This window comes from Pseudomonas sp. BF-R-19 (assembly GCF_019956445.1).
GTDB lineage: Bacteria > Pseudomonadota > Gammaproteobacteria > Pseudomonadales > Pseudomonadaceae > Aquipseudomonas > Aquipseudomonas fluorescens_BH.
This window is the reverse complement of sequence record NZ_JAHBDN010000062.1, coordinates 1-49,887: the sequence shown is the minus strand read 5'-3', so window position 1 is coordinate 49,887 and position 49,887 is coordinate 1. Positions and strand designations below refer to the sequence as shown.

46 protein-coding genes are annotated in these 49,887 nt (G+C 59.5%); 18 read left to right on the top strand and 28 right to left on the bottom strand.

The window, feature by feature from the left end:
- Positions 1-84: 84 nt before the first annotated feature.
- From KGB28_RS18360 to KGB28_RS18350, 3 genes are all read right to left on the bottom strand, one after another.
- Positions 85-1,383 (bottom strand): NAD(P)/FAD-dependent oxidoreductase, encoded by a 1,299-nt coding sequence (locus KGB28_RS18360; RefSeq protein ID WP_150727051.1) that lies wholly within the window; start codon positions 1,381-1,383, stop codon positions 85-87.
- Positions 1,384-1,443: 60 nt separating this feature from the next.
- Entirely contained in the window at positions 1,444-1,617 is a 174-nt protein-coding gene (locus KGB28_RS18355; RefSeq protein WP_007970531.1) for a DUF3094 domain-containing protein, read from the bottom strand.
- A 104-nt stretch (positions 1,618-1,721) separates the two neighbouring features.
- Positions 1,722-2,348 carry a DUF1780 domain-containing protein gene (locus tag KGB28_RS18350; protein ID WP_007970534.1) on the bottom strand — a complete coding sequence of 209 codons (627 nt, stop codon included), beginning with the start codon at positions 2,346-2,348 and terminating at the stop codon, positions 1,722-1,724.
- A 219-nt stretch (positions 2,349-2,567) separates the two neighbouring features.
- Between KGB28_RS18350 and KGB28_RS18345 the strand changes: the two genes are divergently transcribed.
- The 3 genes from KGB28_RS18345 to KGB28_RS18335 are packed head-to-tail and all read left to right on the top strand — an operon-like array spanning position 2,568 to position 6,420.
- Complete coding sequence (locus KGB28_RS18345; RefSeq protein WP_150727052.1) at positions 2,568-3,911, top strand: aromatic acid/H+ symport family MFS transporter; 1,344 nt, start codon at positions 2,568-2,570, stop codon at positions 3,909-3,911.
- A 3-nt stretch (positions 3,912-3,914) separates the two neighbouring features.
- The gene (locus KGB28_RS18340; RefSeq protein ID WP_223446877.1) at positions 3,915-5,135 is read left to right on the top strand and encodes a benzoate/H(+) symporter BenE family transporter; all 1,221 of its coding nucleotides are present in this window, start codon (positions 3,915-3,917) and stop codon (positions 5,133-5,135) included.
- Positions 5,136-5,151: 16 nt separating this feature from the next.
- Complete coding sequence (locus KGB28_RS18335; RefSeq protein ID WP_223446875.1) at positions 5,152-6,420, top strand: OprD family porin; 1,269 nt, start codon at positions 5,152-5,154, stop codon at positions 6,418-6,420.
- Positions 6,421-6,428: 8 nt separating this feature from the next.
- On the opposite strand, the gene KGB28_RS18330 is transcribed toward KGB28_RS18335, so the two are convergent.
- On the bottom strand, positions 6,429-6,671 hold the full coding sequence (locus KGB28_RS18330) for a DUF2790 domain-containing protein (RefSeq protein ID WP_057713259.1): 243 nt from the start codon (positions 6,669-6,671) through the stop codon (positions 6,429-6,431).
- Positions 6,672-6,792: 121 nt separating this feature from the next.
- On the opposite strand from KGB28_RS18330, the gene KGB28_RS18325 reads away from it, so the two are divergent.
- On the top strand, positions 6,793-7,725 hold the full coding sequence (locus KGB28_RS18325; protein WP_223446873.1) for a LysR family transcriptional regulator: 933 nt from the start codon (positions 6,793-6,795) through the stop codon (positions 7,723-7,725).
- Between the two features lie 71 nt (positions 7,726-7,796).
- Positions 7,797-8,486 carry an energy-coupling factor ABC transporter permease gene (locus KGB28_RS18320; protein WP_007990394.1) on the top strand — a complete coding sequence of 230 codons (690 nt, stop codon included), beginning with the start codon at positions 7,797-7,799 and terminating at the stop codon, positions 8,484-8,486.
- A gap of 35 nt (positions 8,487-8,521) precedes the next feature.
- Here KGB28_RS18320 and yacG read toward each other — a convergent pair whose 3' ends face one another.
- The 4 genes from yacG to KGB28_RS18300 are packed head-to-tail and all read right to left on the bottom strand — an operon-like array spanning position 8,522 to position 11,430.
- Positions 8,522-8,722 (bottom strand): DNA gyrase inhibitor YacG, encoded by a 201-nt coding sequence (gene yacG / locus KGB28_RS18315; RefSeq protein WP_007970539.1) that lies wholly within the window; start codon positions 8,720-8,722, stop codon positions 8,522-8,524.
- Positions 8,719-9,342, bottom strand: coding sequence for a dephospho-CoA kinase (gene coaE / locus KGB28_RS18310; protein WP_223446871.1), 624 nt, complete (start codon positions 9,340-9,342; stop codon positions 8,719-8,721). The genes yacG and coaE overlap by 4 nt, the downstream gene beginning before the upstream one ends.
- Positions 9,339-10,211 (bottom strand): prepilin peptidase, encoded by an 873-nt coding sequence (locus KGB28_RS18305; RefSeq protein ID WP_223446869.1) that lies wholly within the window; start codon positions 10,209-10,211, stop codon positions 9,339-9,341. Before KGB28_RS18305 ends, coaE begins: the two co-directional genes overlap by 4 nt.
- Before the next feature lies 1 nt (position 10,212).
- Positions 10,213-11,430 carry a type II secretion system F family protein gene (locus tag KGB28_RS18300; RefSeq protein ID WP_223446867.1) on the bottom strand — a complete coding sequence of 406 codons (1,218 nt, stop codon included), beginning with the start codon at positions 11,428-11,430 and terminating at the stop codon, positions 10,213-10,215.
- A gap of 227 nt (positions 11,431-11,657) precedes the next feature.
- Between KGB28_RS18300 and KGB28_RS18295 the strand changes: the two genes are divergently transcribed.
- Together KGB28_RS18295 and KGB28_RS18290 are read left to right on the top strand one after the other, a co-directional pair.
- Positions 11,658-12,080, top strand: a complete 423-nt coding sequence (locus KGB28_RS18295) for a pilin (RefSeq protein ID WP_223446865.1) — start codon at positions 11,658-11,660, stop codon at positions 12,078-12,080.
- Positions 12,081-12,379: 299 nt separating this feature from the next.
- Positions 12,380-12,736 (top strand): BON domain-containing protein, encoded by a 357-nt coding sequence (locus tag KGB28_RS18290; RefSeq protein WP_223446863.1) that lies wholly within the window; start codon positions 12,380-12,382, stop codon positions 12,734-12,736.
- A gap of 266 nt (positions 12,737-13,002) precedes the next feature.
- On the opposite strand, the gene KGB28_RS18285 is transcribed toward KGB28_RS18290, so the two are convergent.
- From KGB28_RS18285 to dksA, 16 genes are all read right to left on the bottom strand, one after another.
- Positions 13,003-13,299, bottom strand: a complete 297-nt coding sequence (locus KGB28_RS18285; protein WP_223446861.1) for a DUF2845 domain-containing protein — start codon at positions 13,297-13,299, stop codon at positions 13,003-13,005.
- The gene (locus tag KGB28_RS18280) at positions 13,299-16,256 is read right to left on the bottom strand and encodes a DUF748 domain-containing protein (RefSeq protein ID WP_223446860.1); all 2,958 of its coding nucleotides are present in this window, start codon (positions 16,254-16,256) and stop codon (positions 13,299-13,301) included. The genes KGB28_RS18285 and KGB28_RS18280 overlap by 1 nt, the downstream gene beginning before the upstream one ends.
- Before the next feature lie 93 nt (positions 16,257-16,349).
- Entirely contained in the window at positions 16,350-17,366 is a 1,017-nt protein-coding gene (locus KGB28_RS18275; protein ID WP_223446858.1) for a class I SAM-dependent rRNA methyltransferase, read from the bottom strand.
- 198 nt (positions 17,367-17,564) lie between these two features.
- Positions 17,565-18,434, bottom strand: a complete 870-nt coding sequence (locus tag KGB28_RS18270) for an oxygenase MpaB family protein (protein WP_223446856.1) — start codon at positions 18,432-18,434, stop codon at positions 17,565-17,567.
- Positions 18,435-18,545: 111 nt separating this feature from the next.
- On the bottom strand, positions 18,546-20,480 hold the full coding sequence (gene acs, locus KGB28_RS18265; RefSeq protein WP_223446854.1) for an acetate--CoA ligase: 1,935 nt from the start codon (positions 20,478-20,480) through the stop codon (positions 18,546-18,548).
- Between the two features lie 230 nt (positions 20,481-20,710).
- The gene (gene pgi / locus KGB28_RS18260) at positions 20,711-22,375 is read right to left on the bottom strand and encodes a glucose-6-phosphate isomerase (RefSeq protein ID WP_223446852.1); all 1,665 of its coding nucleotides are present in this window, start codon (positions 22,373-22,375) and stop codon (positions 20,711-20,713) included.
- 224 nt (positions 22,376-22,599) lie between these two features.
- Positions 22,600-22,980, bottom strand: a complete 381-nt coding sequence (panD, locus tag KGB28_RS18255) for an aspartate 1-decarboxylase (protein WP_003228271.1) — start codon at positions 22,978-22,980, stop codon at positions 22,600-22,602.
- A gap of 194 nt (positions 22,981-23,174) precedes the next feature.
- The gene (gene panC, locus KGB28_RS18250; RefSeq protein WP_223446850.1) at positions 23,175-24,035 is read right to left on the bottom strand and encodes a pantoate--beta-alanine ligase; all 861 of its coding nucleotides are present in this window, start codon (positions 24,033-24,035) and stop codon (positions 23,175-23,177) included.
- Positions 24,032-24,832, bottom strand: coding sequence for a 3-methyl-2-oxobutanoate hydroxymethyltransferase (gene panB, locus KGB28_RS18245; protein WP_223446848.1), 801 nt, complete (start codon positions 24,830-24,832; stop codon positions 24,032-24,034). The genes panC and panB overlap by 4 nt, the downstream gene beginning before the upstream one ends.
- A 368-nt stretch (positions 24,833-25,200) precedes the next feature.
- Positions 25,201-25,686 carry a 2-amino-4-hydroxy-6-hydroxymethyldihydropteridine diphosphokinase gene (gene folK / locus KGB28_RS18240; protein WP_223446846.1) on the bottom strand — a complete coding sequence of 162 codons (486 nt, stop codon included), beginning with the start codon at positions 25,684-25,686 and terminating at the stop codon, positions 25,201-25,203.
- A gap of 3 nt (positions 25,687-25,689) precedes the next feature.
- Positions 25,690-27,090 carry a polynucleotide adenylyltransferase PcnB gene (locus KGB28_RS18235; protein WP_223446844.1) on the bottom strand — a complete coding sequence of 467 codons (1,401 nt, stop codon included), beginning with the start codon at positions 27,088-27,090 and terminating at the stop codon, positions 25,690-25,692.
- 736 nt (positions 27,091-27,826) lie between these two features.
- Positions 27,827-29,266, bottom strand: coding sequence for a sigma-54-dependent transcriptional regulator (locus KGB28_RS18230; RefSeq protein ID WP_223446842.1), 1,440 nt, complete (start codon positions 29,264-29,266; stop codon positions 27,827-27,829).
- 22 nt (positions 29,267-29,288) lie between these two features.
- Positions 29,289-32,243: a sensor histidine kinase gene (locus tag KGB28_RS18225; protein ID WP_223446840.1), complete on the bottom strand. Its 2,955-nt coding sequence runs from the start codon at positions 32,241-32,243 to the stop codon at positions 29,289-29,291.
- On the bottom strand, positions 32,227-32,403 hold the full coding sequence (locus KGB28_RS18220) for a hypothetical protein (RefSeq protein WP_003176118.1): 177 nt from the start codon (positions 32,401-32,403) through the stop codon (positions 32,227-32,229). The genes KGB28_RS18225 and KGB28_RS18220 overlap by 17 nt, the downstream gene beginning before the upstream one ends.
- A gap of 78 nt (positions 32,404-32,481) precedes the next feature.
- A complete protein-coding gene (gene gluQRS, locus KGB28_RS18215) occupies positions 32,482-33,372 on the bottom strand; it encodes a tRNA glutamyl-Q(34) synthetase GluQRS (RefSeq protein WP_223446838.1) in 891 nt (296 codons plus the stop codon).
- Positions 33,373-33,449: 77 nt separating this feature from the next.
- Positions 33,450-33,890 (bottom strand): RNA polymerase-binding protein DksA, encoded by a 441-nt coding sequence (gene dksA / locus KGB28_RS18210; protein WP_007971100.1) that lies wholly within the window; start codon positions 33,888-33,890, stop codon positions 33,450-33,452.
- 333 nt (positions 33,891-34,223) lie between these two features.
- On the opposite strand from dksA, the gene KGB28_RS18205 reads away from it, so the two are divergent.
- Positions 34,224-35,396: a pyridoxal phosphate-dependent aminotransferase gene (locus tag KGB28_RS18205; RefSeq protein WP_223446836.1), complete on the top strand. Its 1,173-nt coding sequence runs from the start codon at positions 34,224-34,226 to the stop codon at positions 35,394-35,396.
- Entirely contained in the window at positions 35,396-36,109 is a 714-nt protein-coding gene (gene sfsA / locus KGB28_RS18200) for a DNA/RNA nuclease SfsA (RefSeq protein WP_223446834.1), read from the top strand. Before KGB28_RS18205 ends, sfsA begins: the two co-directional genes overlap by 1 nt.
- On the opposite strand, the gene KGB28_RS18195 is transcribed toward sfsA, so the two are convergent.
- The 4 genes from KGB28_RS18195 to KGB28_RS18180 all read right to left on the bottom strand — a co-directional run bounded on the left by KGB28_RS18195 (position 36,106) and on the right by KGB28_RS18180 (position 39,386).
- Entirely contained in the window at positions 36,106-36,423 is a 318-nt protein-coding gene (locus KGB28_RS18195) for a Rieske (2Fe-2S) protein (protein WP_223446832.1), read from the bottom strand. The two genes, sfsA and KGB28_RS18195, sit on opposite strands and share 4 nt — an antisense overlap.
- Before the next feature lie 450 nt (positions 36,424-36,873).
- A complete protein-coding gene (locus KGB28_RS18190; RefSeq protein WP_108216473.1) occupies positions 36,874-37,146 on the bottom strand; it encodes a TfoX/Sxy family protein in 273 nt (90 codons plus the stop codon).
- A gap of 247 nt (positions 37,147-37,393) precedes the next feature.
- On the bottom strand, positions 37,394-37,738 hold the full coding sequence (locus tag KGB28_RS18185) for a pentapeptide repeat-containing protein (RefSeq protein ID WP_223446830.1): 345 nt from the start codon (positions 37,736-37,738) through the stop codon (positions 37,394-37,396).
- Positions 37,739-37,829: 91 nt separating this feature from the next.
- Positions 37,830-39,386: an AAA family ATPase gene (locus KGB28_RS18180; RefSeq protein WP_223446828.1), complete on the bottom strand. Its 1,557-nt coding sequence runs from the start codon at positions 39,384-39,386 to the stop codon at positions 37,830-37,832.
- A 116-nt stretch (positions 39,387-39,502) separates the two neighbouring features.
- Here KGB28_RS18180 and mrcB point away from each other — a divergent pair, with 116 nt between their 5' ends.
- The 9 genes from mrcB to msrQ all read left to right on the top strand — a co-directional run bounded on the left by mrcB (position 39,503) and on the right by msrQ (position 49,371).
- Positions 39,503-41,821, top strand: a complete 2,319-nt coding sequence (gene mrcB / locus KGB28_RS18175; protein ID WP_223446826.1) for a penicillin-binding protein 1B — start codon at positions 39,503-39,505, stop codon at positions 41,819-41,821.
- A 16-nt stretch (positions 41,822-41,837) separates the two neighbouring features.
- Positions 41,838-42,575, top strand: coding sequence for a tetratricopeptide repeat protein (locus tag KGB28_RS18170; protein ID WP_223446824.1), 738 nt, complete (start codon positions 41,838-41,840; stop codon positions 42,573-42,575).
- Positions 42,575-42,910: a YqcC family protein gene (locus tag KGB28_RS18165; protein WP_046041827.1), complete on the top strand. Its 336-nt coding sequence runs from the start codon at positions 42,575-42,577 to the stop codon at positions 42,908-42,910. Before KGB28_RS18170 ends, KGB28_RS18165 begins: the two co-directional genes overlap by 1 nt.
- 483 nt (positions 42,911-43,393) lie before the next feature.
- Entirely contained in the window at positions 43,394-45,118 is a 1,725-nt protein-coding gene (locus tag KGB28_RS18160; RefSeq protein WP_223446822.1) for an acetolactate synthase 3 large subunit, read from the top strand.
- Between the two features lie 2 nt (positions 45,119-45,120).
- Positions 45,121-45,612: an acetolactate synthase small subunit gene (gene ilvN / locus KGB28_RS18155; RefSeq protein WP_003176102.1), complete on the top strand. Its 492-nt coding sequence runs from the start codon at positions 45,121-45,123 to the stop codon at positions 45,610-45,612.
- A gap of 45 nt (positions 45,613-45,657) precedes the next feature.
- Positions 45,658-46,674 (top strand): ketol-acid reductoisomerase, encoded by a 1,017-nt coding sequence (ilvC, locus tag KGB28_RS18150; protein WP_003228216.1) that lies wholly within the window; start codon positions 45,658-45,660, stop codon positions 46,672-46,674.
- 142 nt (positions 46,675-46,816) lie between these two features.
- Positions 46,817-47,674, top strand: coding sequence for a CDP-diacylglycerol--serine O-phosphatidyltransferase (gene pssA / locus KGB28_RS18145; RefSeq protein WP_223446820.1), 858 nt, complete (start codon positions 46,817-46,819; stop codon positions 47,672-47,674).
- Between the two features lie 63 nt (positions 47,675-47,737).
- Positions 47,738-48,751 carry a protein-methionine-sulfoxide reductase catalytic subunit MsrP gene (gene msrP, locus KGB28_RS18140; RefSeq protein ID WP_223446818.1) on the top strand — a complete coding sequence of 338 codons (1,014 nt, stop codon included), beginning with the start codon at positions 47,738-47,740 and terminating at the stop codon, positions 48,749-48,751.
- On the top strand, positions 48,751-49,371 hold the full coding sequence (gene msrQ / locus KGB28_RS18135; RefSeq protein WP_223446816.1) for a protein-methionine-sulfoxide reductase heme-binding subunit MsrQ: 621 nt from the start codon (positions 48,751-48,753) through the stop codon (positions 49,369-49,371). Before msrP ends, msrQ begins: the two co-directional genes overlap by 1 nt.
- The last annotated feature ends 516 nt before the right edge of the window (positions 49,372-49,887 follow it).

Sequence of the window (49,887 nt, the reverse complement as noted above, 5' to 3'; positions counted from 1 at the left end):
CTCGCGAAAGCGGTGTATCAGTCAACATTTTTGTCAATTGATACACCGCTTTCGCGAGCAAGCCCGCTCCCACACTAGACCGAGTTAGTGCAGTTTCAGCCGTGGCTCAGTCCCACGACCGATCTTGCTACCCAGCATCAGCATCGCCGTGCGGAACGGCCCGTACAGCGCCATCTGGTGCATGCGGTACAGCGACACGTAGAACATCCGCGCCAGCCAGCCTTCGAGCATCACGCTGCCGGTGAGGTTGCCCATCAGGTTACCCACAGCCGAAAAACGCGACAGCGAGATCAGCGAGCCGTAGTCGGTGTACTTGTACTCCGGCAGTGCCTTGCCTTCGATGCGCAGTTTCAGCGATTTGGCCAGCAACGAAGCCTGTTGGTGAGCGGCCTGGGCACGTGGCGGCACATTGCGGTCGCTGCCCGGTTGCGGGCAAGCGGCGCAGTCACCGAAGGCGAAGATGTTCTCGTCGCGGGTGGTTTGCAGGGTTGGCAGCACTTGCAGCTGATTGATGCGGTTGGTTTCCAGGCCATCGATGTCCTTGAGGAAACCCGGTGCGCGAATCCCCGCGGCCCAGACTTTCAGGCTGGCCTTGATTTCGTTGCCGTCGGCGGTGATCAGGCTATCGGCCGTCACTTCGCTGACAGCGGCATTGGTCATGACGTTGACCCCGAGCTTCTCCAGGGTTTTATGCACAGGTCCGCCAATCCGCTCTGGCAGCGCCGGCAGCACCCGTGGACCGGCTTCGATCAGGGTGATGTGCATGTTTTCCGGTTTGATCCGGTCCAGGCCATAGGCTGCCAGTTCGTGGGCGGCGTTGTGCAGTTCGGCGGCCAGTTCGACTCCGGTGGCACCGGCGCCGACGATGGCCACGCTGATTTGTTCGATCGTGTCGGTCTGACCGGCGTGAGCGCGCAAATAGTGATTGAGCAGTTGCTGGTGGAATCGCTCGGCCTGTTTGCGGGTGTCGAGGAACAGGCAGTGTTGCGCCGCGCCCTGGGTGCCGAAATCGTTGGTGGTGCTGCCGACGGAGATCACCAGTGAGTCGTAAGGCACTTCGCGGGCCGGCACCAGCTCCACACCAGCTTCGTCATAGGTGGCGGCCAGCTGGATTTTTTTCTTCGCGCGATCGAGCCCGCTCATGCGCCCCAGCTGGAACTCGAAATGGTTCCATTTGGCTTGGGCGACATAGTTGAGTTCGTCTTCGGAAGAGTTCAGGGAACCGGCCGCCACTTCGTGCAACAACGGTTTCCAGATGTGGGTCAGGTTCGCGTCGACCAGCATCACGCTGGCCGTGCCGCGCTTGCCCAGAGTCTTACCCAGACGGGTAGCCAACTCCAGACCGCCGGCGCCGCCGCCGACAATGACAATACGATGGGACATGGGGATAACTCGCAAGGCTAAAGGAAATCGGTGCAATTACCCGAGCGAGCGCGAGGCAGCTCATAGCGTCAGGTAACTGATAAGTCGGCTCAAAAGGCCCAGACCAATGGTCACTGCCAGGACCAGTACAAGGAGCATCCACGGCCGAAAAGGCCGGCGCTCGACTTGGTGCTGGGACAACTGCAGGTACTCTTCGACATGCTTTTGGTCATCGGGGTTCAGGCGGCTGGTCATATCGGGCCTCGTCAGGGGTAGACGTTGCTGAATGTGTAGAAGCTACAGGGAAATTATTCAGCTGTGAACGGAGCTTAGCTGCTGACCGGGGAAAGGCTCGAGGCTCACAGGCTGATCCCGACGTCGAACACAATGCTGCGCCCCAGGTTGCTGCGCAAGAAGTCCGGCGCATCCGGGTGAGCGAACAGCACGCGGGCGAATGTCGGCCCAACCAATGACAGCGAACGCCAGCCTTGGCGCAGGTATTCGGTCGGCGGCGGGAAATGGCTGTTGAGGTCCAGCACTTCGCGTTTGAGGCTGGCGAAGGCAATGATGTCCAGTTCACCCAGATCCATGCCGCGCTCTTTGTAGTTGTGCGCTTTTTTGCGCAAGGTCGGCGCCAATCGCAGCAAAAACTCGTTGGCGGGGATGCGTCGTGGCTTGGCCTCGCGGCGCACCAGTTGACTCAGGGAAAACGCGCTGCGTCGGCGTTGCAGTTCGTCGCGCCATTCATCGTTGAGGCGCCGCCCCTCGTCGAGCACGAAGAACACCTCGAAACTGGCATCGCGAAACAACACATCCGGCGGCTCCCCGGCGGGGGCGAACTCATCGGCACGATAGGGAATGTTCAAGCCTTGCAGCAGGCGCTGGCAGACCCAACGCTCTCGCTCCCATTTGCGGGCATTGGACAGGAACGCGTTGGCTTGCTCGGCCGCGATGGTCAGCAGGCGTAAATAATCTGAGTCATCCATAGGCCCAAGCTTAGCGTTCAAATGTGATCGCAAAGAAGACAATTTGTCGCAGAGGCTCATAGCCTCCCGTTCCCATGCCCGTTCCAGGGCCCTGCACAAAATGGATAGTGATCTGCGCTCACTGGCTATTGCCACGTATCGGGCGGCTCTACCCTCGGCTGTACGGACGTAAGCCGTGTTACCGACGCTCTAAAAAAACAACAACAAGAGATATATGCCATGCGCAAGATCGACGTACATGAGGTTATCGACAACGCTCGTTTCAACCGCTTTCACTGGATGGTGCTGTTCTGGTGTGCCCTGATCATCATCTTCGACGGTTACGATCTGGTGATCTACGGCGTGGTCCTGCCGATGCTGATGAAAGAGTGGGGGCTCAGTCCTCTGCAAGCCGGTGCCCTGGGCAGCTATGCACTGTTCGGCATGATGTTCGGCGCGCTGTTCTTCGGACCGCTGTCGGACAGGATCGGCCGCAAAAAAGCCATCACGATCTGCGTGATGCTCTTCAGTGGTTTCACCGTGCTCAACGGTTTCGCCCGAAACCCCACCGAGTTCGGCCTCTGTCGCTTCATTGCCGGGCTCGGCATTGGCGGCGTGATGCCTAACGTCGTGGCACTGATGAACGAGTACGCGCCAAAAAAAATCCGCAGCACGCTGGTGGCGATCATGTTCAGCGGTTACTCGGTGGGCGGCATGCTGTCCGCCGGGCTGGGCATTGTGCTGATCCCGAGTTTCGGCTGGCAGTCGGTGTTTTACGTGGCGGTCCTGCCGTTGCTGTTGTTGCCGCTGATCATGTATTTCCTGCCCGAATCGGTGGGCTTCATGTTGCGTCAGGGGCGTAATGAAGAGGCGCGCAATATTCTTCAGCGGATTGATCCGGCCTACGTCGCGCAAACCTCTGATCAATTGCACATGGCCGAAGTGAAAGGCACCGGCACACCAGTGTTGCAGTTGTTCCGTGAAGGCCGTGCGCTGCGCACGCTGATGCTGTGGCTGGCGTTTTTCTGCTGCCTGCTGATGGTGTACGCGCTGAGTTCCTGGCTGCCGAAACTGATGGCCAACGCCGGTTACAGCCTGGGTTCGAGCCTGTCGTTCCTGCTGGTGTTGAACTTCGGCGCGATCTTCGGCGCGGTCGGTGGCGGGGTGCTGGGTGACAAACTCAATCTGCCGCGGGTGCTGTCGGTGTTTTTCGCCATGGCGGCGGTGTCGATCACCCTGTTGGGCTTCAACAGCCCGATGCCGGTGTTGTACCTGCTGATCGCCATTGCGGGTGCCACCACCATTGGCTCGCAGATTCTTTTGTACGCCTGCGCCGCGCAGTTTTATTCCATGACCATTCGTTCCACCGGCTTGGGCTGGGCGTCGGGCATTGGGCGCAACGGGGCCATCGTCGGTCCGCTGCTGGGTGGCGCCTTGCTCGGGATCAGCCTGCCCCTGCAACTGAACTTCATGGCGTTTGCCTTGCCCGGTGCGGTGGCGGCTCTGGCCATGACCGTGTTCGCCATCAGCAGCCGACGCAGCGCTGCTGGCGTCAACCCAGCGTTGTCAGCGACCGGTGCCTGAATCATGAAAGCGTTTTTCCAGGACTTCTCGTTGTCAGCCGCCGTGGCTGGATTGATTGCCACGGTGATTTCCTATGCCGGCCCGTTGGTGATCATCTTTCAGGCGGCAGAAGCGGCGCATCTTTCGCGGGAAGTGTTGTCGTCCTGGATCTGGGCGATCTCCATTGGTAGCGCCGTGCTCGGTATCGGTTTGAGCCTGCGCTACCGCGTTCCGGTGATCATCGCCTGGTCGGCGCCGGGCTCGGCGTTGCTGGTGACGCTGTTGCCGGACATCTCCATGGCAGAGGCGGTGGGGGCTTATCTGGTCAGCAGCCTGATCATTTTCGTGGTCGGCATCTCGGGGGCTTTCGACCGGATCATCAGCAAGCTGCCCGCCGCCATCGCGGCGGCGATGCTGGCGGGGATCCTGTTCAGTTTCGGCACCGGCTTGTTCGTGTCGATGCAGCACAAGCCGTTGCTGGTCCTGGCGATGTTTGCCTGCTACCTGATCTGCAAGCGTGTGATGCCGCGTTATGCAGTGATGATGGTGCTGCTGGTGGGCTGTTCGATTGCCGCGTTCACCGGTGATTTGCATCGTGAAGCACTGGTGATCGGCCTGGCTACGCCGGTGTGGATCACGCCTGAGTTCAGCCTGGGCGCGATCCTGAACATCGCCTTGCCGCTGGTGATGGTGGCGCTGACCGGTCAATTCGTGCCCGGCATGGCGGTGCTGCGCGCCAGTGGATACCCAACGCCGGCGAGCCCGATCATCGCCAGTAGCGCGCTGGGCACGGCATTGCTGGCGCCGTTCGGTTGCCATGGACTGAATCTGGCGGCGATCACCGCAGCAATCTGCACCGGTCGCGAAGCCCACGAAGATCCTCGCAAACGCTACGTGGCCGGAGTTGTCGGCGGCCTGTGCTACCTGCTGTTTGGAATCTTCGGCGCCACGCTGGTCTCGCTGTTTTCAGCGTTCCCCAAAGAGTTGATCGCGGCACTGGCCGGCCTTGCCTTGTTCGCCGCCATTGCCGGCGCGTTGACGGGCGCGATGGCGGTGCCGAGCGATCGCGAAGCCGCGCTGGTGACCTTTCTGGTCACGGCTTCGGGCATGTCGCTGTTCGGTTTGTCCGCGGCGTTCTGGGGGCTGATTTTCGGCATGCTCACCCATGTGCTGTTGAGCGCCCGTCGTTCCGTCCCCCGTCGCAAATCCACTGCAACTGAAGTCCTTCAACCAGTCGATCAATAACAATAAGAGAAAAACGATGAAACAGATTCTCCCAACAACCGGTTCGGCGTTGTCCCTGGCTGTCGTCTCGGGTTTTTCCACAGGCGCGATGGCGGCGGAAACCGGCTTTGTCGAAGACACCACCGCGACGTTGCAGGCGCGCAATTACTACTTCAGCCGCGACTATTCCGACATCGTCGGCGCCAACCAGCAATCGAAGGCTGAAGAGTGGGCCCAGGGTTTCATCCTCAACGTGAAGTCCGGATACACCCCGGGCACCGTAGGGTTTGGGGTGGACGTCATCGGCTTGCTCGGCCTCAAGCTCGACAGCGCCCCGGACCGGACCAATACCGGTTTGCTGCCGGTGCAGGACGACGGCCGCGCGGCGGACAACTACAGCCGCCTGGAAGGCGCGTTAAAGATGCGCTACTCCAAAACCGAACTGAAAGTCGGTGAGCTGCAACCCAATCTGCCAGTGTTGGCATTCAGCGATATTCGCCTGCTGCCACCGAGTTATCAGGGCGCAAGCATCACCTCCAACGAGATCAATGGCCTGACCCTGCAGGGTGGTCACTTGAGTTCAACCAGCCTGCGCAACGAGGCTGGCGACGAAAAGATGCAAGCGATGCTGGGCCATGTGCCGCAGCGCCAGGTCAGTAGTGACGGTTTCAATTTTGCCGGCGCTGATTATGTCTTCAACGACAAGCGCAGCTCGGTCAGCGCCTGGTACGGGCAACTGGAAGATATCTACAACCAGCGTTTTCTGGGTTTAAAGCACAGTGAGCCGGTGGGCGACTGGGTCCTCGGTGCCAACCTCGGTTACTACGATTCGCGCGAGGACGGCGAGAAACTGCTGGGCAACATCGACAACCAGGCGTTCTTCTCGTTGCTGTCGGCCAAGCGTGGCGGCCATACGTTTTACGTCGGCTATCAGGGCATGTTCGGTGACAGTGCGTTCCCACGGGTGTTTGCCAACATCTCACCACTGGGCAACGAAGTACCGACCTACGAGTTTGCCTCCACCGATGAACGTTCCTGGCAGGCGCGCTACGACTACGACTTCGCGGCGCTCGGCGTGCCGGGGCTGACCAGCACCGTGCGCTACATCAGCGGCAATAACGTCGATACCGGCAAGGGCTATGAAGGCAAGGATCGCGAGCGGGACCTGGACATCGGCTATGTGCTGCAGAGCGGCAGCCTCAAGGGCCTTGGCATCCGTGTGCGCAATGCGATGGCGCGTTCAAACTACCGCAGTGATATCGACGAGAACCGCTTGATCCTCAGCTACACGTGGACCTTGCTGTGAGCCATTGATCACAGGTTGCTGGTGCAATCACCCATGACGTTGTAGGTCACGCGATGGGTCTGGCCCTGATGATCGACATACTCCATGGTCGCCGGTACAACCCCGCACGCGGTCGCCGTGTCGGACACAGAAACCACCTTGGCGATGTCCAGTGGCTGCGCCGGGTTGTACAGGACCGCGAGGGGTTCGTTGTCGGCGGCCATGGCCGAGGTGGCGATGACGGTCAGCAACAGGCTGATCAACGTTTTCATGTTGGCGTGCTCCGTGTCGGTTCTGATGTCTGAATTTTAGTCTTTGCCACCGACGGATAAAGGGGCGAACGGCGGATGCAGCCTTACATAAAACGTAACAGTCATCGCCCGAGGGGGGCTTATGGATGTGCTTAACAACTTGCGCGTGTTTATCCGGGTGGTGGACTGCGCCAGTTTCACCGGGGCTGCCGATGCGCTGGATCTGTCGACCGCGCAGGTATCCCGATTGGTGGCGGATCTGGAGGAGCATGTACAGGCGCGTCTGCTGCAACGCACCACGCGGCGCTTGAGCCTGACCGATGCCGGCGAGCGCTTGCTGCTGCGCAGCCGACAAATCGTCGAAGCCATGGATGAGGCGACGGCCGAGGCACGTGGCGCTCATATCAATCCGTCCGGACGCCTGCGGGTGCATAGCATGAACGGCCTGGGTGTGCTGCTCACGCCGTTGATCGCCCGCTACAGTGAGCTGTTTCCCGATGTGGTGTTCGAGCTGACCTTGTCACAGCGCAATCCCGATCCGCTGGAGGAGGGTCACGATGTGGTGATTTCGATCGCTCCCGAACTGGCCGATTCGCAAATGGTTGCGCAGGCCATCGGGCAGATCTACAGCGTGCCCTGTGCCTCCCCGGCTTACTTGCAACGCCGAGGTGTGCCGCAGCAGCCGCTGGCGCTGAGCGATCATCAATGCCTGCGCATGCTCGACCCCTTGTACAGCGATCAATGGCTGTTCCAGGACGAGCACGGCGAGCACGCCGTCAGCCCGGCCAAGACCTTTCAGTGCAATGTTGCCGAGTCGATGGTCAAGGCTTCGGAGGCGGGCATGGGCATCAGCCTGTTGCCGTTCTACACCGCGACGCGGCCCTTGAGCGACGGCACTTTGCTGCGTGTGTTACCTGCATGGCGCCTGCGCGAGCGCAATGTGTATGCGCTGTATCCTTCGCGACGCTTTCTCGATGCCAAGGTGCGCACCTGGGTGGACTTTCTCAAGTCTGAGCTACCGAAGCTGTTCGCCGAACATGATGCGGTGATGAACGATCCGCGGCATTGGGCTTGAGGTCGAAGGGCCGGCGAGCGGCGGTGTAGACTGAGTGTCGGTTGTTCTTCGCCTGGGAGGCGCGCGTAGCCATGATCGGTGCCGAGTTGCTGTCATCGCAAACCCTTGCGGTCGGCTGGCTGATCTATGTGCCGGTGTTGATCTGGGCGATCTGTCGCGCGCCGTGGGTTGAACTGTTCACCGACAGCCGTCGTCAGCATCTGCTGTTTGGAACGGTGTTTGCGCTGTTTCTGTTGTGGCTGGTGCGGCGCGACTTTGATACCGGCGTGTCTTACCACTTCATCGGCATGACAGCGGTGACGCTACTGCTGGACTGGCCACTGGCGCTGGTGGGGGGGTTGGTTGCACAAACGGGGCTGGTGTTGCTCGGCCGACAGGACCTGGCGGCGGTCGGGGTCAATGGCGCGCTGCTGATTGCGCTGCCGGTGCTGGTCACCGAGTGCTGCGCGATCCTGGTGGAGCGTGCGCAGCCGCGAAATCCCTTCGTGTATATCTTCGTTTCCGGATTCTTTGCTGCCGCGCTGTCGGCGTTGCTGTGCCTGCTGCTGGCGCTTTGGTTGTTATGGTTCGACGAGCGTTTTGCCATGCCGTACTGGCTGGAGGATTTTGTCGGATATCTGTGGCTGATCATTTTTCCCGAAGCGTTTATCAACGGCATGATCGTCAGTGCGCTGGTGGTGTTCTGCCCGGAATGGCTTGAGACGTTCAACCGCACACGCTACCTCTCGGCCCCCTGGAAAGACGACGATCCCAAGTCCTGATCCGCATCAAAACCTGGAATCGCCCATTCGAAGGATCAGTGGCGCGGGTCGAAGTCGCCGCTGAACATCTCGTCCTCGGCATCGGGAGCCACTGGAATCTTGTGCTCTTCGGACGCCCAGGCGCCCAGGTCGATCAGTTTGCAGCGGTCGGAGCAGAATGGCCGGAATTTACTCTCGGCGGTCCATTCCACGGGGGCGCCACAGGTTGGGCATTCGACGGTTGTTGGTTGGCTCATGACTGGCCTCCACGCAAAGAAAGATAAAAGTGATGCAGGCGTTCGACCTCGCTGTGCAGCCAGGCAAGGTCGCGGTCATTGACCACGACGTCGTCGGCATGGCTCACGCGATCCTGGCGGCTGGACTGGGCCTTGAGGATCGCCTGGACTTGCTGCTCGCTGGTCTGGTCACGTTGCAGGGTACGTTCGATCTGCAATTGTTCGGGGGCATCGATCACCAGCACCCGTTGGGTCATGGCGTATTGCCCGGACTCGATCAGCAGCGGCGAAACCAGAATCGCATAAGGCGATTTTGCCAGCGCCAGGTGGTGAGCGATCTCCTCGCCGATCAGCGGATGCAGGAGCGCCTCCAGCCAGCGGCGCTCTTCAGGCACCTCGAAGATCAATTTGCGTAGCGCGGCGCGGTCCAGTAGCCCGTCGGCCTGCAACACGCCGGTGCCGAAGTGCCCGGCGATTTGTGCCAGTGCCGGGCGGCCGGGTTCCACTACCCAGCGAGCGGCATGATCGGCGTCGACCACATGCACGCCCAGATCGATGAAGTGTTGGGCGGCCGCACTTTTGCCGCTGCCGATGCCGCCGGTCAGGCCGAGAATCCAGGGTTTTTCCACAGGGCTATTCATTTCAAACCGACAAACTGCCAATAGAGGTCGGTTATTTGACCACCCCAGAGCAACGCAATCCAGCCGGCAATGGCCAGATAGGGGCCGAAAGGGATCGGCGTCGAGGTTTTTGCGTTGCGCCAGCGCAGCAGCATCAGCCCGATAATGGCACCCACCAGCGAGGACAGCAGGATGGTCAGCGGCAAAATCTGCCAGCCACCCCAGGCGCCCAGCATCGCCAGCAGCTTGAAGTCGCCGTAGCCCATGCCGTCCTTGCCCGTGATCAGCTTGAACAGCCAGAACACCGACCACAGCAGGCCGTAGCCGGCGATCGCCCCCCAAAGCGCCTCGTGCAGCGACACGAACAGGCCGAAACTGTTGACGATCAACCCCAGCCAAATCAACGGCAGCACCAGTACGTCCGGCAATATCTGATGTTCGGCGTCGATCAGGCTCATCGCCAGCAACCCCCAGCTCAGGACCAGCACCAGGGCGGCCGGCCAACCGAAGCCGAAGTGCCAGGCAACAAACGCCGACAACAGGCCGCAGGCCAGTTCGGTCAACGGATAGCGCGGGCTGATCGCTGCCGCACAGGCTGAACAACGGCCGCGCAAAAACACATAACTGAGCAGCGGGATGTTTTCCCAGGCGCGGATTCGGTGACCGCAGTGCGGGCACTGGGAGTGGGGCAGCAACAGGTTGTAGGTTGGCAGCGGCGTTTCGCCAGGCAGCCCGAGAATGTCATGGGCCTGCTCGCGCCAGTCGCGTTCGAGCATTTTCGGCAGGCGCCAGATCACGACATTGAGAAAACTGCCGACCAGCAGGCCGGTGATGCCTGCGAGAAGGACAAAGGCCAGCGGAGAGTGAATCAGAATTTCATTCAAGGGCATGTCAGATCGCTGAGCCAAGTTGGAAGATGGGCAGGTACATGGCAACTACCAGTCCACCGACGATAACACCCAGCACCACCATGATGAACGGTTCCATCAGGCTGGTGAGGTTATCGACCATGTTATCGACGTTGTCTTCGTAGAACCCCGCGACTTTGTCGAGCATAGCGTCCAGGGTGCCTGACTCTTCGCCGATGGCGGTCATTTGTATCGCCATGTTCGGAAAGACGCCGCAGGTGCGCATGGCGAAATGCAATTGCATGCCGGTCGAGATGTCCTGCCGGATGCGCAATACCGCACGCTTGAACACGACATTGCCGGTCGCACCGGCCACGGATTCCAGGGCCTCCACCAGCGGTACGCCGGCAGCGAAAGTGGTCGACAGTGTACGGGCGAACCGGGCCACGGCGGACTTGTGCATCAAGGTGCCCACCAGCGGCAGTTTCAGCAGCCAGGTGTCCATCCGGTCACGCAAGGCCGGGGATGTCCTGAGGGCGTGGCGCACGCCGAAGGCCGTTGTGACCAGCGTGCCAAGGACCACCCACCACCAGGCCTGCATGAATTGCGACAGGCCAATGACCATTACGGTGAAGGCCGGCAGTTCGGCACCAAAGCCTTTGAACACCGACTCGAACTGCGGCACGACATTGACCAGCAGAATCCCGGTGACAATCGCCGCGACGAACACCACCACCAGCGGGTAGGTCATGGCTTTCCTGATCCTGGCCTTGAGGCTTTCGCTTTTTTCCTTGTAGGTCGCCACCCGTTCCAAAAGGGTGTCGAGGGCACCGGCCTGCTCGCCGGCATCCACCAGGTTGCAATACAGCTCATCGAAATACCGGGGTTTCTTGCGCAGGGCGGCGGCGAAGCTGCTGCCTGCCGCAACTTCCTGTTTCAGTTCGTCCACCAGCTTGCGCATGGCCGGATTGTCGAAGCCTTCGCCGATAATGTCGAACGACTGCAACAACGGCACGCCGGCCTTCATCATCGTTGCCATTTGCCGGGTGAACAGGGCAATGTCCTGGGCCTTGATGCGCTTGCCCATGCTGAAGAACGAATGGTTTTTCTTGCGAACCTTGCCGGGACTGATGCCTTGCTTGCGCAGTTTCGCCTTGATCAGCGCCGGGTTTTGAGCGCTGAGTTCGCCGGTCACTTTTGTGCCTTTGCGGTCGATGCCTTCCCATGCATACACGCTGATTTTCGCTGCCTTGACCGCCATGTTCAGTCCTGGGTATTCCGATTGAATTGCTCTTATAGCCTAGTCAAAGGACGGGGCCAAACCCGCCAGGGTGAGGTGACAAAAAACGTCAGATAGTGCTGAACCTGATAGTAGGTAAGCGCTTTGCGGCCACTACGCCCCCTGCCAACAGGGGCTTCTGGCCTTGGCACAGGCTGTGCTGCCATGGGGCAGGTCATGAGCCTTCGACTCATGCATGGAGCTTGTACATGAACAATCAAAAAGGTTTTACCCTGATCGAGTTGCTCGTCGTGGTGGCGATCATCGGGATCCTGGCAACATTGGGTCTGCCGATGTATTCCAAGTACCAGGCTCGGGCCAAGGTCACGGCGGCGCTGGCTGAGCTGACTGCAATGAAGGTGCCGTTCGAGGATGTGATCAGCCAGGGGGAAACCCCGACAATTGCCAATGTGGCGCCTGCCGGTGCGACATCGACCAACCACTGCGCCCTGTCTGTGACGGCTACAACGCAGGCGGGAGCGGGATCAATCGTTTGTACGTTGCGCAATGCCCCGGGGGTGGTCCAGGACAAAACCGTCACCCTGACACGAGACGAAACCAAAGGCTGGTCATGCAAGAGCAGCGTTTCCCAGGACTACTTGCCTAAAGGGTGTTCCGGTTCAGCGGCATGAATTGCTGAATCAAGTCCCCGCTTTTGCGGGGATTTTCCTGTTTGTCGAGCCGTCGTCAAATGCCACAGATAAAGCTTAGAAATTCAGCATCTTAGGAACTTTCCATAAACCCGCAACTTGCACGCAGTGTTTGTGCTTCTCGTGCATTTTGCATGATTTCGAAAATCGGCTTGTTTTATAACTTATTGATTAATAAGACTTTATTCTCTGTTTCAAAGTTGGCACAGCGTTCGCAATATCCTTGGTAACCCTGCCGACAAGACACCCGGCAGACTTTCCGAAAAACAGGAGTTACTCGTATGAAGAAGTTCGCTATCACTGCCGCTGCTGCTACCGCGCTGACCCTGACCATGGGCAACGCCGCGTTTGCTCAAACCACCCAGGCAACCCAGTCGCCAATGGTGCTGGCTGCCGGTGAAATGACCGAAGCGAAAGAAGCTACTTCCGATACCTGGATCACCACCAAAGTCAAAGCTGACCTGATGACCGAAAAAGGCATTCCAGGTACCGACATCAAGGTTGAAACCAACAAAGGCGTGGTATCGCTGTCGTCGACCACCGCCGTGACCGATTCGCAAAAAGAAATGGCTGTGGCCATCACCAAGAAGATCAAAGGCGTCAAGGCGGTCTCCGCTGACGGCCTGAAAGCCGAGTAAGGCAAGACTTCTCGCCTGGACCGGGAGAGGGCGCGACAGACGGGTCGAGTCATACGTCTGTTGCAACCAGAGGGTTCATGCGAACGGCCAAAGGATGTTGGCCACTACAGGCCCCGCGTATTTTTGCCGGGGCCTGTTCTATGTGTAGCGCTGAAAAACCAATGTGGGAGCGGGCTTGCTCGCGAAGGCTGACTGACATTCAACACATGCGTTGAATGAAAGACTGCTTTCGCGAGCAAGCCCGCTCCCACATTGGATAGTGCTAATTAATTGCCGCGTTTGCTGGTGATCTGTTTCAGCCGATTACCTTCGAACCGCAAGTATTGATACATCCCGCCATTCGGTCCGTAGGTCCATTCCTCGACCTGAAACTCCTCACGCCGATCTGCACTGCGTTTGTAACCCAGCAAGTCGCGACTGACCGGTTCACCGCATTTCTGCAAAACCTCACTCGAGCGATCGCCGACGCTGATCAACTGGCTGCCACAGCGCAGGGTATCGGCCGCCCAAGCCTGACTGGCGGAGAGCGCCAGGATCAGGCCAGTCAGCTGCCGCCGCATCATCACTCGGCATCCAGATGCATCGGAGTCACCACGCGGCCGTCACTTTGCGCCTCGCCCAGATTGGTGTCGATGAAATACACCCGGTCATCTTCCAGCTGGGCCTTGTCGACCAGGTAATCCTTGATGCTGCTGGCGCGTTCCTGGCCCAGTTGACGCAACAGCACGTCGCTGGAACTCCAGAACTTGATCACCTCGGCACGCATTTTCGCGGTGCGCTCTTCCTTGCCCAGGTCCTTCCATTCGGCAGGGGGCTGGGTTTTCAGGCGGGTGCGGTAGATACCTTCGAGCAGCGGGCCTTTTTCCCCGTCCGGCACTTCCAGCAACGAAGCCTGGGCCGGAACCTTGTCACCGCGGCGCTGGAGCATTTTGTAGTAGTTGTACTGGTATTCACGCTCCAGGCGTTGTTCGGCGATCAGCGGGCCATCGCTGCTCTGGGCGGCGGTGCCTTCGATTTCCAGGCGCAGGGCCGGGCGTTCCTTGAGTGCCTTGGACAGTTTGTCCAGGGCGCCTTCGGCGTCCTTGCCCAATTCACTGGAACCGGCTGCGAATGAAACGCTGCCCAGGTCTTCCGAGCCGCCACCGTTGACCAGCCCGCCAATGAGTTTGAACGGTGCTGCCGCGGTTTTGACGATCAGGTTGCGCAGGGTCTGCCAGATAATCGGCATGACGCTGAACTGAGGGTTGTTCAGGTCGCCGCTGACCGGCAGTTCGATGGAGATCTTGCCGTCGACGTCCTTGAGCAAGGCAATCGCCAGTTTCAGCGGCAAGCTCACGGCATCCGGGCTGTCGACTTTTTCACCCAGTTGCAGTTGTTCGACCACCACTTTGTTTTCAGCTTTGAGCTGACCCTTGGTGATCTGGTAGTGCAGGTCGAGATTGAGCCGGCCCTTGCGGATACGGTAGCCGGCGAACTTGCCGGAGTAGGGCGTCAGCGTGGTCAGCTCCACGCGTTTGAAGCTGGTGGCGATGTCGAGACTGGCCATCGGGTCGAACGGATTGACCGAGCCCTTGATGGTCACCGGCGCGTAGCGATCGACCTTGCCCTTGACGTCGACACCGGCCGGTTTCGGCTGGCGGCTGTCGATGGTGCCGATCTGCCCGTTGAGTTGCTGGATGGCGGTAGCGAAGTTCGGGGTCAGGCTGAAGTCGGCGAAGTTGGCCGAACCGTCATTGATGAAAATGCCGCCGATGTGGATGCCCAGCGGTTTTTCGTTGCTGGCCGGTTTGCTCGCCGCCGGTTTTGTCCCGGAGTCCGCCGGTTGCGGAATCAGCAGGTCATCGATGTTGGTGGTGCGATCATCGTTGATCATGAAGCGCGCATAGGGCTGGAACAGGTTGATCTTGTCGATCGACAGGCTGTCCCCATGCTGATAGTTCAGGCCTTCGACCACGACCTGTTGCCACTTGAGGAAGTCGCGGGTTTTCAGGGTGTCCAGGGTATGCAACTGATCGACCTTGGCGCGGCCCGTAACGTTGAACGCCAGGGGTTCGGTACTTTTCAGGTCGACCGCCAGATCACTGCCGAGCATGCCGCTGCGCAGCTCCAGGCGAATGAACGGCGTGATGTAGGACTGGGCAACCCGCAGGTCGATGTCCTTGGTCTGTACCTTCAGTCTGGCGCTGACCGGGGCCAGGTTGACCTCGCCGTCGGCCATGATCCTGCCTTGCTTGCCCACGCCGGTATCGAGCTTGAGGGTAAAGGGTGAACCGTTGAGGCTGTCGAAATTCTGCAGGTCGAGGTTCAGCGGAGCCAGATCCAGGGCGACGGGAGGCTGTGCCTTGCGGTCAGCCAGATGCACCTGGTAATCGCGCAACTGCACATCCTTGAGCAACACCTGCCAGGGTTTGTCTGGGGCGGCCGGTTCAGGTTTCGGTGAGTCTGCCGCCGCCGGAGTGCTGGCCGGTTCGGCATCCGCCTTGGCTTTGGCAGAGGGTTTTGACGGTTGGCTGGCGAACAGTTTCTGCCAGTCGAGTTGGCCGTCCGATTCCAGCGCGGCCCAGGTTTCCAGTTTGTGGCTGCGGATCTTGCCGACCACCACTTGCTGTTTGGCCAGGTCCACGGTGGTTTCGCTGACGTCCAGGCGTTCGAGCTTCACCAGCGGCCGGCCATCCGGGGCCTTGATCGCGAAGGGGGCGATGTTGACAGCTACATTGCTCAGCAGCAGCTCGGTTTCCTTGGCCAGGCTGAATTTGTAGTCGGTACTGATGCTCATGACGCCGTTTTCGAGGTCCAGTGGCACGGCGTCGCGCACATAGGGCCAAAAGGCTTTCATCTTGCCATCAGTGATTTTCAGCTTACCTTCGGAGGCGATCGGGATCAGGCTGAAGTTGCCGGTCCAGTCGATCTGTCCGCCATTGGGGCCGACGGCCACCAAGGTCATGTCGGCGCTGTCATCGGGCAGGGTGCTGAGGTTCTTCAGCTCGAAATCGAGTGTGTCGTAGACAAACTCGATGGGCTCGCTGGGCCGGGCATCTTCAAAGTGCACGGCGCCGCCCGCCAGTTTGATTCGCTCGATGCGCAGCGGAAACGGCTTGGCATCCGGGTCGGCGGGTGTGGGTTCGCTCGCTGGCAGTTTGAACAGCCCCAGCAGATTGAGTTTGCCGTCCTTGCTGAACAGGATTTCGGTCTTGGGCTTGTCCAGTTCGACATCGGACAGGTGCACCGCCTTGGTCCACAGGCTGTCGAGTTGCAGATTGGCATACAGGCGTTCGAAACCGACCTGCTCCTTGCCGGGCTCGCCGATGTTCAAGCCCCAAAGGGTCAGTTCAAGGCTGAACGGATTGAGTTCGATTCGCTGGATCGTGGCGGGTGTGGTGGCGTAGTTGGCCAGTTGCTGGTTGGCAACGCGCAACGCGACACCCGGTAAAATCAGAAAACCCAGCAAGCTGTAGAGGGCCAGAGCAGTCAACAAGGCGCCGATGGCGCGAATCAATCCTTTGTACATGTGCGGCTTCATCTGTCTGGATCGGAGTGCCTTGGAGTATGGCACGCGTTTCCGGTTCCCAAGTGATTGGACTGATCAGGAAGTTTCAGATTTCTCCCACAGCGGTCAGAGCTGCAGAATCAGGGTTTTCAGCGGTGGTTGCTGATCCATAGACGGGAAGTCGGCGCCCGGTTTCATCACGCTCCACTCACGCACCGGCCGCCCGGCCTTCTCTGCGCAACGCAAAACCTGCTCGCGCCAGTCGTCCATGCTGACTTTTGCCAGGTTGTTGCAGCAGATCAGCACGCCGTTGTCGGCGGTGGTCAGCAGGGCCGGTTTGAGCAGGCTCTGGTAGTCGCGCAGCAGGTCGACGGTGCCGAATGCGCTCTTGGCCCAGGCCGGTGGATCGAGCAGTACCAGATCGTACTGGCGCTGTTCCAGACGCGGATAGCTCGGCAGTTTTTGCCCGCGGCGCTGGCTGATCGGCAGGCCGGCCAGTTGGCGAATGGCCGGGAAGTAGTCGGACTGGATAAATTCCATGGTCGGCAACTGCGGGTTGAGTTGGCCGTTCTCCCGACCGACCGCCAGATTGCCTTCGGCGAAGTCCAGGTTGCACACCTCGCGCGCACCACCGGCGGCGGCACTGAGGCCGACACCACAGGTGTAGGCGAACAGGTTCAGTACGCTTTTGTTCTTGCTGTGATCCTTGACCCAGCCGCGGGTGTTGCGCAGGTCGAGGAACAGCAGCGGGTCTTGTCCGGCATGGCGACCCCGTACCCGATAGTTCAGGCCCCATTCGTGGCCGACCAGGTCTTGCAGGGCGGCTTCATCGGCGCGGTAGACGATGTCTTCGCGGTCGATGCGCGAGTTGCCGCGGGAGCGGTCGTTGTAGACCAGCAGGGTGTCAAAACCCAGGTGTTGATTGATCGCTTCGTGCAGTTGCAGCAGCGTCTCGCGCTCCAGCGGCTGGTGGAAACTCTGCACCAGCAATTGCGGGCCGTAGCGGTCGATGGTCAGGCCCCCGGCGCCTTCCTGGCTGCCGTGGAACAGGCGATAGCAATCGGTACCCTGGCTGTGCAACTCCGCCAGCAGATCCTGGCGACGTTCGAGGGCGGCGCGCAGCGCCTGAATCAAGGAAGACATGCTGGGCGCCTTGCAGGAGGGAATTGGGCGCGGGAGTTTAACAGTTTTGGCACGGGACCGAGGTGCTGCCTTCGCGAGCAAGCCCGCTCCCACATCGGATTTTCTGTGAACATAAAACTCGAGTTCGACATAGATCCAATGTGGGAGCGGCGGTGCGACGACTCGACTTGCTCGCGAAGCTTTTGATCTTTGTTCTTTCTAAGTAATCCCCATCCGCCGTTTAGCCCGCTGCACCGACCCATTACGCACCGCCCAGCGCAGCATCGGCGCACTGCGATTGACGCTGGCGCGGATCAGCTTGCGTTGCAGCGGGTTCTGGCTGACACCGAGCATATCGCTGGCCCAGTCCGGCAGCAGATCGATCCCGGCCTGCATCATCAAACCGCCGAAAGGCTTGGCCAGGCGACTGGGGGACGGGGCGTTCAGCAACAGGCGCAGGACTTCACGACTGCGTTCGTCGCACAGCAACTGAGGGCGCATGCGCTCAAGGTAGTCGGCAATTTCCTGCCGCGAACGGGGCACATCCCGGGCCCCGAGGCGCTCGGCGACCAAGGCAATTTCGGCGTAGTAGCGATCCTGATCGACCTGCGACAGGTGCGGATTGCGATAGCGCAAATGTGCGGTGAGGAAGTTGCTGACTTCCGCTACGTGCACCCACGTCAGCAATTCGGGGTCGCTGGCGGCGTAGGCGCGTCCGTCCGGTGCCGTGCCGGTGATCTGCAAATGGATGGTGCGGACTTTTTCGATCAGCCAGTCGGCATCCTGTCGAGAACCGAAGGTGGTGCCGGAGATGAACTGCCCGGTGCGGCGCAAGCGGCCGAGCATGTCTTCACGGAAATTCGAATGGTCCCAGACCCCGGCCAATGCCAGAGGATGCAGGGCTTGCAGCATCAGGGCACTGATGCCACCGATCAGCATGCTGCTGAAATCGCCATGGACTTGCCAGCTCACCGAGTCCGGCCCGAACAGGCCGGGGTCGCCCTTGGGGTTTTCCAGATCGAGTTTGCCCAAAGACAAACCGGTCAGGCTCATGATCTGGGTTTCGATACGGGTGCGGATGAATTCCATGGCCACTCTGTAATTCTGTAGGAGCGAGCTTGCTCGCGATGGACGTTAACAATAACGCGTGCTTCCTGAATATACGCGGCGCGTCGGCGTTCATCGCGAGCAAGCTCGCTCCTACTTCAGGCGCTTGTCGATCAGCCCTTGCACCACGCTCGGGTCAGCCAGGGTCGAAGTATCACCCAGGCTGTCCAGTTCGTTGCAGGCGATCTTGCGCAGAATGCGCCGCATGATCTTGCCTGAGCGGGTTTTCGGCAAGGCCGGGGCCCACTGGATCAAGTCCGGCTTAGCGAAACTGCCAATTTCCTGGCTGACGAGGGCCAGCAATTCTTTCTTCAGTTCATCGTTGGTTTCGGCGCCGTTCATGGGCGTGACGAAGACGTATATGCCCTGGCCCTTGATGTCGTGGGGGTAACCGACCGCAGCGGCCTCGGCGATGCTCTGGTGTAGCACCAGGGCGCTTTCCACTTCGGCGGTGCCGATACGGTGGCCGGATACGTTGATCACATCGTCGATGCGTCCGGTGATCCAGTAGTCGCCATCTTCATCGCGCCGCGCGCCGTCACCGGTGAAGTAGTAGCCGGGGTAGGGCTTGAAGTAGGTGTCGACCATGCGTTGCGGGTCGCGATAAACGCTGCGGATCTGTGCCGGCCAGCTGGACTTTATGGCCAGTACGCCGCTGCCGGCACCTTTGATTTCCCTGCCTTGCTCGTCGAGCAATACCGGTTGCACGCCGAACATCGGTTGTGTCGCACAACCAGGCTTGATCCGCTGGGCACTGACCAGCGGGCTGAGCATGATGCCGCCGGTTTCGGTCTGCCACCAGGTATCGACGATCGGGCAACGCTCTTCGCCGACTGCATGGAAATACCATTCCCAGGCTTCCGGGTTGATCGGCTCGCCGACCGTGCCGAGTAGCCTGATGCTGGCGCGGGATGTTTGCTTCAACGGTTCGGGGCCTTCGCGCATCAGTGCGCGCAGGGCCGTCGGGGCGGTGTAGAAAATGTTCACCTTGTGCTTGTCGATCACCTGCCAGAAGCGCGAGGTGCTCGGGTAGCTCGGCACACCTTCGAAGATCAGCGTGGTCGCGCCATTGGCCAGCGGACCGTAGACGATGTAGCTGTGGCCAGTGACCCAGCCGACGTCGGCGGTGCACCAGAAGACTTCGCCATCGCGGTAGTCCAGCACGTACTTGAAGGTCATCGCTGCTTGCAGCAGGTAGCCACCGGTGGTGTGCAGCACGCCTTTGGGTTTGCCGGTGCTGCCGGAGGTGTAGAGGATGAACAGCGGGTCTTCGGCGTCCATCGGCTCGGGCGGGCAATCGGCGCTGGCTTCGCGCAGGGCCTGCTGGTACTTGATGTCCCGTCCATCGACCCAGTTCACCTGCCCCTTGGTGCGTTCGACCACCAGCACGGTGCTCACGTCCGGGCAGCTTCGCAGCGCCTTGTCGACGTTCTGCTTGAGTGGCACGACCTTGCCGCCGCGCACGCCTTCGTCCGCGGTAATCACGGTGCGGCAGTCGGCGTCGAGAATACGGTCGCGCAACGAGTCCGGGGAGAAGCCGCCGAACACCACCGAGTGCACCGCGCCGATGCGGGTACAGGCCAGCATGGCGTAGGCCGCCTCGGGAATCATCGGCATGTAGATGCACACGCGGTCGCCTTTTTTCACGCCACGGTTTTTCAGCACGTTGGCCAGGCGGCAGACGTTTTCATGCAGTTTTTTGTAGGTGATCGATGTCGAGTCGGCAGGGTCGTCGCCTTCCCAGATGATGGCAACCTGATCGCTGCGTTTCTCCAGGTGCCGGTCGATGCAGTTGTAGCTGACGTTCAATTGCGCGCCGGCAAACCAGCTGGCTTCACCGGTCTTCAGGTTGTAGCGCTGGACGGTTTCCCAGGGCGCACTCCAGTCGAGAAAACGCGTGGCCTGCTCGGCCCAGAAGGTGCTGGGGTGTTCGACGGATTGGCGGTACATGCGCTGATAGTCGTCTTGACTCAATTGTGCAGCCCGGCGGACGGCATCGGCTTTGGGGAACGTGCTGATATCGAACATGACGGTTCCTTATTCTTGTTTTGCGACAAAGATTAAGATGCGCCGAGAGGTCAATGGGTTCAAGTCAGATGCAAAACAACTGTGGGAGCGGGCTTGCTCGCGAAGAGGCCGGTACATTCAACACCCTTGTTGACTGAACCACCGTCTTCGCGAGCAAGCCCGCTCCCACATTGGATATTCGTTGCCCACAGAGTTTGTACTCAATACACACTCTGTGGGCAGGCTTCAAATCACCCGCGGTGACGACCACGGAAGTAATTGATCAGCCCTTGGGTCGAGGCGTCCTCGGCCGGGGTTTCTTCGCTGCCGACCAGGCGGTTGTAGACACCTTTGCCCAGCTCTTTGCCCAGTTCCACGCCCCACTGGTCGAAGGCATTGATGCCCCAGATCACGCTTTGCACGAAGACTTTGTGTTCGTACATCGCCACCAGAGCGCCGAGGCGACGCGGGCTGATGCGTTCGACCACCAGGGTGTTGCTCGGACGGTTGCCCGGGATCACCTTGTGCGGCGCGAGTTTGTGCACCTCGGCTTCACTCATGCCTTTGTCGCGCAGCTCGGCTTCGGCCTCGCCAAGGGTCTTGCCGAGCATGAGCGCCTGGCTCTGCGACAGACAGTTGGCGTACAGCCACTGGTGGTGGTCGGACACCGGGTTGAAGCTGACGATCGGCACGATGAAGTCGGCCGGGATCAGTTGGGTGCCCTGGTGCAGCAACTGGTGGTAGGCGTGCTGACCGTTGCAGCCAACGCCGCCCCAGATCACCGGCCCGGTGTCGGTGGACACTGGCTTGCCGTCCTGGCGCACGCTCTTGCCGTTGGATTCCATGTCCAGCTGTTGCAGGTGCTTGGTGATGTTACGCAGGTAGTGATCGTACGGCAGGATCGCGTGGCTTTGCGCGCCCCAGAAGTTGCCGTACCACACGCCGAGCAAGGCCAGCAGCACCGGCATGTTCTGTTCGAACGGCGCGCTCTGGAAGTGCTGGTCCATGGTGTAGGCACCGGACAGCAACTCCTTGAAGTTGGACATGCCGATGGCCAGGGCAATCGGCAAACCGATGGCCGACCACAGCGAGTAGCGCCCGCCGACCCAGTCCCACATCGGGAAGATGTTTTCTTCGCGGATGCCGAACGCTACCGCGGCGGCGTTGTTGCTCGATACCGCGATGAAGTGGCGATACAGCTCTGCTTCCGAACCACCCTGGGCCAGATACCAGGCACGGGCAGCCTGGGCGTTCTTCAGGGTTTCGAGGGTGTTGAAGGATTTCGACGAGACGATGAACAGCGTGGTCTCGGCGCGCAGCTTCATGGTCAGTTCGTGGAACTCGCTGCCGTCGATGTTCGCCAGGTAATGGCAACGCACGCCTTTCTGGGCGTAGGACAACAGCGCTTCGGACACCAGCTCAGGGCCGAGGAACGAGCCGCCGATGCCGATGTTCACCACGTCGGTGATTGGCTTCTCGGTGTAACCGCGCCACAGACCATCGTGGATACGGCCGACGAGGTCGGTGATCTGGTTCAGCACCTTGTGCACTTCGGGCATCACGTTGACGCCGTTGACCGACAGCTTGTCGCCAACCGGGCGACGCAGGGCCGTGTGCAAGGCCGGACGGCCTTCGGAAGAGTTGACGATTTCGCCGTCGAACAGCGAATTGATCGCGCCCTTGAGGTCGACTTCGTTGGCCAGGCCCACCAGCAGATTGCGGGTCTCGGCGTTGATCAGGTTTTTCGAATAGTCGAGAAACAGGCCGCAGCTGCTGAGGGTGAATTGAGTAAAACGCTGCGGATCGGCATTGAAGGCTTCGCGCATGCTGAAATCCTGCATGGCTTGGCGGTGGTCATTCAACGCTTGCCAGGCAGGCAGAGCGGTAACGTCGTGAGGAGTGCGGTAATACGCCATCGCTGCGGGTTTCCTTATTACTTGAACGGCCTTTTGAACACTAAAAATCCCGGAGCGCTGTGGGTGGGCGTCCCGGTCAACTGCGTCGACACGATTTCATGGCGCAGGGCGGATACAGTAAACCCCGCGCAATGATCTGTCTTGACTTTGTCTGACCTGTTTCCGGTACTTTTTTAACACCAAAGTTAGGAACGGTCCGACAAACGGAAGAGACAGGACTCGGATCAGGCGACCTGGACCGGAATGGCATTGCTGGTGTGGCTCAATTCATTGCCCGGTGCCATGTAGAGCATGCGCGGCTTGAAGTTGAGCAGTTCGGCTTCGCTGTAATGAGCATAAGCGCAGATGATCACGCGATCGCCAACCTTGGCCTTGTGCGCGGCGGCGCCGTTGACCGAGATCATGCGCGAACCTTCTTCACCACGGATGGCGTAGGTGGTGAAGCGCTCGCCGTTGTCGACGTTGTAGATCTGGATCTGTTCGTACTCACGAATGCCGGACAGGTCCAGCCATTCACCGTCGATGGCGCAGGAGCCTTCGTAATCGAGTACAGCGTGGGTGACTTCGGCGCGATGCAGCTTGGCTTTGAGCATGATGGCGTGCATGAGTATTTCCCAGGTCGGAATCGAACGGCGGGCAGTTTGCCCGAAGGGTTTGTGGGCGGCAATACGGCTTGGAAACCGGCGCAGATCCCCTTGTGGGAGCGAGCCTGCTCGCGATGGCGGTGTATCAGTCAAAATTGTTGTGACTGAACAACCGCTATCGCGAGCAAGCTCGCTCCCACAGGGTTTTTCGGTGTTTAGTTTGGCGCGTCGAGGTTCAGGTGCAGGTTGTCGATCAACCGCGTCGTACCGAGGAACGCCGCCACCAGAATCACCAGGTCACGATCCTGCGCCGTCGCCGGGCGCAAGGTCAGGGCGTGACGGATTTCCAGATAGTCAGGACGCAGGCCGGCTGTTTCGAGCTGTTTGATCTGTGTGCCGATCAGCGACGGGTAGTCGCGTTCACCCTGCTTGATCGCCTCGCCGATCGCTTTCAGCGTGCGGTAGACCACCGGTGCCACAGCGCGTTGCTCTTCGCTGAGGAAACCGTTGCGCGACGACAGTGCCAGGCCATCGGTTGCGCGAACAGTGGGCTCACCGATGATCTGGATCGGCATGTTCAGGTCATGAACCAGCGCGCGAATCACCGCCAGTTGCTGAAAGTCTTTCTCGCCGAAAATCGCCAGGTCCGGCTGGACCATGTTGAACAGCTTGCTGACCACCGTCGCCACGCCTTCGAAGTGACCCGGACGGCTGGCGCCGCACAGGCCTTCGGACAATTGCGGGACACTGACGCGGGTCTGGCCGGCCATGCCGTCGGGGTACATCTCTTCAACAGCGGGGGCAAACAACAGATGGCAGCCGGCCTGGAGGAGTTTTTCCTGGTCGGCGGCGAGGGTGCGCGGGTACTTGTCGAGGTCTTCGCCAGCACCGAATTGCAGCGGGTTGACGAAAACGCTCGCAACCACGAAGTCCGCCCGTTGGGAGGCTTTGGTCACCAGCGCCACGTGGCCGCTGTGCAGGTTGCCCATGGTTGGCACAAAGGCGATACGCTTGCCTTCGCCACGGGCACGGGCCACGGCGGCCCGCAGTTCGCGTACGGTTTTTACGGTGTTCATGCAGAAAATCCGTGTTCGATCCCAGGGAAAGTTGCCGCTTTGACTTCAGTCACGTAGGCATTCAATGCAGCGTCAATGCTGGTCTGGCCAGTCATGAAGTTTTTCACGAATTTCGGCACGCGGCCGGTAATGGACAGCCCCAGCATGTCGTGCAGAACCAGCACCTGGCCATCGGTGCGATTGCCGGCGCCAATACCAATCACCGGAATCTTCACCGCCTGGGTGATTTCTTCCGCCAGTTCGCTCGGGACGCACTCGAGCAGCAGCATTGCCGCGCCAGCCTGCTCCAGGGCGATCGCGTCGGCACGCATCTGCCGCGCCTGGTTTTCATTACGGCCCTGGACCTTGTAGCCGCCAAGGATGTTCACCGACTGCGGCGTCAGGCCCATGTGCGCGCAGACAGGGATGCCGCGCTCGGCCAGCAGGCGGATCGAATCGGCCAGCCACAACGCCCCTTCAACCTTGACCATGTGCGCGCCGGCCTGCATCAACAGGGCGCTGTTGACCATGGCTTGCTCGGTGGTGGCGTAGGCCATGAAAGGCAGGTCGGCGAGGATCAGGGCATCGCTGTTACCGCGTTTGACGGCAGCCACGTGATAAGCCATTTCTGCAGTGGTGACAGGCAAGGTGCTGTCGTGGCCCTGCAAAACCATGCCGAGGGAGTCGCCCACCAGCAGCACTTCGACGCCGGCCTGGTTGCAGGCGTGGGCGAAGGTCGCGTCGTAGCAGGTCAGCATGGTGATTTTTTCACCTTTTTGCTTCAGACCTTGCAGGGTGGTCAGGGTGATGGCTGGCATGAAAAGTTCCTCATTCAGGCGCTGTGGAAACTACTGCGAGTAACGCGCGTGATTCTTCGTTGAATACAGGCGCACGCTCTTTCGTCGTGCTTTTAAGGCCTGGATTGCGCCCTTGAACGCCGTGTAGGCGGCAGCGGGACGCCTATAGTCGTGAGGAGAACGAGGGAAGTCAATTGCGTGTGTTACCGCATTGTTACGGGTGGGGTGTTACCGGGGTAACTGATGCGTTTCAGCAGTCGAAGCTGCGACCAGTGTGGGAGCGGGCTTGCTCGCGAAGGGGGCATCACATTCAACATTTTTGTTGATTGATACACCGCTTTCGTCGGAACGCCGCCCGGAGCAAGCCCGCTCCCACAGGGGGATTTGTGTCACGTCGGGGGCAGGCGTTCCAGGCCGACGAACGGGCATGCCTTGAGCAGTTCGGCCAAGGTCCGGCCATCGGCCAGGCGCATATCCGCAGGTGCCAGTTCCGCCAGCGGATACAGCACGAAGGCCCGTTCCTGCATGTGGTAATGGGGAACCTTGAGGCGCGGTTCGTCGATCAGGCGATCACCGAACAGCAAGATGTCGAGGTCCAGCGTGCGCGGCCCCCAGCGCTCAATGCGCTCGCGACCCTGGCCGTTTTCGATGGCTTGCAAGGCATCGAGCAAGTCCAGCGGCGCCAGCGTACTGTCGAGAGCAGCCACCGCATTGGTGTAGCGCGGTTGTCCGGGGAGCAGCGAGTCGCTTTGATAAAACGCAGAAACCCCGACCAGTTCCGATTGCGGCAACTGCGCCAGCGCCTCGACGGCGCTGCGCAATTGGTCGGCGGGGTCAGCCAGGTTGCTGCCCATGCCGATGTAGATGCGTTCCATGGATTACTCGCCCGTGGTGCTCGAAGCGCCGGCGGCGCGTTTGCGCTTGGAACCACCGCTGCGGCGACGCTTGCGCGGGGCGCCGGTGCCTTCGTCCTTGCCGCTGAGGTCGCGAATCATGTCGCGACGCTCGCTTTCGTTGGCGTCCTGATAGTCCGTCCACCATTCGCCCAGGCCATCGGTCTGCTCGCCGGCGCTTTCGCGTAGCAGCAGGAAGTCGTAGCCGGCGCGGAAACGCGGATTGTCCAGCAACAGATCGGCACGCTTGCCGCTGCGGCGGGGCAGACGTTCCTGCATGTCCCAGATCTCGCGGATCGGCATGGTGAAGCGTTTAGGGATCGCGATGCGCTGGCACTGTTCGGCAATCAGCTCGTGCGCCGCTTCCTGCATCGCCGGAATCGGCGGCATGCCACGCTCCTGCAGGTGCAGGACGCGGGCCGGCAGGGCAGGCCAGAGCAGGGCTGCAAACAGGAATGCCGGGGTTACCGGTTTGTTCTGCTTGATCCGCAGGTCGGTATTGATCAGGGCTTCGCTGATCAGGGTGTGGGTGTACGTCGGGTTGTATTCCAGTGCTTCGGCGCTGGCCGGGAACAGTGGATCGAACAACTGCAGGTCGACGAGCATTTCAAACGTATCGGCGGCATGGCCGGAGAGGAACAGCTTGAGCACCTCTTCGAACAGGCGGGCCGACGGGATCTCGCGCAGCATCGGCGCCAGGCCGCGGATCGGCAAGGCGCTGTGTTTTTCGATGCCGAAGTTCAGCTTGGCGGCGAAACGCACGGCCCGCAGCATCCGTACCGGGTCTTCCTGGTAGCGTTGAGTCGGATCGCCGATCAGGCGGATCAGGTGATTGCGGATGTCGTGTACGCCGTTGGCGTAGTCGAGGATGCGTTCGCTGACCGGATCGTAATACAGGGCATTGATGGTGAAGTCGCGACGTTGCGCGTCTTCTTCCAGGGTGCCGTAGACGTTATCGCGCAAGATGCGCCCGCTTTCGTTGCGCGAAGACTGATTGCTGTCTTCCTCGTCTTCGTTTTGCGGGTGATTGGCGCGGAAGGTCGCGACTTCGATGATTTCGCGACCGAAGTGGATGTGCACCAGTTTGAACCGGCGCCCGATGATTCGCGCGTTACGGAATTCGGCCCGTACCTGCTCGGGTGTGGCGCTGGTGGCAACGTCGAAATCTTTCGGTGTGATACCCAGCAGCATGTCGCGCACGCAACCGCCCACCAGGTAAGCCTGATAACCGGCGTTCTGCAGGCGTTCAACGATATTCACCGCGTAGCGGCTGAATTGCGCCTTCTGCAGCGAGTGTTGACCGCTGTTGAGCACTTCAGGCGTGCTGCGAATGTGTTGCGTAGGACGCTTGGGAGTACGGAATGACTGGAACAGCTTCTTCAGCATGGGATGCACTGTTTGAAGGAATATTCGGCCATAACAGAAGAATGACCGCATGATGGGCGGGGATTCTAGCATTTAGTCGGGGGATGGTGTAGGACACAGCAGATATGAGCTGTAGGCCGCAGGCTTCAAGGCCGGAACGAGTCGATTTGCGGGGATTTGCGAATCGCGGAAACCACAAGGGGAGCCGAAGCTCCCCAAGAAGTAGTTGCATGCTCTATTTTTATTTTTGGTTTCGGGCTTCTTGTTTTTGTTGAGTGCCCTCGCCATGAAGCTTTCCTTCATGACCCTCCCAATCGGGAGCCAAGAGCAAACGGATTGCTTTGGTCGCTGAATTGCAGTGATCTTTCGATCCAACCAGTACAGGCTCTGTCTTAAGACAGTTTTTTGTTGTTCTCGGCCTGGTCGTGGGGCAAGCCCCAAATACAACGCCTCTCCAAAAGAATCAGTTAGCTGCGCCTCTCGCCGTCTTGTTTTTATTGTGCGTGAGTCGATTCGTCTTATTTTTATTGTCTTGTGCATTGCTTGTTATTGTTCTTGTACCAAACATATAGCAGGGTGCGTGCCAACTTTTGCGAAACCCAATAAAACAAGGGGTTAGGCCGGTCGACAGACATTTCGAGGGCCAAAAAAAGCCGGGGCTTCGTTACCGTAAGCCCCGGCTTCTGTTACGTGAAAAAGCTGAGGTAACAGTTTTTTCAGAAAGTCACGTGTTACCCGCACATGAGACAGGTACGGTTCAGCTTTCGCTGGCCACCCCGGTCTTGCGCCGCGGGATGCCCAGGCGCTGACGGCGCTCCCACAGGCATTTGCGGCTGACCCCGAGTTTGCGGGCCAACTCGGTTTCGGTCATGTGGTCCTGATGCTCGAGGACGAAATGCTGGAAGTAGTCTTCCAGGGAGAGGTCTTCGGTCGGTTCGTGGTTGCTGTTACTGGCGTTGCCGTTGCCCTGTTGTGGCGGCAGGCCAATGAACTCGTCGTCTTCCAGGTCGCCCAGTTCGATATCGATGCCCAGCAGCTCGGCGGAAATTTCCGGGCTTTCGCACAGGATAACGGCGCGCTCGACGGCGTTTTCCAGTTCGCGAACGTTGCCCGGCCAGGAGTAGTGACGAATGGCTTGCTCGGCATCCGCGGCGAACTTCAGGTCGGTGCGGTTGATTCGCGCACTTTGCCGCGCCAGGAAGGCGTTGGCGATTTCGTTGATGTCCGCACCGCGTTCGCGCAGGGCTGGCAGTTTCAGCGCGATAACGTGGAGGCGGTAATACAAGTCTTCACGGAACTGGCCGATTTTCGCCAGGCTCTTGAGGTCGCGGTGAGTCGCGGCGATCAGGCGCACATCGACTTTTTGCGACTGTACCGAGCCCACGCGACGAATTTCGCCTTCCTGCAGTACACGCAGCAGGCGAGCCTGGGCTTCCAGTGGCAGTTCGCCGATTTCGTCGAGGAACAAGGTGCCGCCGTCCGCCGCTTCCACCAGACCGGCGCGCCCGGCGCTGGCGCCAGTGAACGCGCCTTTTTCGTGGCCGAACAGTTCGGACTCGATCAGGCTTTCCGGAATGGCCGCGCAGTTCACCGAAATCATCGGCGCCTTGGCGCGTTTTGACAGGTTGTGCAGGGCGCGCGCCACCAGTTCTTTACCGGTACCCGATTCGCCCTGGATCAGAACGTTGGAGTCGGTCGGTGCCACTTTGCGGATCTTGCCGTACAGGTCCTGCATCGGTGGACACGAGCCGATAATGCCGATTTCACCGTTGCTGTTGTCGGTACCGGATTTCGCCGCACCGTTGGTGGCTTTGCCGGCAACCGCTTCACCGCCGGCTTGTACCGTTTGTCGGTCACGCAGGATTCGTGCGGCGGCTTGCAGCATTTCGTCATGGTCGAATGGCTTGGCAATGTAGTCCACCGCGCCCATTTTCATCGAGTCGACCGCCGAGCGCAGGCTGGCATAGCTGGTCATGATCAGCACCGGCGTGCCCTGGGCGAGCTTGATCAACTCCGTGCCAGGAGCGCCCGGCAGGCGCAGGTCACTGATGATCAGGTCGAACGAGGGAATAGTGAAGCGTTCTTGTGCTTCCTGCACTGATCCGGCTTCGCTGACCTGGTACTGGTTACGTTCCAGCAGGCGGCGCAAGGCGGAGCGGATAATGGTTTCGTCTTCGACGATCAAAATGTGCGGCATTGATTCGATACTCTCGACGGTCTCAGTTCACAGCGGACGTCGCTTCGACATGACGCGGCAAGGTAACCCTGATTCGGGTGCCGCGTTGGCTTTGAACATCAGCCGGGCTGTCGATGGTGATTTGTCCATAATGCTCTTCAACGATGGAATAGACCAGTGCAAGGCCCAGACCGGTGCCTTCGCCCGGGTCCTTGGTGGTGAAGAAAGGTTCGAACAATCGGTCCATGATGCTCGACGGAATACCGCTGCCTTCGTCTTCCACGATCAGATCGACCGTGTGTTCGCCGGCTTCGCTCTTGACCCGTACCGCACTGCCGGGAGGCGAGGCGTCACGGGCGTTTGATAGCAGGTTGATCAATACCTGGGCCAGCCGTTGCGGGTCGCCTTCGACCCAGTGTTCGGGGTCGCACAGGTTGTAGAACTGCACTTCGAAATTGCGCCGGTTCAGGGCCAGCAGGCCGATGGCATCCTGAGCCACTTCGGCCAGACAGACGGGCTCGTCGTTGTGCTGATGGCTGCCGGCATGGGCAAAGCTCATCAGCGACTGGACGATGCGCGACACGCGTTTGGTCTGCTCGAGGATCTGGCCGCTGATTTCCTTCAGCTCGCCGTCTTCTTCACGTTCTTCGCGCAGGTTCTGCGCCAGGCACGCGATACCGGTAATCGGGTTGCCGATTTCGTGGGCCACGCCGGCCGCCAGTCGACCGATGCTGGCCAGACGCTCGGAATGCACCAGTTTGTCCTCGAGCATCTGGGTTTCGGTCAAGTCTTCCACCAGCAACACCAAGCCGCTGTTGCCCGGCGCGAGGGGTTCGTCGATCGCCGCTTTGTGCAGGTTCAGCCAGCGTGTCTGGCCGTCGAGGGCCAGATGCTGTTTGTGCAAGTGCTCGTCCGGCAGATTGATGAAGCCTTGCAGCAGTTCTTTCCATGGGTCGGCAATGGTGCTCAGGCGCGAACCGACCACGCGCTGCGCGGCGATGCCGGTGAGTTCCTCCATGGCCTTGTTCCACATGAGGATTTCCTGATCCTTGGCCAGCGAGCAAACGCCCATCGGCAATTCCTGCAGGGTTTGGCGGTGATAGCGGCGCAGGGCATCGAGTTCGGCGGCCAGGCCGGTCAGGCGCGAGTGGTAATCCTCGAGGCGGCTTTCGATGAAGTGAATGTCTTCGGTGACGTAGTTTTCGCCGCCAGCCTTGTACGGCAGGAACGTCTCGACCATGTCCTGGGCCACGCTTGGGCCCATCAGGCCGGAGAGGTTGGCCTCGATGCGGTCACGCAAGCGGCGCAGGGCATAGGGTCGGCGTTCGTCGAAAGGCAGATAGAGATCGCGCAGTGCCTGTTCCACTTCTTTCTGCGCCGCTTTTGCACCCAGTGGCTTGGCCAGTTGTGTGGCGAACTCCTGGGGTGAGGCGGCGTGCAGTTCCCGACGTTGCGGGCGGCGCACGTTATCCACGGCGCAGGCTTCGGCAGCGCTGGCCTCCTCGGTGCTGGCGTTGGTGAACAGCGAGATCAGGGTGAACATCAGTACGTTGGCTGCCAGCGAGGCAATCGCAGCCATGTGCCAACTGGTGTCGTCCAGCACGTAGATCATGTTCAGCAGCGGAATGTAGAAGCCCTGCAGGTTGCCGACCAGTGGTAACAGCATGGTCACCAGCCACACCAGGATCCCCGCCAGCAAGCCGGCGATGAAGCCGCGACGGTTGGCGGTCGGCCAATACAGGACCGAGAGCACGCCCGGCAGGAACTGCAACGTGGCGACGAAAGCGACAATGCCGAGGTTGGCCAGGTCCTGCTCGGCACCGAGCATCAGGTAGAAGCCGTAGCCGGCCATGATGATCGCGACGATCAGCGCCCGGCGGGTCCACTTCAGCCAGCGGTAGATGTTGCCTTCGGCCGGTGGTTGATACAGCGGCAGCACCAGGTGGTTCAAGGCCATCCCGGACAGCGCCAGCGTGGTGACGATGATCAGGCCGCTGGCGGCGGACAGCCCGCCGACATAGGCCAGCAACGCCAAAGCCTTGCTGTTGGCGGCGATGCCGATGCCCAGGGTGAAGTATTCCGGGTTGGTGGTGGCGCCCAGTTTCAGGCCGGCCCAGAGAATCAGCGGCACCGCCAGGCTCATCAGCAGCAGGAACAGCGGCAGGCCCCAGCTCGCGCTGACCAGCGAGCGCGGGTTGAGGTTCTCGGTAAAGGTCATGTGATACATGTGCGGCATCACGATCGCCGAGGCGAAGAACACCAGCAGCAGCGTACGCCACGGGCCTTCCTGCAACGGCGTGTGCAGGGCGGCGAGCGCGGTCTGGTTTTGCAGCAGCCACAGTTCAAGCTGTTGCGGGCCGTCGAACACGCCGTAAAGCGCATACAGCCCGACACCGCCGAGGGCGATCAGCTTGATCACCGACTCGAAGGCAATCGCGAACACCAGGCCTTCATGCTTTTCGCGGGTGGCGATGTGGCGGGAGCCGAAGAAAATCGTGAACAGCGTAATCAGTGCGCAGAAGCTCAGGGCCACGCGATGCTGTACCGGCTCTCGGGTGAGGATACTGATGGAGTCGGCGACTGCCTGAATCTGCAAGGCCAGCAGCGGCAGTACGCCGACCAGCATGAAAATCGTCGTCAGCGCACCGGCCCAGGTACTGCGGAAGCGGAAGGCAAACAGGTCCGCCAGCGACGACAGTTGATAGGTGCGGGTGATCTTCAGGATCGGGTAGAGCAGCACCGGCGCCAACAGAAATGCCCCGGAAACACCCAGGTAGCTGGACAAAAAACCGTAGCCGTACTGATAGGCCAGGCCCACGGTGCCGTAAAACGCCCAGGCGCTGGCGTAGACGCCCAGCGACAGGGTGTAAGTCAGCGGGTGGCGAATGATCGCCCGGGGAATCATGCCCCGTTCGCTGATCCAGGCCACACCGAACAGCACCGCCAGGTACGCGGCGCTGATCAGGATCATCTGGGTCAGGCTAAAGCTCATCGGCATCTTTTTGGCTCTGCAGGATGAAGGTCACGACGATCAGAATCAGCCAGAGCAGATAAGGGCGATACCAGGCGCCAGTGGCGTCGATCCACCAATCCATGATGGCCGGGGAAAACAGGTAAATCCCCACTACCAAAAGCAGGACCAAGCGATAGATGTACATCCCGGCCTCTCTTTTTTTATGCGGGTGCCCGAAAACGTGCGGCGATGGTAACGGATGGGCGCGCCACTGCAAGTGCGATCACAATAGCTGTGCCTCGGGCAGGCTCAGTGTGCGCGGGATCAGCGAGGCATCCCAGTGGGCAATGCCCCAATTCAGCACCTCCTGTGGCGTGGCGTACGTCAGTTCGGTTCCAGGGTTCTGTCCCAGCGCCCGTAGCGCCCGCAGCAGCAGGGGCGTTGCCTGATCCTCGGTCAACGGCGGCGAACGGTAGGATTTACCGAGTTTGTTGCCATCGGGCTGGGTAATCAGCGGGATATGCAGATAACGTGGTTGAGGCAGGCCAAGCAGTTCTTGCAGGTAGAGCTGGCGGGGCGTGGAGTCCAGCAGGTCGGCACCCCGAACGATATCGGTGATGCCCTGCCAGGCATCGTCCAGGACCACGGCCAACTGATAGGCGTAGAGCCCGTCGCGGCGGCGGATCACGAAGTCGCCGACTTCCCGGCCCAGGTGCTGTCGGTATTGGCCCTGCACCCGGTCGATGAAGTGGTATTCCAGTTCCGGTACGCGCAGGCGGATGGCCGCGTTGTCAGTGCTATGGCCGGCATTGCGGCATAGCCCTGGATAAATCCCGTGATACGGCTCCAGCTGTTTGCGCGAGCAGGTGCAAGCGTACGCCAGACCTTGATTGAACAAGCGATTGAGCACCTCGGCGTAGGCATCGTGCCGCTCGCTTTGGCGAACCAGGTCGCCATCCCACTCGAAGCCATAGCTTTCCAGTGCCTTGAGAATGGCCGCCTGGGCGCCAGGTTCCTCGCGGGGTGGATCAAGGTCTTCCATGCGCATCAGCCAGCGTCCGCCCACCGAGCGTGCGTCGAGGTAGGAGGCCAGTGCGGCGACCAGCGAGCCGAAGTGCAGATGGCCGCTAGGGGTTGGGGCGAAGCGCCCGATATAGGGGGTGTTGGCGGTCATGAATGCATTTAAAGCCAAAAAAACATCAGAAACAAAAACGGAGCGTTCGCACGCTCCGTTCTTCGTTCAAGCCGCAATTATTTGCCGACTTGCTTTTCCTTGATTTCCGCCAGGGTCTTGCAGTCGATGCACAGGTCGGCGGTAGGGCGGGCTTCGAGGCGCTTGACGCCAATCTCGATGCCGCAGGATTCACACCAGCCGTACTCTTCGTCTTCGATCAGCTGAAGTGTCTTGTCGATCTTCTTGATCAACTTGCGTTCACGATCGCGGGCACGCAGTTCGAGGGCGAATTCCTCTTCCTGGCTGGCACGGTCTGCCGGATCAGGAAAGTTGGCCGCTTCGTCCTTCATGTGGTCCACGGTCTTGTCGACACCTTCCATCAGCTCTTTCTTCCACTGATTCAGGACCTTGGTGAAGTGCTTGCGCATGGGCTCGCCCATGTACTCTTCGCCGGCTTTCTGAACATAGGGCTCGAAGCCGCTGATCGCCTGGTTTTGCTGCTTTGCTTGGGTGGACATGAAATAGACCGCCTCTACTCTTGTAATCCATCTGCGCAGGATTGCTCCATCACCGGCACCTGCCGGCCCTGCGGCTGCAAGCGGGCGAACTTACCAGATCAACTCGGGCCGCGCTACTCCCGGATGTCGAGCTCGCGGCACATGGTGCTTGCAAATGATGACAAACCGTTGTCTGGTGGCTCTGGAACCCTGCTCAATTATTGATTTTAGTCAAACCTTGCGCGCGCGCTTGAGTCGTTTGTGATCGGGGTTACAAGGCCTCTGACCGCTTTAGGTTCTCGCTCGTTCCTGCGCTTGGGTAGAATCGGTTTTTTTTCCGTTGAAGGAAGGCCAATGGCTCAGCCCTACAGTGCCCGCAGTCGCGCGATCGAACCTTTCCATGTCATGGCGCTGTTGGCGCGGGCCAATGAATTGCAGGCCGCCGGCCACGATGTGATTCACCTGGAAATCGGCGAGCCGGACTTCACCACCGCCGAACCGATCATCCAGGCCGGCCAGGCTGCGCTGACAGCGGGGAAGACCCGTTACACCGCCGCGCGCGGTATTCCGGAGCTGCGTGAGGCCATTTCGGGCTTTTATCAGCAGCGTTATGGCTTGAACATCGACCCGCGGCGCATCCTCATCACGCCGGGCGGCTCCGGCGCGTTGCTGCTGGCCAGCGCTTTGCTGGTCGACCCCGGTAAGCACTGGCTGCTGGCGGATCCGGGCTACCCGTGTAACCGGCATTTCCTAAGGCTGGTCGAAGGCGCGGCACAACTGGTGCCGGTCGGTCCGGATGTGCGTTATCAATTGACGCCGGGCCTGATCGAGCGTCATTGGGACCACGACAGCGTCGGCGCATTGGTGGCGTCGCCAGCCAATCCGACCGGCACTATCCTGACCCGCGACGAGCTGGCGAAGCTGTCTGTCGCGATCAAGGAGCGCCACGGTCATCTGGTGGTCGACGAGATTTATCACGGCCTGACCTACGGCACCGATGCGGCCAGCGTGCTGGAAGTCGACGACAGTGCATTCGTTCTGAACAGTTTTTCGAAGTACTTCGGGATGACCGGTTGGCGGCTGGGATGGCTGGTGGCCCCCGACGCGGCCGTCGGTGAGCTGGAAAAGCTCGCCCAGAATCTCTACATCAGTGCTCCAAGCATGGCGCAGCACGCTGCACTGGCCTGTTTCGAGCCGGCAACCATCAGCATTCTCGAAGAGCGTCGCGCCGAATTTGGCCGGCGCCGGGATTACCTGCTGCCGGCCTTGCGTGAATTGGGCTTCGGTATTGCCGTGGAGCCGGAAGGGGCGTTCTACTTGTACGCCGATATCAGCAAGTTCGGCGGCGATGCCTTCGCGTTCTGTAAACATTTTCTCGAAACCGAACATGTGGCATTCACCCCGGGGCTGGATTTCGGGCGTTATCAGGCGGGGCATCATGTGCGGTTCGCCTATACGCAAAATCTCGAGCGTTTGCAGGAGGCAGTCGAGCGCATTGCCCGTGGGTTGCGGAGCTGGCAAGGCTGATGCGTTTTCATCCTCCCCTCGAAGAAGGGCGCCTGATCCGACGTTACAAGCGTTTTCTTGTCGATATCGAAACCGTTGGCGGCGAATTGCTGACCATTCACTGTCCGAACACAGGCTCGATGCTCAATTGTCAGGTCGAAGGCGGGCAGATCTGGTTCAGTCGCTCAAACGACCCGAAACGCAAGTTGCCTGGCACCTGGGAGATCGGTGAAACCCCGCAAGGGCGGCTGTTTTGCGTGAACACCGGCCGCGCCAATGGTTTGATCGAAGAGGCGTTGCGAGCGGGCGTCATCACCGAGCTGAATGGTTTTACCGGGCTCAAGCGCGAAGTGGCTTATGGCCAGGAAAACAGTCGTATCGATTTCCGCCTCGATTACCCCGAAGGGCCTGCCTACGTCGAAGTCAAAAGCGTGACCCTGGGTTTCGACGGTACGGCGGTGGCAGCGTTTCCCGATGCGGTCACCCAGCGTGGCGCCAAGCATCTGCGGGAGCTGGCACACCTGGCCAGGGACGGTATTCGCGCGGTGCAGTTGTACTGTGTTTGCCTGACCGACATCGAGGCCGTGCGCCCGGCGCAGGAAATCGATCCGGCTTATGCGCAGGCCTTGCGTGAGGCTATCGCCTGCGGGGTCGAGGTATTGGCTTACGGTGTGCGGTTGAGCCACGAAGAAATGTTGGTCGACCGGCGTCTGGACGTGTTGCCGGGTGGTTAAAGGCTGATCCAGATCCCCTGTTTATCCTCGCGACAGGCCACGCCGGTCAAGGCTTGCCCCGCGCAGGGGCCGGCGACGCATTCACCGTCTTCGATCAGGAACAGTGCGCCATGGGTGGCGCACTGGATCAGGCTGTTGCTGGGGTCGAGAAACTGGTCGGGATGCCACTCCAGGGCAACGCCCCGGTGCGGGCAGCGATTGATGTAGACGTAAACCTGCCCGCTGCGGCGCACCGCAAAAAACTTTTGGCCATCGATGTCGAACCCGCGACTGCTGTCATTGACCAGCTCGGCACCTGCGCAAAGCAACTTCATTTCTATCCTCGGTCCTGCAGCTTGCAATTATCGATTGGCCGTCTTGCCCGCCGGGGGCAAGTGTCTATCGTCGAGGATACTTGGCCTGATCATTCGATGCCCGGGAAACCTTCAGAGAAAGCTGTTTATGCGCCTGACACCCGCGTCAGCGTGATCTGCGTGGAGCACCCATCGCCGCATCCTGCCAGTACTTTTCCACAGGCAAAAAAAGACCCGGCAAGAGCCGGGTCAAATAACCGTGATTAGCCTGATGAGGAGATAATCCGAGAGTCCGAACCAAGGGCTTTTCAGAATATCGACCAGTCTCGCGACCAGTTGTGATAATCATATCGATTCTCATTACCAAGTCAACCGCTGTTTTTCGATTTCTTTGCGATTTGCCGGATTTGCGTCTGCAGGCCCCGTAATCATTGGGTTTCAGGTTGCAAAGCTATAGAAGTATTTGTCGGATCAAATCTTGTGTCGTGTAGAGATGGCTTCCAGTTGTTTGTTCAGCGCTTCCTTGCGCTCGGCAGGAATGTCGTTCCAGTGAACGTCCATCAGGGCGCCTTCAATTGCGTACAACAACACCTTGGACGCCCGAAAACCGCGCGTGCGCACGGCCCGATAAGCATCCACCGCCCCGAGGCGACGCAAGTCCGAAGCGCTATGGATGCCCACGGCATGCAACCATTGCGCTGACGTCTTGCCAAGATTCTTCAGGTGTTGCAGTTCATCATTCATCAAGCCTCCTTGCGATGGCCGAATGGAGAGCGTGGGCAATCTTCTGAGGAGTGTAGCCATCAGTAGGAAAAGCGTGATTGTTTGCTCGTTTTCGACGCAAATGCTTCTAAGAAACGAGTGTTGGCAGAGCGTGAAAAGTCCGCGAATGCGGTGGGAAGAGGTGGGGAAGAATCAGGAGTTACGGGTGAGCATCCCCCCACAGTCCAGCGCAACCAAAGGCGCTGGACGTGTCAGTCAGCGACGTTGGTCAGCGGGTGCGATAACGCAATCGCGTGCCGAAGTTCATCGACATCAGGATTTCGTCGGCGCTGAGTTCCACCGGAAAGTACGTACCGGAGATTTGCGCGTGGGCCAGGCTCGCGCCTTCCAGGTTCGCTTTGCGAAAATCGATGCCACGCAAGTCGGCGGAACGGAAGTAGGCGTTGCTGAAATCCACACCGTCGGCATTCAGCTCGCGCAGGTCCAACCCCCGGAAATCTCCACCCGCCATGTCGATGGGGCCATCCTTGGGGCGTTCACTGTTGAAGCCTCTGATGTCGTCTTTGTGCAGCAGGGCATAAAGCGGTGTGTCGAGAAGTTTCGGCTGGCTCATGTCGCATCACCTGTTGGTTTTATGACGCCATTATAGTGCCACTATTTGACGGCCGTGAAGCCAGCGGAGGCTTCACGGCTGAAAAACTTCCTTACAGGCCCGGAAGGCGCTGACGAATTTGCGCGACAACGGTATCGAGCGTCCCGCTTTCATTGGTCTGGACGCGCTTGCTGCAGAGGATTTCTGCGGGTGTCAGCGCTTCACGGCTGGCTTGCTGCGCTGCGATAACAGCCAGGGTGGCGTCGGACGGGTCTTTCTTGTCCGCCTGGCGCATGGCCAGCCAGCTTTCGATCACGGCCTGCGGCGCATTGCAGTCGAGGATCAGGAAGGGTGCGCCCGTGGCCTCGGCCACCTTTGCGGCACTGTCACGCTGATCACGCTTGAGGTAAGTGGCATCGACCGCCACCGGGAAGCCTGCACGCAGAATGACGTCGGCGATTTCGTGCAGGCGGGCATAGGTCGCCGCACTGGCGTCGGCGCTATAGATGCCGGCCTGTACATCATTCTCGACGGTTTGCTCGCCGAACAGGCGCTTGCGCTCAACATCGGAACGCAGGCGAATCGCGCCCAGGGCTTCGACCAGGCGCATGGCGACATGGCTCTTGCCGACGGCGGAAACGCCGCAGGTAATGGCCATGAAGCGTGAAGGAATGGTGCTGTAGCTTTCTGCCAGGTTGGCGTAGTTGCGGTACTGGCGCAGGGTCGTGGCGCGCTGCACCGCAGTGGCGTCGGCCGGCATGCTGAACAGGGCAACCTTGGCGCGGACCAGTGCGCGGTAGGCTTTATAGAAGTTCAGCAGTTCGAGACCGCGATAGTCACCGGTCAGCTCCAGGTACTGGCTGATGAAGCGACGCGCCAGGCACTTCAGGCCGCGATCTTCCAGGTCCATCGCCAGGAAGCCGGTGTCGGCATAAACGTCGGTAAAGCGAAACGGTTCATTGAATTCGATGCAGTCGAAGATCACGACCTTGCCGTCGATCACGGTTGCGTTGCCCAGGTGGATATCACCGTGGCATTCACGAATGAAGCCATCGGCCTTGCGCTGGGCGAACAGCGGTTTGAGGCGCTCGAAGCTGCTTTCGGCCCAGGCTTGCAGGGCGTCGAGTTGCAACAGGTCGGCTTTGTCGCTGAGGAACGGACGGATCTGTTCGAAGTTCTGCCGCACCGGCGCCATGACGCTGTCCGGGGTGCCGGCTTCGTGCCCGGCCGGCACTTTCGGTGCGCTGAGGTGGAAGTGGGCGATTTGCTCGGCCATCTCGTCGATGTGCGCGGTGGTCAGTTCGCCATTGGCTTGCAGGGTGCTGAGCAAGCCGGTTTGCGGGAACTGGCGCATCTTCAGTACATATTCGATGGCCGGGCCTTCGCCACCCAGTTGCGGAGCCTCGGCACTGCCGGTGACGGGCAGGACTTCGAGGTACAAATCGTCGGTCAGGCGCTGGTTCAGGCGCAGTTCTTCAGCGCAAAAGTGTTCGCGAGCCTCAAGGCTGGTGAAGTCGAGAAAACCGAAATTGACCGGCTTCTTCACTTTATAGGCATAGGGGCCGGTGAGCAGTACCCAGGAAATATGGGTCTCGATGACCTGGAATCCCTCTACAGGATGCGGGTAGAGGGCAGGGTTTTGCAGGGCAGCGATCAGGGACTGGCTCACAGGCGATCCTTCAGAGTCGGGGAAATTCAAGGCCGTCATTATGGCCGCAAGTCCGCTTGACGCAAACCTCGGAGCGCTCCTGTTGAGGATGAATAAAGTGCGTATAATCCGCCGCCATGACTCGTACTCGAACTCCCCGCACCCCAAAAAAACCACCCTCCAGGGGCCTGCGCCCGTGGCTGGGCTGGGCCATTAAACTCAGTCTGGTCGCCCTGGTGGTGCTGGCCGGATTCGCCGTTTACCTTGATGCAATCGTCCAGGAGAAGTTCTCCGGCAAGCGCTGGACCATCCCGGCCAAGGTTTACGCGCGCCCGCTCGAGCTGTTCGTCGGACAGAAGCTGAGCCGGGATGATTTCCTGACCGAACTCGATGCCCTGGGCTATCGCCGTGAAAGCGTGGCCAATGGTCCGGGGGCAGCGTCGGTCAACGGCAATACCGTTGATCTGAACACCCGTGGCTTCCAGTTCTATGAAGGCATGGAGCAGGCGCAACCGGTGCGGGTGCGTTTCTCCGGCGATTACGTGGCCGAGTTGGCGGGGGCAAAGGGCTCGAAACTGTCGGTGGTGCGCCTGGAGCCGCTGCTGATCGGCGGCCTGTACCCGAAAAACCTCGAAGACCGGATCCTGATCAAGATCGATCAGGTGCCACCGTACCTGCTTGAAACGCTGGTGGCGGTCGAGGATCGTGATTTTTATCATCACTTTGGTGTATCGCCGAAGTCGATCGCCCGTGCAGTCTGGGTCAACGGTTCGTCCGGCCGCATGCGTCAGGGCGGCAGTACCCTGACTCAGCAGTTGGTCAAAAACTTCTACCTGACCAACGAGCGCAGCCTGAACCGCAAGCTCACCGAAGCGATGATGGCGCTGCTGCTTGAGCTGCATTACGACAAGCGCGAAATCCTTGAGGCTTACCTCAACGAAGTGTTTGTCGGGCAGGACGGTCAGCGCGCGGTGCATGGTTTCGGTCTGGCCAGCCAGTTCTTCTTCAGTCAGCCGCTGGCCGAGCTCAAGCTGCATCAAGTCGCACTGCTGGTGGGCATGGTCAAAGGGCCTTCTGCCTATAACCCCCGTCGTTATCCGGAGCGTGCTCTTGAGCGACGCAACCTGGTACTCGATGTGCTGCAAGAGCAGGGCGTTGCGACTGCCGAGCAGGTTGAGGCGGCGAAGAAAATGCCGTTGGGCGTGACCAAGCGTGGCAGTCTGGCGGACAGTTCGTTCCCCGGCTTCCTCGATCTGGTCAAACGTCAGTTGCGCGAAGACTATCGCGACGAAGACTTGACCGAAGAAGGCCTGCGGATTTTCACCAGTTTCGACCCGATCCTGCAGATGAAGGCTGAAGCCTCGGTCAATGACACCTTCAAGCGTCTGGCGGGGCGCAAGGGTTCCGATGACGTCGAAGCGGCAATGGTCGTGACCAACCCGGAGACCGGGGAGGTGCAGGCCATGATCGGCAGTCGCCAGGCCGGTTTCGCCGGGTTCAACCGGGCGCTGGATGCGGTACGGCCGATCGGCTCGCTGATCAAGCCGGCGGTTTATCTGACTGCGCTGGAGAAACCAAGCCAGTACACATTGACCAGTTGGCTGTCGGACGAATCCTTCTCGGTCAAAGGTGCGGATGGTCAGGTCTGGAAGCCGCAGAATTACGATCGTCGTTCTCACGGTACGGTCTTCCTCTATCAGGGCCTGGCGCATTCCTACAACCTGTCGACCGCGCGTCTCGGTTTGGCGGTAGGAGTGCCGAACGTATTGAAGACGGTGGAGCGCCTGGGTGTGACACGTGAATTCCCGGCCTTCCCGTCGATGTTGCTCGGGGCCGGCGGCATGACGCCAATCGAAGTGGCGACCATGTACCAGACCCTCGCCAATGGCGGCTTCAATACGCCGATGCGCGGGATTCGTAGCGTGCTGACTGCCGAGGGCGAGCCGCTCAAGCGTTATCCGTTCCAGATTCAGCAGCGCTTTGATCCGGCCTCCATTTACCTGATCCAGAGCGCCATGCAGCGGGTGATGCGTGAAGGTACCGGCAGCTCGGTTTATAGCGTGTTGCCAAGGACCCTGACCCTGGCGGGCAAGACCGGTACCAGTAACGACTCGCGGGACAGTTGGTTTGCCGGTTTCAGTCAGGACTTGCTGGCGGTGGTCTGGCTGGGTCGCGACGACAACGGCAAGACGCCATTCACCGGCGCCACCGGAGCACTGCAGGTCTGGACCAGCTTCATGCGCAAGGCCGACCCGTTGCCGCTGGACATGCCGCAGCCGGACAATATCGTTCAGGCCTGGGTTGATTCGCGAACCGGGCAAGGTTCTGACGCCGGTTGCCCGGGTGCCGTGCAGATGCCGTATATTCGCGGCAGCGAACCACCTCCCGGTGCCGCTTGCGGTGGTGAAAATCCTGCCGAGTCGGTGATGGACTGGGTCAAAGGCTGGATGAATTAAGCAAAGAGGGTTTCAAGTGAACAAATGGTTGATTCCAGCGGTTGCCGCCGTAGCTTTGCTCAGCGGTTGCTCTAGCGTACAACGTGGCTCGATTCCGGTTGTGGATTCCGGCACCGCCGTGTCCAACAGTGAGCGGATCTCGGCCAATGGCGGTTTCCGCCAGACGACCGTCAAGCGCCCTGCACAAGGCCAGTCGCAGACCCAGGCGATTGCGCAAGGCGACAGCGGTGTAGTGGTGATGGTGCCAGGCGCGGCAACGACTTCGATGCCGATCAGCACGACACCGATTACCCCGGGTCCGATTACGCCGGGGCCAATTGACACGTCGCCGGTCCAGTCGGCGCCGATCAATCAAGGCAGCTACAGCATGCCGTCGTCGCCAAGCGGGATTCCGTCGGCCAGTTCGGGCGGGCTTTCTGCAGATGAGCAACTGGACGGCCCGGTATTGGCTTTGCTGACCACCGCTCAACAGCAACAGGCGAGCGGTGATCTCAATGGTGCCTCCTCCAGCCTCGAGCGCGCCCAACGTGTTGCACCGCGTGAGCCGCAGGTGCTTTACCGTCTGGCGCAGGTGCGCATGGCTCAGGGCGATGCGGCCCAGGCCGAGCAGTTCGCTCGCCGTGGGCTGACCTTGGCCAATGGCCGTCCAGCCCTTCAGGCCAACTTGTGGGAGCTGATTGCCCAGGCGCGCGCGAAGCAGGGTGACTCCCAGGGCGCGGCATTGGCTCGTCAGAAGGCCAAGGTAACGCTGTGATGGATGCGCGCTTTCTGAAAATCGCCGATCAACTGTTGTTGATCGAGCGCGAGCTGCGGGTGCAAGGGTGGTGGGATGAAGTCCCGCCCTCTGCGGAAGCGCTTTCCAGTGTCGAGCCGTTTTCGGTTGACACACTGGATTTCGAGCAATGGCTGCAGTGGATCTTCCTGCCACGCATGAAGATGATCCTCGAGCAGGATTTGCCGCTACCCAATGCTTCGGGCATTCAGGAAATGGCTGAAATGGTCTTTGCCGGGCGCAATGTCCAGGGCAAGGATCGGCAGTTGCAGGTATTGCTCAAGCAGTTTGATCAGCTGATCACCGCGTCCCGCTGAGCCAGAAGCTGCCAGCGTCCGCTGGCAGTTGTTCACAATATCCCTCTATTTTGTCGGCCGTTGCTGGGTAACTGCATGCGCGTGCCAATTTTTTGCCAAAAGTTGCGCAATCGAAGCTAACACAGGGCTGATTTACGGGTTTTTTCTTGCGTTCTCATGTGCTTAGTAGAATAAAGCACATAGACGACTTGACTTGCGAAGGACGAAACAGAAGAATCCAAAGTCCGCTGTACAGGGACTGCCAGAAGCAGACCCTCTCAGCAGATCATGAGGCGCATATCCGCGTCGACCTGTTACACCCGCAACGCGTTACCTCGCGCTGGGTGGGAAAGCCCCGCAACACTTGGGACGATCCCAATACTTGCTCAGTCAGTGCTGACGTAGTCGGCGACCACCGTCGCTCATGCTCTGCCGAGAAGTAAACCTATTAAGACCCGTCCCATTTTTCGTGGGCGGTATTCTGGCGTTTTAGAGGTGAGCAACGTGGAGCTTTTATCTGGCGGTGAGATGCTTGTCCGCTTTTTGCGCGACGAAGGCGTCAAATATATCTACGGGTACCCGGGTGGTGCTCTTCTTCATGTTTACGATGCCCTGTTCAAAGAACCGGAAGTGACCCATATCCTGGTTCGTCACGAGCAAGCGGCTACCCATATGGCTGACGGCTACGCCCGTGCCACCGGTAAAGCCGGTGTGGTACTGGTGACTTCCGGTCCTGGCGCGACAAACGCCATTACCGGTATTGCCACCGCCTATATGGACTCCATTCCAATGGTGGTCATTTCCGGCCAGGTGCCTAGCAGCATGGTGGGCACCGATGCGTTCCAGGAAACCGACATGATCGGTATCTCCCGGCCGATCGTGAAGCACAGCTTCATGATCAAGCACGCCTCGGAAATCCCGGAGGTCATGAAGAAGGCTTTCTACCTGGCGCAATCCGGTCGTCCTGGCCCGGTCGTTGTCGATATCCCGAAAGACATGACCAACCCGGCCGAGAAGTTCGAATACGTCTTTCCGAAAAAAGCCAAGTTGCGCTCCTACAGCCCGGCCGTTCGCGGTCACTCGGGCCAAATCCGCAAGGCGGCAGAAATGCTCCTGGCGGCCAAGCGTCCTGTGATGTACGCAGGCGGCGGCGTGATTCTCGGTGGTGGCTCTGCGCCGCTGACAGAATTGGCGAAGATGCTCAACCTGCCAGTGACCAATACTCTGATGGGGCTGGGTGCCTACCCTGGCACCGACCGTCAGTTCATCGGCATGCTCGGCATGCACGGCAGCTACACCGCTAACCTGGCGATGCACCATGCCGACGTGATCCTTGCAGTCGGCGCACGTTTCGATGACCGAGTGATCAATGGCCCGGCCAAGTTCTGTCCGAATGCCAAGATCATTCACATCGACATCGACCCGGCTTCGATTTCCAAGACCATCAAGGCGGACGTGCCTATCGTCGGTCCGGTCGAGAGTGTCCTGACCGAGATGGTCGCGATCCTCAAGGAAATCGGCGAGACCCCGAACAAGGAGTCCGTTGCCAGCTGGTGGAAGCAAGTTGATGAGTGGCGCGGTGACCGCGGTCTGTTCCCTTACGACAAGGGCGACGGCAGCGTCATCAAGCCGCAGACCGTGATCGAAACCCTGTGCGAAGTAACCAAGGGCGATGCCTTTGTGGCCTCCGACGTGGGCCAGCACCAAATGTTTGCGGCGCAGTACTACACGTTCAACAAGCCGAACCGCTGGATCAACTCCGGTGGCTTGGGCACCATGGGCTTCGGTTTTCCGGCGGCCATGGGCATCAAGCTGAGCTTCCCGGATGATGACGTCGTCTGCGTGACGGGCGAAGGCAGTATCCAGATGAACATCCAGGAACTGTCCACCTGTCTGCAATACGGTTTGCCGGTAAAAATCGTCATTCTGAACAACGGTGTTCTGGGTATGGTTCGCCAGTGGCAGGACATGAGCTATGGCAGCCGTCACTCGCACTCCTACATGGAGTCATTGCCTGACTTCGTCAAGCTGGCTGAAGCCTATGGCCACGTTGGCGTGCGCATCACTGAATCGAAAGATTTGAAGTCGAAGATGGAAGAAGCGTTCGCCATGAAAGATCGCCTGGTGGTGATCGATATTTCGGTCGATACCAGCGAGCACGTCTACCCGATGCAGATCAAAGACGGCTCCATGCGCGATATGTGGTTGAGCAAGACGGAGCGTACCTAATCATGCGGCACATTATTTCCTTGCTTCTGGAAAACGAACCCGGCGCTCTGTCTCGTGTGGTTGGCCTGTTCTCGCAACGCAACTACAACATCGAAAGCCTGACCGTGGCTCCAACCGAGGACCCGACCCTGTCGCGTCTGACGCTGACCACTGTCGGTCACGATGAAGTCATCGAGCAGATCACCAAGAACCTGAACAAGCTGATCGAAGTGGTAAAACTGGTCGACCTGTCGGAGAGTGCTCACATCGAGCGCGAACTGATGCTGGTCAAGGTCAAGGCCACCGGCGCCCAGCGTGCCGAGATCAAGCGCACTACCGATATTTACCGTGGACAGATCGTCGATGTCAGTGCCAGCGTGTATACCGTTCAACTGACCGGTACCAGCGACAAGCTCGACAGCTTCATTCAGTCCATTGGCACCGCCTCGATTCTGGAAACCGTCCGTAGTGGCGTGACCGGCATTGCCCGCGGCGACAAAGTACTCAGCATCTAAACCAAATTAGCGAACGGCCTGAACGGCCTGATATAGGGGAAATTCATGAAAGTTTTCTACGATAAAGACTGCGACCTGTCGATCATCCAGGGCAAGAAAGTTGCCATCATCGGTTACGGTTCCCAGGGCCACGCTCAAGCGTGCAACCTGAAAGACTCCGGCGTTGACGTGACTGTCGGCCTGCGTAAAGGTTCGGCTACCGTTGCCAAGGCTGAAGCTCACGGCCTGAAAGTGACCGACGTTGCTTCCGCTGTTGCAGCTGCCGACCTGGTCATGATCCTGACCCCGGACGAGTTCCAGTCCTCCCTGTACAAGAACGAAATCGAGCCGAACATCAAGAAAGGCGCCACCCTGGCCTTCTCCCACGGCTTCGCGATCCACTACAACCAGGTTGTGCCGCGCGCTGACCTCGACGTGATCATGATCGCGCCGAAGGCTCCAGGCCACACCGTACGTTCCGAGTTCGTGAAGGGCGGCGGTATCCCTGACCTGATCGCTATCTACCAGGACGCCTCGGGCAACGCCAAGAACGTCGCTCTGTCCTACGCTGCCGGTGTTGGCGGCGGTCGTACCGGCATCATCGAAACCACCTTCAAGGACGAGACTGAAACCGACCTGTTCGGCGAACAAGCCGTTCTGTGCGGCGGTACCGTTGAGCTGGTGAAAGCCGGTTTCGAAACCCTGGTTGAAGCTGGCTACGCGCCGGAAATGGCCTACTTCGAGTGCCTGCACGAACTGAAGCTGATCGTCGATCTCATGTACGAAGGCGGTATCGCCAACATGAACTACTCGATCTCCAACAACGCCGAATACGGCGAGTACGTGACCGGCCCTGAAGTCATCAACGCCGAATCCCGTCAGGCCATGCGCAACGCCCTGAAACGTATTCAGGACGGCGAATACGCCAAGATGTTCATCAGCGAAGGCGCTACCGGCTATCCTTCGATGACCGCCAAGCGTCGTAACAACGCCGCTCACGGTATCGAAATCATCGGCGAGCAACTGCGCTCCATGATGCCGTGGATCGGTGCCAACAAGATCGTCGACAAAGCCAAAAACTAAGTCACGCGCTTGTACGAAAAACGCGGCTTAGGCCGCGTTTTTTCGTTTGGGGGCCGGTTCTGGTATAAAGCTGCATCGTTTGCGGCCGAACCGTCGTCCCAGACACCTGTCCAAACTTTCCACCCGTTGCAAGGTAATGTCCATGAGCGAACGCCCCGAAGAGCCAAACCAGGCCTCTGACGCCGATAGCCTGCTGCCCATCGATGAGCATGTCGAAGAAGGGCATGACGCCGAAGGTCGTAAAGTCCGGCATCGTGGTATCTATCTTCTGCCGAATCTGTTCACCACTGCGAACCTGTTCGCAGGGTTTTATTCCATCATCAACTCGATGAGCGCCCAGGCTGCCCTGAGTGCGGGTAACTCGGCCGATGCGAGCAAGTATTTCGCGTTTGCGGCCATCGCGATCTTCGTCGCAATGGTGCTCGATGGCCTGGACGGCCGCGTGGCCCGCATGACCAATACCCAGAGCGCCTTCGGTGCCGAGTATGATTCGCTGTCGGACATGGTTGCCTTTGGTGTTGCCCCGGCGTTGCTCGCATTTGGTTGGGCCTTGGGTGACATGGGCAAGGTTGGCTGGATGGTTGCCTTCATCTATGTCGCGGGTGCGGCGCTGCGTCTTGCGCGTTTCAACACTCAAGTCGGTACGGCGGACAAGCGCTACTTCATCGGTCTGGCCAGTCCAGCCGCTGCGGGTGTGGTTGCAGGTATCGTCTGGGCGTTCAGCGACTACGGCATCCAGGGTTCCAAGATGTCTTTCCTGGTTGCGCTGATGGTGGCGGCGGCCGGCATGCTGATGGTCAGCAACATCAAGTACAACAGCTTCAAGGAACTGGACCTGAAGGGGCGAGTGCCTTTCGTGGCGATTCTCGCAGTAGTGTTGGTGTTCGCGGTTGTTTTCAGTGATCCGCCGCGCATTCTGCTGCTGGTCTTCCTCGCCTATGCCGCGTCCGGCCCGGTTCAATACCTGTTACATCTTCGTCGGCGTAAAAGCGTCGAGTGATGTAATTTCCCTCATACTCCGCAGTCTGTTGGTGCATCTGTTCTCCAATGCTGCGGAGTAGCCATGCTGATCAAAGTCCCTAAGGCATCCGACTGCCATGAGTCGGATGTCACGTCTGAATCCATCTATCTTTCTCGACGCAATGTATTGGGTGTTGCTGTTACCGGTTTGGCCGTGAGCGGTCTTCCTCGGTGGGCGGTTGCCGACGATGTGGCGCGTTATGCGGACGTCGAACCTGGCAAGGCGCCTTCCTGGTTCAGCGAAAAGCTTTCCTCGGTCAAGTGGGGGGCGGTTGTCGTCAAGGATGAGGCGATCACGCCGTTCAAGGACGCGACCCACTACAACAACTTCTATGAGTTCGGCACCGACAAGGGTGATCCGGCTGCCAATGCCGGCACGCTGAAGACGGAGCCGTGGTCGGTGGTGGTGGACGGGGAGGTGGGCAAGCCCGGGCGGTATGCGCTCGAAGACTTCATGAAACCGTATCAGTTGGAGGAGCGAATCTACCGTTTGCGCTGTGTGGAAGCCTGGTCGATGGTCATTCCCTGGATCGGCTTTCCGCTCTCGGCCTTACTCAAGGAGGTGGAGCCGACCTCGAAAGCCAGATTCATCCGCTTCGAAACCCTGCAGGATCCCAAAAGCATGCCGGGTCAGCGTTCCGGTTTTGCCTTGATCGACTGGCCCTATATAGAGGGGCTGCGTCTGGATGAGGCGATGAACCCGTTGGTGATTCTTGCGGTAGGCATGTACGGGCGTGAGTTGCCTAATCAAAACGGTGCGCCGTTGCGTTTGGTGGTGCCCTGGAAATATGGCTTCAAGAGCATCAAGTCCATCGTGCGCATCAGTCTGGTCAGTGAGCAGCCGAAAACCACCTGGCAGAGCATTGCTGCGGATGAATATGGCTTTTATGCGAACGTGAATCCCACTGTTGATCATCCTCGCTGGACTCAGGCTCGTGAACGCCGCCTTCCCAGCGGTTTGTTCAAGCCCAATGTACGTGACACGCAAATGTTCAACGGCTATTCAGAGGAAGTCGCCTCTCTATATACGGGGCTCGACCTGAGGAAGAACTACTGATGCGCTATCCGTTTTGGCGTATCGGTGTCTTTGTCGTGGTGCTGGTGTGGCCGCTGCTGTGGTTGTATCAGGCCTGGGAGGATGTTCTCGGGCCGGATCCGGGCAAGGTACTGGTCGACCGGCTGGGTTTGGGGGCGCTTGTTCTGCTGCTCGTAATCTTGAGCTTGACGCCTTTGCAGAAACTTACGGGTTGGGCGGGATGGAATGCCGTGCGGCGACAGTTGGGGTTATGGTGTTTTGCCTATGTGCTGCTCCACCTCAGTAGTTATTGCGCATTCATACTTGGTTTTGACTGGTCGCAACTGGGTGTCGAGTTGCGCAAGCGGCCTTACATTATTGTCGGGGCGCTGGGTTTTCTTGGTTTGCTGGCATTGGCGGTGACTTCCAATCGATACAGTCAGCGACGATTGGGTGCCCGCTGGAAGAAGTTGCATCGCCTGGCGTATGTCATTCTCGGGCTTGGATTACTGCATATGCTCTGGATTGTGCGCGCCGACCTGAAGGAGTGGGCGATCTATGCCTCTATAGGTGCATTGCTGTTAGTGCTGCGGCTACCGCCTTTGGCTCGTCGAATCCCGCGTTTAATGGCTAAAAAGGGCTCTTCCGCCAAAAAGGCGTAAATAGTGGTTGACGGCAGATTCCAGGTGTCTATAATTCGCCCCACTTCCGGCGCAGTCGAAACGGAAAACTCCTTGGTAAACAACGAGTTACGCAGTTTTCGACAGCAAGTTGCTTCAGGTCATCGAAGCCAAAAGGAAGTTGAAAAAGAGGTGTTGACAGCAGCGTGTAACGCTGTAGAATTCGCCTCCCGCTGATGAGAGATCTGAAGCGCAAGTGGTTGAAGTTGCAAAGGAAACTTTGAAAGCTTCTGAAAATAATCACTTGACAGCAAATGAGGCTGCTGTAGAATGCGCGCCTCGGTTGAGACGAAAGATCTTAACCAACCGCTCTTTAACAACTGAATCAAGCAATTCGTGTGGGTGCTTGTGGAGTCAGACTGCTAGTCAACAGATTATCAGCATCACAAGTTACTCCGCGAGAAATCAAAGATGTAACCAACGATTGCTGAGCCAAGTTTAGGGTTTTCTCAAAACCCAAAGATGTTTGAACTGAAGAGTTTGATCATGGCTCAGATT

What these genes read in the sequence shown, in the direction of transcription:
- KGB28_RS18360 (WP_150727051.1), bottom strand. Translation starts at nt 1,383, where the DNA reads ATGTCCCATCGTATTGTCATTGTCGGCGGCGGCGCCGGCGGTCTGGAG.
- KGB28_RS18355 (WP_007970531.1), bottom strand. Translation starts at nt 1,617, where the DNA reads ATGACCAGCCGCCTGAACCCCGATGACCAAAAGCATGTCGAAGAGTAC.
- KGB28_RS18350 (WP_007970534.1), bottom strand. Translation starts at nt 2,348, where the DNA reads ATGGATGACTCAGATTATTTACGCCTGCTGACCATCGCGGCCGAGCAA.
- KGB28_RS18345 (WP_150727052.1), top strand. Translation starts at nt 2,568, where the DNA reads ATGCGCAAGATCGACGTACATGAGGTTATCGACAACGCTCGTTTCAAC.
- KGB28_RS18340 (WP_223446877.1), top strand. Translation starts at nt 3,915, where the DNA reads ATGAAAGCGTTTTTCCAGGACTTCTCGTTGTCAGCCGCCGTGGCTGGA.
- KGB28_RS18335 (WP_223446875.1), top strand. Translation starts at nt 5,152, where the DNA reads ATGAAACAGATTCTCCCAACAACCGGTTCGGCGTTGTCCCTGGCTGTC.
- KGB28_RS18330 (WP_057713259.1), bottom strand. Translation starts at nt 6,671, where the DNA reads ATGAAAACGTTGATCAGCCTGTTGCTGACCGTCATCGCCACCTCGGCC.
- KGB28_RS18325 (WP_223446873.1), top strand. Translation starts at nt 6,793, where the DNA reads ATGGATGTGCTTAACAACTTGCGCGTGTTTATCCGGGTGGTGGACTGC.
- KGB28_RS18320 (WP_007990394.1), top strand. Translation starts at nt 7,797, where the DNA reads ATGATCGGTGCCGAGTTGCTGTCATCGCAAACCCTTGCGGTCGGCTGG.
- yacG (WP_007970539.1), bottom strand. Translation starts at nt 8,722, where the DNA reads ATGAGCCAACCAACAACCGTCGAATGCCCAACCTGTGGCGCCCCCGTG.
- coaE (WP_223446871.1), bottom strand. Translation starts at nt 9,342, where the DNA reads ATGAATAGCCCTGTGGAAAAACCCTGGATTCTCGGCCTGACCGGCGGC.
- KGB28_RS18305 (WP_223446869.1), bottom strand. Translation starts at nt 10,211, where the DNA reads ATGCCCTTGAATGAAATTCTGATTCACTCTCCGCTGGCCTTTGTCCTT.
- KGB28_RS18300 (WP_223446867.1), bottom strand. Translation starts at nt 11,430, where the DNA reads ATGGCGGTCAAGGCAGCGAAAATCAGCGTGTATGCATGGGAAGGCATC.
- KGB28_RS18295 (WP_223446865.1), top strand. Translation starts at nt 11,658, where the DNA reads ATGAACAATCAAAAAGGTTTTACCCTGATCGAGTTGCTCGTCGTGGTG.
- KGB28_RS18290 (WP_223446863.1), top strand. Translation starts at nt 12,380, where the DNA reads ATGAAGAAGTTCGCTATCACTGCCGCTGCTGCTACCGCGCTGACCCTG.
- KGB28_RS18285 (WP_223446861.1), bottom strand. Translation starts at nt 13,299, where the DNA reads ATGATGCGGCGGCAGCTGACTGGCCTGATCCTGGCGCTCTCCGCCAGT.
- KGB28_RS18280 (WP_223446860.1), bottom strand. Translation starts at nt 16,256, where the DNA reads ATGAAGCCGCACATGTACAAAGGATTGATTCGCGCCATCGGCGCCTTG.
- KGB28_RS18275 (WP_223446858.1), bottom strand. Translation starts at nt 17,366, where the DNA reads ATGTCTTCCTTGATTCAGGCGCTGCGCGCCGCCCTCGAACGTCGCCAG.
- KGB28_RS18270 (WP_223446856.1), bottom strand. Translation starts at nt 18,434, where the DNA reads ATGGAATTCATCCGCACCCGTATCGAAACCCAGATCATGAGCCTGACC.
- acs (WP_223446854.1), bottom strand. Translation starts at nt 20,480, where the DNA reads ATGTTCGATATCAGCACGTTCCCCAAAGCCGATGCCGTCCGCCGGGCT.
- pgi (WP_223446852.1), bottom strand. Translation starts at nt 22,375, where the DNA reads ATGGCGTATTACCGCACTCCTCACGACGTTACCGCTCTGCCTGCCTGG.
- panD (WP_003228271.1), bottom strand. Translation starts at nt 22,980, where the DNA reads ATGCACGCCATCATGCTCAAAGCCAAGCTGCATCGCGCCGAAGTCACC.
- panC (WP_223446850.1), bottom strand. Translation starts at nt 24,035, where the DNA reads ATGAACACCGTAAAAACCGTACGCGAACTGCGGGCCGCCGTGGCCCGT.
- panB (WP_223446848.1), bottom strand. Translation starts at nt 24,832, where the DNA reads ATGCCAGCCATCACCCTGACCACCCTGCAAGGTCTGAAGCAAAAAGGT.
- folK (WP_223446846.1), bottom strand. Translation starts at nt 25,686, where the DNA reads ATGGAACGCATCTACATCGGCATGGGCAGCAACCTGGCTGACCCCGCC.
- KGB28_RS18235 (WP_223446844.1), bottom strand. Translation starts at nt 27,090, where the DNA reads ATGCTGAAGAAGCTGTTCCAGTCATTCCGTACTCCCAAGCGTCCTACG.
- KGB28_RS18230 (WP_223446842.1), bottom strand. Translation starts at nt 29,266, where the DNA reads ATGCCGCACATTTTGATCGTCGAAGACGAAACCATTATCCGCTCCGCC.
- KGB28_RS18225 (WP_223446840.1), bottom strand. Translation starts at nt 32,243, where the DNA reads ATGCCGATGAGCTTTAGCCTGACCCAGATGATCCTGATCAGCGCCGCG.
- KGB28_RS18220 (WP_003176118.1), bottom strand. Translation starts at nt 32,403, where the DNA reads ATGTACATCTATCGCTTGGTCCTGCTTTTGGTAGTGGGGATTTACCTG.
- gluQRS (WP_223446838.1), bottom strand. Translation starts at nt 33,372, where the DNA reads ATGACCGCCAACACCCCCTATATCGGGCGCTTCGCCCCAACCCCTAGC.
- dksA (WP_007971100.1), bottom strand. Translation starts at nt 33,890, where the DNA reads ATGTCCACCCAAGCAAAGCAGCAAAACCAGGCGATCAGCGGCTTCGAG.
- KGB28_RS18205 (WP_223446836.1), top strand. Translation starts at nt 34,224, where the DNA reads ATGGCTCAGCCCTACAGTGCCCGCAGTCGCGCGATCGAACCTTTCCAT.
- sfsA (WP_223446834.1), top strand. Translation starts at nt 35,396, where the DNA reads ATGCGTTTTCATCCTCCCCTCGAAGAAGGGCGCCTGATCCGACGTTAC.
- KGB28_RS18195 (WP_223446832.1), bottom strand. Translation starts at nt 36,423, where the DNA reads ATGAAGTTGCTTTGCGCAGGTGCCGAGCTGGTCAATGACAGCAGTCGC.
- KGB28_RS18190 (WP_108216473.1), bottom strand. Translation starts at nt 37,146, where the DNA reads ATGAATGATGAACTGCAACACCTGAAGAATCTTGGCAAGACGTCAGCG.
- KGB28_RS18185 (WP_223446830.1), bottom strand. Translation starts at nt 37,738, where the DNA reads ATGAGCCAGCCGAAACTTCTCGACACACCGCTTTATGCCCTGCTGCAC.
- mrcB (WP_223446826.1), top strand. Translation starts at nt 39,503, where the DNA reads ATGACTCGTACTCGAACTCCCCGCACCCCAAAAAAACCACCCTCCAGG.
- KGB28_RS18165 (WP_046041827.1), top strand. Translation starts at nt 42,575, where the DNA reads ATGGATGCGCGCTTTCTGAAAATCGCCGATCAACTGTTGTTGATCGAG.
- ilvN (WP_003176102.1), top strand. Translation starts at nt 45,121, where the DNA reads ATGCGGCACATTATTTCCTTGCTTCTGGAAAACGAACCCGGCGCTCTG.
- ilvC (WP_003228216.1), top strand. Translation starts at nt 45,658, where the DNA reads ATGAAAGTTTTCTACGATAAAGACTGCGACCTGTCGATCATCCAGGGC.
- pssA (WP_223446820.1), top strand. Translation starts at nt 46,817, where the DNA reads ATGAGCGAACGCCCCGAAGAGCCAAACCAGGCCTCTGACGCCGATAGC.
- msrP (WP_223446818.1), top strand. Translation starts at nt 47,738, where the DNA reads ATGCTGATCAAAGTCCCTAAGGCATCCGACTGCCATGAGTCGGATGTC.
- msrQ (WP_223446816.1), top strand. Translation starts at nt 48,751, where the DNA reads ATGCGCTATCCGTTTTGGCGTATCGGTGTCTTTGTCGTGGTGCTGGTG.